Origin of the sequence: Actinoplanes couchii (assembly GCF_016862075.1) — a bacterium.
GTDB classification, from domain to species: domain Bacteria; phylum Actinomycetota; class Actinomycetes; order Mycobacteriales; family Micromonosporaceae; genus Actinoplanes; species Actinoplanes couchii.
In genome coordinates, this window is record NZ_BOMG01000076.1 from 55,574 (window position 1) to 112,216 (window position 56,643).

The 56,643-nt window shown below is 69.8% G+C and carries 54 protein-coding genes (2 of these 54 only partly in view); 31 read left to right on the forward strand and 23 right to left on the reverse strand.

Going from position 1 to position 56,643, the window contains the following annotated elements; all coding sequences use genetic code 11:
* From Aco03nite_RS30605 to Aco03nite_RS30620, 4 genes are all read left to right on the forward strand, one after another.
* Positions 1–52, forward strand: the 3' portion of a protein-coding gene (locus tag Aco03nite_RS30605; protein ID WP_203800959.1) for an SDR family oxidoreductase. The gene continues 629 nt to the left of window position 1, outside the view; 52 of the gene's 681 nt are visible here — the last part of the coding sequence; its start codon lies off the left edge, out of view; its stop codon occupies positions 50–52.
* Positions 53–121: 69 nt separating this feature from the next.
* Complete coding sequence (locus Aco03nite_RS30610; RefSeq protein ID WP_203800960.1) at positions 122–343, forward strand: hypothetical protein; 222 nt, start codon at positions 122–124, stop codon at positions 341–343.
* A 109-nt stretch (positions 344–452) separates the two neighbouring features.
* Entirely contained in the window at positions 453–1,058 is a 606-nt protein-coding gene (locus Aco03nite_RS30615; protein ID WP_203800961.1) for a TetR/AcrR family transcriptional regulator, read from the forward strand.
* 25 nt (positions 1,059–1,083) lie between these two features.
* The gene (locus Aco03nite_RS30620; protein ID WP_203800962.1) at positions 1,084–3,510 is read left to right on the forward strand and encodes an MMPL family transporter; all 2,427 of its coding nucleotides are present in this window, start codon (positions 1,084–1,086) and stop codon (positions 3,508–3,510) included.
* A gap of 360 nt (positions 3,511–3,870) precedes the next feature.
* Here Aco03nite_RS30620 and Aco03nite_RS30625 read toward each other — a convergent pair whose 3' ends face one another.
* Both Aco03nite_RS30625 and Aco03nite_RS30630 read right to left on the reverse strand, forming a co-directional pair.
* Entirely contained in the window at positions 3,871–4,725 is an 855-nt protein-coding gene (locus Aco03nite_RS30625) for a multicopper oxidase family protein (RefSeq protein WP_203800963.1), read from the reverse strand.
* Between the two features lie 59 nt (positions 4,726–4,784).
* Positions 4,785–5,372: a multicopper oxidase family protein gene (locus Aco03nite_RS30630; protein WP_203800964.1), complete on the reverse strand. Its 588-nt coding sequence runs from the start codon at positions 5,370–5,372 to the stop codon at positions 4,785–4,787.
* Between the two features lie 211 nt (positions 5,373–5,583).
* Between Aco03nite_RS30630 and Aco03nite_RS30635 the strand changes: the two genes are divergently transcribed.
* Positions 5,584–6,297, forward strand: coding sequence for a substrate-binding periplasmic protein (locus tag Aco03nite_RS30635; protein ID WP_203800967.1), 714 nt, complete (start codon positions 5,584–5,586; stop codon positions 6,295–6,297).
* Positions 6,294–7,244 (forward strand): cation diffusion facilitator family transporter, encoded by a 951-nt coding sequence (locus Aco03nite_RS30640; protein WP_203800969.1) that lies wholly within the window; start codon positions 6,294–6,296, stop codon positions 7,242–7,244. Before Aco03nite_RS30635 ends, Aco03nite_RS30640 begins: the two co-directional genes overlap by 4 nt.
* A 179-nt stretch (positions 7,245–7,423) precedes the next feature.
* On the opposite strand, the gene Aco03nite_RS54240 is transcribed toward Aco03nite_RS30640, so the two are convergent.
* Complete coding sequence (locus Aco03nite_RS54240) at positions 7,424–9,874, reverse strand: DUF4132 domain-containing protein (RefSeq protein WP_203800972.1); 2,451 nt, start codon at positions 9,872–9,874, stop codon at positions 7,424–7,426.
* Between the two features lie 65 nt (positions 9,875–9,939).
* Between Aco03nite_RS54240 and Aco03nite_RS30650 the strand changes: the two genes are divergently transcribed.
* Complete coding sequence (locus tag Aco03nite_RS30650; protein WP_203800974.1) at positions 9,940–10,251, forward strand: hypothetical protein; 312 nt, start codon at positions 9,940–9,942, stop codon at positions 10,249–10,251.
* 64 nt (positions 10,252–10,315) lie between these two features.
* Positions 10,316–10,963 carry a GPP34 family phosphoprotein gene (locus Aco03nite_RS30655; protein WP_203800976.1) on the forward strand — a complete coding sequence of 216 codons (648 nt, stop codon included), beginning with the start codon at positions 10,316–10,318 and terminating at the stop codon, positions 10,961–10,963.
* Positions 10,964–11,343: 380 nt separating this feature from the next.
* Here the strand turns inward: Aco03nite_RS30655 and Aco03nite_RS30660 are convergent, their stop codons facing one another.
* The 3 genes from Aco03nite_RS30660 to Aco03nite_RS30670 all read right to left on the reverse strand — a co-directional run bounded on the left by Aco03nite_RS30660 (position 11,344) and on the right by Aco03nite_RS30670 (position 14,071).
* On the reverse strand, positions 11,344–12,441 hold the full coding sequence (locus tag Aco03nite_RS30660) for a hypothetical protein (RefSeq protein ID WP_203800978.1): 1,098 nt from the start codon (positions 12,439–12,441) through the stop codon (positions 11,344–11,346).
* Positions 12,438–13,007, reverse strand: a complete 570-nt coding sequence (locus Aco03nite_RS30665) for an RNA polymerase sigma factor (RefSeq protein WP_203800980.1) — start codon at positions 13,005–13,007, stop codon at positions 12,438–12,440. Before Aco03nite_RS30665 ends, Aco03nite_RS30660 begins: the two co-directional genes overlap by 4 nt.
* Before the next feature lie 206 nt (positions 13,008–13,213).
* Positions 13,214–14,071: a helix-turn-helix transcriptional regulator gene (locus tag Aco03nite_RS30670; protein ID WP_203800983.1), complete on the reverse strand. Its 858-nt coding sequence runs from the start codon at positions 14,069–14,071 to the stop codon at positions 13,214–13,216.
* A 225-nt stretch (positions 14,072–14,296) separates the two neighbouring features.
* On the opposite strand from Aco03nite_RS30670, the gene Aco03nite_RS30675 reads away from it, so the two are divergent.
* Positions 14,297–15,040, forward strand: a complete 744-nt coding sequence (locus Aco03nite_RS30675; RefSeq protein ID WP_203800984.1) for an SDR family NAD(P)-dependent oxidoreductase — start codon at positions 14,297–14,299, stop codon at positions 15,038–15,040.
* 414 nt (positions 15,041–15,454) lie between these two features.
* Here the strand turns inward: Aco03nite_RS30675 and Aco03nite_RS30680 are convergent, their stop codons facing one another.
* Together Aco03nite_RS30680 and Aco03nite_RS30685 are read right to left on the reverse strand one after the other, a co-directional pair.
* The gene (locus Aco03nite_RS30680) at positions 15,455–17,224 is read right to left on the reverse strand and encodes a DEAD/DEAH box helicase (RefSeq protein WP_203800985.1); all 1,770 of its coding nucleotides are present in this window, start codon (positions 17,222–17,224) and stop codon (positions 15,455–15,457) included.
* A gap of 52 nt (positions 17,225–17,276) precedes the next feature.
* Entirely contained in the window at positions 17,277–18,119 is an 843-nt protein-coding gene (locus Aco03nite_RS30685) for an alpha/beta hydrolase (protein ID WP_203800986.1), read from the reverse strand.
* Between the two features lie 104 nt (positions 18,120–18,223).
* On the opposite strand from Aco03nite_RS30685, the gene Aco03nite_RS30690 reads away from it, so the two are divergent.
* Positions 18,224–18,562 (forward strand): winged helix-turn-helix transcriptional regulator, encoded by a 339-nt coding sequence (locus Aco03nite_RS30690; protein ID WP_203800987.1) that lies wholly within the window; start codon positions 18,224–18,226, stop codon positions 18,560–18,562.
* Between the two features lie 4 nt (positions 18,563–18,566).
* Entirely contained in the window at positions 18,567–19,571 is a 1,005-nt protein-coding gene (locus Aco03nite_RS30695; RefSeq protein ID WP_203800988.1) for an isopenicillin N synthase family dioxygenase, read from the forward strand.
* Between the two features lie 72 nt (positions 19,572–19,643).
* Here the strand turns inward: Aco03nite_RS30695 and Aco03nite_RS30700 are convergent, their stop codons facing one another.
* Entirely contained in the window at positions 19,644–20,525 is an 882-nt protein-coding gene (locus tag Aco03nite_RS30700) for a LysR substrate-binding domain-containing protein (protein ID WP_203800990.1), read from the reverse strand.
* 82 nt (positions 20,526–20,607) lie between these two features.
* On the opposite strand from Aco03nite_RS30700, the gene Aco03nite_RS30705 reads away from it, so the two are divergent.
* Positions 20,608–21,930, forward strand: coding sequence for an aspartate aminotransferase family protein (locus Aco03nite_RS30705; RefSeq protein WP_203800993.1), 1,323 nt, complete (start codon positions 20,608–20,610; stop codon positions 21,928–21,930).
* On the opposite strand, the gene Aco03nite_RS30710 is transcribed toward Aco03nite_RS30705, so the two are convergent.
* On the reverse strand, positions 21,909–23,258 hold the full coding sequence (locus Aco03nite_RS30710) for a HEAT repeat domain-containing protein (RefSeq protein ID WP_203800996.1): 1,350 nt from the start codon (positions 23,256–23,258) through the stop codon (positions 21,909–21,911). The genes Aco03nite_RS30705 and Aco03nite_RS30710 overlap by 22 nt on opposite strands.
* Positions 23,259–23,272: 14 nt before the next feature.
* Positions 23,273–26,404, reverse strand: coding sequence for a HEAT repeat domain-containing protein (locus Aco03nite_RS30715; protein WP_203800999.1), 3,132 nt, complete (start codon positions 26,402–26,404; stop codon positions 23,273–23,275).
* A gap of 40 nt (positions 26,405–26,444) precedes the next feature.
* Between Aco03nite_RS30715 and Aco03nite_RS30720 the strand changes: the two genes are divergently transcribed.
* A complete protein-coding gene (locus Aco03nite_RS30720; protein WP_239145567.1) occupies positions 26,445–27,335 on the forward strand; it encodes an endonuclease/exonuclease/phosphatase family protein in 891 nt (296 codons plus the stop codon).
* Between the two features lie 6 nt (positions 27,336–27,341).
* Here Aco03nite_RS30720 and Aco03nite_RS30725 read toward each other — a convergent pair whose 3' ends face one another.
* Both Aco03nite_RS30725 and Aco03nite_RS30730 read right to left on the reverse strand, forming a co-directional pair.
* The gene (locus Aco03nite_RS30725) at positions 27,342–28,226 is read right to left on the reverse strand and encodes a hypothetical protein (protein ID WP_203801004.1); all 885 of its coding nucleotides are present in this window, start codon (positions 28,224–28,226) and stop codon (positions 27,342–27,344) included.
* Positions 28,227–28,308: 82 nt separating this feature from the next.
* Positions 28,309–28,482, reverse strand: a complete 174-nt coding sequence (locus Aco03nite_RS30730; RefSeq protein ID WP_203801007.1) for a hypothetical protein — start codon at positions 28,480–28,482, stop codon at positions 28,309–28,311.
* Positions 28,483–28,711: 229 nt separating this feature from the next.
* Between Aco03nite_RS30730 and Aco03nite_RS30735 the strand changes: the two genes are divergently transcribed.
* On the forward strand, positions 28,712–28,900 hold the full coding sequence (locus Aco03nite_RS30735) for a (2Fe-2S)-binding protein (protein ID WP_203801010.1): 189 nt from the start codon (positions 28,712–28,714) through the stop codon (positions 28,898–28,900).
* Between the two features lie 55 nt (positions 28,901–28,955).
* The gene (bfr, locus tag Aco03nite_RS30740; protein WP_203801013.1) at positions 28,956–29,438 is read left to right on the forward strand and encodes a bacterioferritin; all 483 of its coding nucleotides are present in this window, start codon (positions 28,956–28,958) and stop codon (positions 29,436–29,438) included.
* On the opposite strand, the gene Aco03nite_RS30745 is transcribed toward bfr, so the two are convergent.
* Positions 29,413–30,159, reverse strand: coding sequence for a DivIVA domain-containing protein (locus tag Aco03nite_RS30745; protein ID WP_239145568.1), 747 nt, complete (start codon positions 30,157–30,159; stop codon positions 29,413–29,415). The genes bfr and Aco03nite_RS30745 overlap by 26 nt on opposite strands.
* A gap of 1,236 nt (positions 30,160–31,395) precedes the next feature.
* On the opposite strand from Aco03nite_RS30745, the gene Aco03nite_RS30750 reads away from it, so the two are divergent.
* On the forward strand, positions 31,396–31,770 hold the full coding sequence (locus Aco03nite_RS30750; RefSeq protein ID WP_344317476.1) for an STAS domain-containing protein: 375 nt from the start codon (positions 31,396–31,398) through the stop codon (positions 31,768–31,770).
* Positions 31,771–32,141: 371 nt separating this feature from the next.
* Here the strand turns inward: Aco03nite_RS30750 and Aco03nite_RS30755 are convergent, their stop codons facing one another.
* The 3 genes from Aco03nite_RS30755 to Aco03nite_RS30765 are packed head-to-tail and all read right to left on the reverse strand — an operon-like array spanning position 32,142 to position 33,578.
* Positions 32,142–32,543, reverse strand: a complete 402-nt coding sequence (locus Aco03nite_RS30755) for an SPW repeat domain-containing protein (RefSeq protein ID WP_203801023.1) — start codon at positions 32,541–32,543, stop codon at positions 32,142–32,144.
* 22 nt (positions 32,544–32,565) lie between these two features.
* Entirely contained in the window at positions 32,566–33,282 is a 717-nt protein-coding gene (locus Aco03nite_RS30760; RefSeq protein WP_239145569.1) for an STAS domain-containing protein, read from the reverse strand.
* Positions 33,279–33,578, reverse strand: a complete 300-nt coding sequence (locus Aco03nite_RS30765) for a GlsB/YeaQ/YmgE family stress response membrane protein (RefSeq protein WP_203801026.1) — start codon at positions 33,576–33,578, stop codon at positions 33,279–33,281. The genes Aco03nite_RS30760 and Aco03nite_RS30765 overlap by 4 nt, the downstream gene beginning before the upstream one ends.
* 157 nt (positions 33,579–33,735) lie before the next feature.
* Between Aco03nite_RS30765 and Aco03nite_RS30770 the strand changes: the two genes are divergently transcribed.
* From Aco03nite_RS30770 to Aco03nite_RS30790, 5 genes are all read left to right on the forward strand, one after another.
* Positions 33,736–34,425, forward strand: a complete 690-nt coding sequence (locus Aco03nite_RS30770) for a response regulator transcription factor (protein ID WP_203801028.1) — start codon at positions 33,736–33,738, stop codon at positions 34,423–34,425.
* On the forward strand, positions 34,422–35,774 hold the full coding sequence (locus Aco03nite_RS30775) for a sensor histidine kinase (protein WP_239145570.1): 1,353 nt from the start codon (positions 34,422–34,424) through the stop codon (positions 35,772–35,774). Before Aco03nite_RS30770 ends, Aco03nite_RS30775 begins: the two co-directional genes overlap by 4 nt.
* Positions 35,771–36,340 carry a GerMN domain-containing protein gene (locus Aco03nite_RS30780; protein ID WP_203801030.1) on the forward strand — a complete coding sequence of 190 codons (570 nt, stop codon included), beginning with the start codon at positions 35,771–35,773 and terminating at the stop codon, positions 36,338–36,340. Before Aco03nite_RS30775 ends, Aco03nite_RS30780 begins: the two co-directional genes overlap by 4 nt.
* A gap of 159 nt (positions 36,341–36,499) precedes the next feature.
* Positions 36,500–36,763 carry a DUF3040 domain-containing protein gene (locus Aco03nite_RS30785; protein ID WP_203801032.1) on the forward strand — a complete coding sequence of 88 codons (264 nt, stop codon included), beginning with the start codon at positions 36,500–36,502 and terminating at the stop codon, positions 36,761–36,763.
* A gap of 37 nt (positions 36,764–36,800) precedes the next feature.
* A complete protein-coding gene (locus Aco03nite_RS30790; RefSeq protein ID WP_203801035.1) occupies positions 36,801–37,016 on the forward strand; it encodes a hypothetical protein in 216 nt (71 codons plus the stop codon).
* A gap of 22 nt (positions 37,017–37,038) precedes the next feature.
* Here the strand turns inward: Aco03nite_RS30790 and Aco03nite_RS30795 are convergent, their stop codons facing one another.
* Positions 37,039–37,572 carry a hypothetical protein gene (locus Aco03nite_RS30795; RefSeq protein ID WP_203801036.1) on the reverse strand — a complete coding sequence of 178 codons (534 nt, stop codon included), beginning with the start codon at positions 37,570–37,572 and terminating at the stop codon, positions 37,039–37,041.
* A 125-nt stretch (positions 37,573–37,697) separates the two neighbouring features.
* Here Aco03nite_RS30795 and Aco03nite_RS30800 point away from each other — a divergent pair, with 125 nt between their 5' ends.
* The 6 genes from Aco03nite_RS30800 to Aco03nite_RS30825 all read left to right on the forward strand — a co-directional run bounded on the left by Aco03nite_RS30800 (position 37,698) and on the right by Aco03nite_RS30825 (position 45,910).
* Positions 37,698–38,696, forward strand: coding sequence for a LacI family DNA-binding transcriptional regulator (locus Aco03nite_RS30800; RefSeq protein WP_239145571.1), 999 nt, complete (start codon positions 37,698–37,700; stop codon positions 38,694–38,696).
* Between the two features lie 118 nt (positions 38,697–38,814).
* On the forward strand, positions 38,815–40,935 hold the full coding sequence (locus Aco03nite_RS30805) for a carbohydrate-binding protein (protein ID WP_239145572.1): 2,121 nt from the start codon (positions 38,815–38,817) through the stop codon (positions 40,933–40,935).
* Positions 40,936–40,945: 10 nt separating this feature from the next.
* Complete coding sequence (locus Aco03nite_RS30810; protein WP_203801040.1) at positions 40,946–42,943, forward strand: glycoside hydrolase family 36 protein; 1,998 nt, start codon at positions 40,946–40,948, stop codon at positions 42,941–42,943.
* Between the two features lie 8 nt (positions 42,944–42,951).
* Positions 42,952–44,256 carry an ABC transporter substrate-binding protein gene (locus Aco03nite_RS30815; RefSeq protein ID WP_203801044.1) on the forward strand — a complete coding sequence of 435 codons (1,305 nt, stop codon included), beginning with the start codon at positions 42,952–42,954 and terminating at the stop codon, positions 44,254–44,256.
* 5 nt (positions 44,257–44,261) lie between these two features.
* Positions 44,262–45,101 (forward strand): carbohydrate ABC transporter permease, encoded by an 840-nt coding sequence (locus Aco03nite_RS30820; protein WP_203801047.1) that lies wholly within the window; start codon positions 44,262–44,264, stop codon positions 45,099–45,101.
* On the forward strand, positions 45,098–45,910 hold the full coding sequence (locus tag Aco03nite_RS30825) for a carbohydrate ABC transporter permease (protein WP_203801052.1): 813 nt from the start codon (positions 45,098–45,100) through the stop codon (positions 45,908–45,910). Before Aco03nite_RS30820 ends, Aco03nite_RS30825 begins: the two co-directional genes overlap by 4 nt.
* A 512-nt stretch (positions 45,911–46,422) precedes the next feature.
* On the opposite strand, the gene Aco03nite_RS30830 is transcribed toward Aco03nite_RS30825, so the two are convergent.
* Positions 46,423–47,541 (reverse strand): FAD-dependent monooxygenase, encoded by a 1,119-nt coding sequence (locus tag Aco03nite_RS30830; protein ID WP_203801056.1) that lies wholly within the window; start codon positions 47,539–47,541, stop codon positions 46,423–46,425.
* A gap of 88 nt (positions 47,542–47,629) precedes the next feature.
* Between Aco03nite_RS30830 and Aco03nite_RS30835 the strand changes: the two genes are divergently transcribed.
* The gene (locus Aco03nite_RS30835; protein ID WP_239145573.1) at positions 47,630–48,790 is read left to right on the forward strand and encodes a sensor histidine kinase; all 1,161 of its coding nucleotides are present in this window, start codon (positions 47,630–47,632) and stop codon (positions 48,788–48,790) included.
* Here Aco03nite_RS30835 and Aco03nite_RS30840 read toward each other — a convergent pair.
* Positions 48,771–49,427 (reverse strand): ribonuclease FAU-1 family protein, encoded by a 657-nt coding sequence (locus Aco03nite_RS30840; RefSeq protein WP_203801058.1) that lies wholly within the window; start codon positions 49,425–49,427, stop codon positions 48,771–48,773. The genes Aco03nite_RS30835 and Aco03nite_RS30840 overlap by 20 nt on opposite strands.
* 63 nt (positions 49,428–49,490) lie before the next feature.
* Here Aco03nite_RS30840 and Aco03nite_RS30845 point away from each other — a divergent pair, with 63 nt between their 5' ends.
* Positions 49,491–49,766, forward strand: coding sequence for a hypothetical protein (locus Aco03nite_RS30845; RefSeq protein ID WP_203801060.1), 276 nt, complete (start codon positions 49,491–49,493; stop codon positions 49,764–49,766).
* Positions 49,763–50,086 (forward strand): YlcI/YnfO family protein, encoded by a 324-nt coding sequence (locus Aco03nite_RS30850; protein ID WP_203801062.1) that lies wholly within the window; start codon positions 49,763–49,765, stop codon positions 50,084–50,086. The genes Aco03nite_RS30845 and Aco03nite_RS30850 overlap by 4 nt, the downstream gene beginning before the upstream one ends.
* Positions 50,087–50,107: 21 nt before the next feature.
* Here the strand turns inward: Aco03nite_RS30850 and Aco03nite_RS30855 are convergent, their stop codons facing one another.
* From Aco03nite_RS30855 to Aco03nite_RS30865, 3 genes are all read right to left on the reverse strand, one after another.
* A complete protein-coding gene (locus Aco03nite_RS30855) occupies positions 50,108–50,635 on the reverse strand; it encodes a DUF3558 family protein (protein ID WP_203801064.1) in 528 nt (175 codons plus the stop codon).
* 121 nt (positions 50,636–50,756) lie between these two features.
* A complete protein-coding gene (locus tag Aco03nite_RS30860) occupies positions 50,757–53,393 on the reverse strand; it encodes an AfsR/SARP family transcriptional regulator (protein WP_203801066.1) in 2,637 nt (878 codons plus the stop codon).
* Between the two features lie 65 nt (positions 53,394–53,458).
* A complete protein-coding gene (locus Aco03nite_RS30865) occupies positions 53,459–53,749 on the reverse strand; it encodes a hypothetical protein (RefSeq protein ID WP_203801068.1) in 291 nt (96 codons plus the stop codon).
* A 392-nt stretch (positions 53,750–54,141) separates the two neighbouring features.
* On the opposite strand from Aco03nite_RS30865, the gene Aco03nite_RS30870 reads away from it, so the two are divergent.
* A protein-coding gene (locus tag Aco03nite_RS30870) for a DUF4132 domain-containing protein (RefSeq protein WP_203801069.1) crosses the window boundary here: on the forward strand, positions 54,142–56,643 show its 5' portion. The gene runs 867 nt beyond the window's last position; only the first 2,502 of its 3,369 coding nucleotides appear in the window; it begins with the start codon at positions 54,142–54,144; its stop codon lies beyond the right edge, outside the window.

The window sequence follows — 56,643 nt, forward strand, 5'->3', positions numbered from 1 at the left end:
CTACATCCACGGCGCGGTACTCCCGGTCGACGGCGGCTGGCTGGCCCGCTGACGCCTCCGATGTTTTCCGGCCGATCCGGTGGGCAGTTCTAAAAGCATCACCGGATGAGGAGGCCCCCCGATGGCTGGGAACGAGCACGAGGTCAACCGCAGCGCCCGCAGCGGGCGGTTCGTCAAGGAGAGCACCACCGAGCGCGACCCGAAGGGCACCGTCACCGAGACCGTGGGCGGCGACGACCGGGACGGCGACCGGGAGGTGCACCGGAGTGCGAGCACCGGCAAGTTCGTGACCGGGACGACCGCCGATCTGCACTCCTCGACCACCGAGACGCAGCGTCTCTGAGAGCACTCGGCTGGTTTTTCAGGAACCCGGCGTCGAGCCGCCCTTCACCCTTCGTGGTGGAGGGCGGCTTGCTTTGCATCTAGTGCAACGATGCACTTAGTGTAGGAACGTGACCATCCCCCTGGACAGGAGAGCCGCGCTCAAGGCCCGCCACCGGCAGGCGATCCTGGACGCGGCTCATGCTCTGATCACCGAGGGTGTCCGGTTCAGTGTCGACCAGCTCGCCGACCGCGCCGACATCTCCCGGCGCACCGTCTTCAACCACTTCGTCTCGGTCGACGACGTCGTCACGACCGTCTGCAGCGAGGAGCTCGGACCGATCATCTGCGGCTTCCGGGACACCGTCACCGCGGGTGGCCGGGCGTCGATCTTCGACGACATCGTCGAGGCGCTGCGCAGCACCGACGTACCCAGCATCATCGGTTTCATCTGGCACGCCCTCGGCGGGTTCACCCCCGACGACCCCCGCCCCAACCAGATCTTCCTCGCCACGTTCTCCCGGACCTCCGACGAGATGGCCCGGGAGTTGGCGGTCCGCTACCCCGATGTGGACCCGCTCGACGCCGCCGTGGTGGTCAGCTCCCTGATGAACGGGATAGTCGTGGTCGCCAAGCACTGGATCGCGGCGACCGAGGCGGCGACCGACGACGCCTCCCGGGACCTCTGGAACCGACTGCTCGAACGCATGATCCACAACGTCCGTACCGGGTACTAGAACCTCTCACAAAAGGAACGAAACGTTGGCCGAGCTCCTCTATCGCCTGGGCCGGTTCTGTGCCCGGCGCGCCAAGGCCGTCCTGGCGACCTGGCTCGTGGTCCTGGGCCTGACCGTCACCGGCTATTTCGTCGCCGGCGGTGAACTGTCGCCGGTCGTCGACATCCCCGGCACCGAGACCCAGAAGGTCAGTGACCGTCTCGGCGAGCGGCTGCCGGTCGCGGCCGGCGGCAACGGCAAACTGGTCTTCCACACCGTCGACCAGAAGCCGCTGACCGACAGCCAGCAGGCCGGCATCACCAACCTGCTGAAGACGACCGCCGACCTCGACGGCATCAGCTCCACCACCGACCCGTTCGCGATCCGCAAGCAGATCGCCGACCAGAAGGCGCAGGTCGAGGACGGTCTGAAGCAGATCGCCGACGGCCGCAAGCAGATCGCCGAGGGCCAGGGGCAGATCAACGGGGCCCGGCAGGTCTGGGACACCCTGGACGCGGCCACCAAGGCCGAGGTCGAGGAGAACCAGAAGCTCATCACCGAGAAGACCGCCGAGCTGGAGACCGGCTACGCCAAGCTGGTCCGCGGTCAGCAGCTGCTCACCATGTCGTCCGGGATCCGCACGGTCTCCGAGGACGGGTCCACCGCGGTGGCCCAGGTGCAGTTCGAACTGCCGCAGCTCGACATCACCCCGGAGATCAAGGATGGCCTGATCGCCCACGTCAGCGCCGGGGTTCCGGCCGGGGTCAAGGTCGAGTTCTCCAACGAGATCACCCAGAACGTGCCGGAGATCCTCGGTGTCGGCGAGGTGGCCGGCCTGGTCATCGCCGCCCTCACGCTGCTGATCATGCTGCGTACCCTGATCGGCGCGGTCCTTCCGCTGCTCAGCGCCCTGACCGGCGTCGGCATCGGGGTCACCGCCTCGCTCGCGCTCTCCGGCGTCGTCGAGATGCTGTCGATCACCCCGGTGCTCGGCGTCATGCTCGGCCTGGCGGTCGGCATCGACTACAGCCTGTTCATCCTCAACCGGCACCGGCGGCAGTTGCTCGACGGCGTCGAGTTCGAGGAGTCGATCGGGCTGGCCAACGGCACCTCCGGCAACGCGGTCGTCTTCGCCGGATCCACCGTGCTGGTCGCCCTGCTCGCGCTGAACGTCACGGGCATCCCGTTCCTCGGCCTGATGGGCACGGTCGCCGCGATCTGTGTCGCCGTGGCCGTGGCGATCGCGGTCACCCTGACCCCGGCGCTGCTGGCGCTGATCGGCAAGCGGGTCCTCAACCGCAAGGCGCAGGCCGCGAAGCCGGCCGCGGTCAAGCCGATGGGCACTCCCCGGGCGGTCATCACCGTGCTGGCGCTGCTCGCGGCCCTGATCACGGTGGCGATCCCGGCCGCGTCGATGCGGCTCGGGCTGCCGGACGGCTCGTCCGAGGCCGAGGACTCCAGCCAGTACCAGGCGTTCAAGACGATCGCCGACAAGTTCGGTCCCGGCGTCAACGGCTCCCTGGTCGTCGTCGCCGACCTGCCCGAGGCCCGCACCGGCGACGAGCTGCAGGCCGAGCAGGTCCGGATCGGCAACCTGCTGCTGAACCAGAACCACGTGGCGGCGGTCGCCCCGATCGGCGCGTCGGCCGACAACAAGACCCTCGGTTTCCAGATCATCCCGACCGAGGGGCCGACCACCTCCGCGACCGAGCAGCTCGTCCACGACCTGCGCGGCCTGTCACCGGTCGCCGGTGGCGTCGTCCTCGGAGTGGCCGGCTCGGCCAGCGGCAACATCGACATCTCGGAGAAGCTGGACAACGCGCTGCCCGGTTACCTCGGCCTGGTCATCGGCATCTCGCTGATCATCATGATCCTGGTGTTCCGGTCCATCCTGGTGCCGGTCACCGCCACGCTCGGTTTCATCCTGTCGCTGTTCGCCACGTTCGGCGGCATCACGGCGATCTTCCAGTGGGGCTGGATGGGCGCGCTGTTCGGCATCCACGACCCCGGCCCGGTGCTGAGCTTCCTGCCGACCATCCTGATCGGCATCCTGTTCGGCCTGGCCATGGACTACCAGCTGTTCCTGGTGTCCGGCATGCGCGAGGCGTACGCCCACGGCGCTCCGGCCCGGCTCGCCGTCCAGCAGGGTGTGCACGCCGGCCGCACGGTGGTGACCGCGGCGGCGATCATCATGATCGCGGTCTTCGGCGGCTTCATCTTCTCCAACACGGCGATGATCCGCTCGCTCGGTTTCGGCCTGGCCTTCGGTGTCCTGGTCGACGCCTTCCTGGTCCGGATGCTGCTGATCCCGGCGGTCATGCACCTGCTCGGCGACAAGGCGTGGTGGATCCCGCGCTGGCTGGACCGCATCCTGCCGAACGTGGACGTGGAGGGTTCCGCTCTGGAGCGCGCCCACCCGGTCGTCCACCACCGTCAGCCGCACTCCGAACCGGCTGAACCCGCCCTGCACTGATCCCCTCTCCAGAAGCCCCGCCTCCGGTTCCCACCGAGGGCGGGGCTTCTGCTCGCAGAGTGATCACCAGCGCGATCTCCACCAGCGTGGTGACCACGCCGATCGTTGTCACCGGCAGTGGGGTCAGCGTCAGATAGGTCGGCAGCCCGAAGAGCCGGGTCAGGATCCAGACGGTGGCCAGGGTCGCCGCGAGGGTCACGGTCAGGCGGTTCTTCCTCGAGCCGATCGCCATCCCGTACGCGGCGCCGGCCAGCACATGACAGCCGCTCAACAGGGGCCAGGTGTCCGCCTCCTCGAACGCCGCGGCCAGGTGCCCGGCCTCGGCGGCGAGCACCAGGACGGTGCCGATCCGGGCGCGCATCAGATCACCTCGATGTTCGTCATCATCATCATGTCCTCGTGCTCCAGGTTGTGGCAGTGCATGACGTACCGGCCCCGGTGACCGGCGAACCGGACCGCCAGCAGCACGGTGCCGCCGCGCAGCAGCACGGTGTCCTTCCAGCCGTGGTCCTGCGGGTCGGGCGGGCCGCCGCTGCGTTCCAGCACCCGGAACTGCCCGAGATGCACATGGATCGGATGCTCCGGATCACCGCTGACCAACCAGTGTTCGGTGGTGCCGAGACGGGGCGTGGCGTCGGCACGGTCCATCCGGAACGTACGCGCGTTGATCGTCGCCGGAAGCCCGCCCTGACCGGCCAGGAACCGGAAGTTCCGCCGCTCCGCCGGGTCTCCCGGCTCGTCCAGCGCCGGGACCAGCACCGGCGGCACCTCGGAGTCGTCGGCGACCCGCCCGCCCACGTCGAACCGCATGATCCGCCCGGTCGGCCCGTCCTTGTCGAAGCCGTTGACCAGCGTGACCGCGGTGCCGGGCGGGTACCGGCCGAAGTCGACGATCACGTCGTACCGCTCGCCCGGCGCGATCACCAGCTTCGCCAGTTCGATCGGACGGTCCAGCAGCCCGCCGTCACTGCCGATCAGATCGAGGGATACCGGCGGGTCGAAGCCCAGTTCGTAACTGCGGGCGTTCGACGCGTTCAGGATCCGCAGCCGATGCCGGGCCCCGTCCACCGCGGCCACCGGCCAGGGCGCGCCGTTGACCAGCACCGTGTCCCCGCGTACCCCGTCCAGATGCACCGCCCGCACGCCCGGCTGGTGGGCGCCCGCCGCCGGATAGTGGAACGACCCGTCCGCTTCGAACAGCCGGTCCGCGATCATCAGCGGGATCTCCCGATCACCGCGGGGCAGTGGGAGCCGGTCCTCGATCTCGTCCCGGATCAGATAGAGCCCGGCCAGCCCCCGATAAACTTGCGGCCGGTGAAATCCATCCGGTGATCGTGGTACCAGAGCAGGGCGGCGCTCTGCTCGTTCGGATACCGGTAGACCCGCTCGCCATGGGCGATACCACCCGGGCCGGCCGCATGATGACCCTGCTGGTGTACGCCTCTCGGCAGCACCAGATCGGTCGGATAACCGTCCTCCTCCGGCGGGAGCACACCCCCGTGCAGGTGTACGACGGTCGGCACGTCCAGTTCGTTGACGTGCCGCACCGCCACCGGCCTGTTCCGGCGCGCCTCGATGGTGGGGCCCGGAAAGATCCCGTCGTAACCGAGGATCCGGGTGGGCCGCCCCGGAATGATCTCCACGTCCGCCTCGGCCTGCCGGATCTCGTACCGATCCACGCCGTCTTCGATAGTCGGCCGCAGCACCGGCGGGATCGGCAGCGCGACCCGGAACTTCGGCACCGCCGGACTGCGATGCCGCAGGTCGGCGGCCAGCCTTAGCCCGACCGCACCGCCCGTCGCCAGCGGCGCGACCACCGCCGCACCCCATCGCAGCAGCCGTCGCCGCGAGATGCCGTCCATCGAGCCTCCTCAACGAAGCCTCGCCACCCGGCCCGGCTTCCGGGGGCGATGAGACCCGAACGCTACGAATCGATGCCGCCGTCCCGCGTCGTCCTCTGACTGTCAACCACACCTGCGCCGAACGGAGTACGACCACCGCCCGGCGATGCATGCCGACCGTGATCCGGGGGTAGGCAGCCGTGGGCTTTACACGACTCTCGGGAGGCTCCGAATGACCAGGGTGACGGGTGTGCTGGTGGCCGCCGTGCTGATGGCCGGGACGGCCGGGTGCGGGCTGCCCAAGGACGCCGGCACCACCCTCGACGACGTGCGCGGGGGAGTGCTCCGGGTCGGTGTCACCGAGAACCCGCCGTGGACCGACGTCCCCGACGAGGGGCCGCCGACCGGGGCCGAGATCGTGCTGGTGCAGCGGCTCGCCGAGCAGCTGGACACCACCGTCGAGTGGTACCCCGGGCCGGAGTCGGAACTGATGGCCGCCGTCAAGGACCGGGTGCTGGACCTGGTCGTCGGCGGCCTGGACGCGGACGCCCCGTGGACCGACGAGGCCTCGCTGACCAGTCCGTTCGTCACCATGAAGACGCTTGTCGCCGGACCGCCGGGCGTCGCCGTACCGGACGATCTCGCCGGTGTGCAGGTGGCCGTGCGCGCCGGGACCGCCGACGTCGCCGCGCTCGCCGCCGAGGACGCCACAGTGGTGGCGGTCCCCGAGATCACCGGGCGTGAGACCATGCCGGTCGTGGTCGGCGAGTGGCGTCTCGACGAACTGGACCTCGGGGACGCCGACCACGAAATCGGCTCCCACGACCACGTGTGGGCGCTGCCGCCCGGCGAGAACGGCTGGCAGGCCGAGGTCGAACGGTTCCTGCTCGCCCAGTCGCACACCGGGGTCGAGGACCTGCTGGTCGCCGCGGAGCGTGCGTCATGAAGGTCTACCAGCGGTTCGAACTGCCGCCGGACATGGCGCGCCTGCACGCCCGGGCGGTCCGCCTCGAGTGGTGGACGATCGTGTTCTTCCTGGTCGCGATCGGGATGCTCGCCGCCACCCTCGGTCAGTCGCAGGCCATGAAGGCCGCCTGGATCGAGGACATGCTGGGTCTGGTCCCACCCGCCGCGTTCCTGGTGGCGGCCCGTTTCCGCAATCGACAACCCAATTCCCGGTTTCCGTACGGCTACCATCGCAGCGTCAGCATCGCCTTCCTGACCGGATCGGTGGCCCTGCTGGGCCTCGGTGGTTACGTGGTCTACGACTCGCTGGTCCGGCTCGCCCTGCGCGAACGCCCGCCGATCGGCATGATCGAACTCTTCGGCCAGCGCTTCTGGCTGGGCTGGCTGATGATCGCCGTGCTGCTCGCCACCATGGTCCCGGCGATCCTGCTGGGCCGGGTCAAGCAGCGCATCGCCCGCGACCTGCACGACAAGGTCCTCTTCGCCGACGCCGAGATGAACCGTGCCGACTGGCTCACCGCCGGAGCCGCCGTCCTGGGCATCCTCGGCATCGCGGCCGGCCTGTGGTGGGCCGACGCGGTGGCCGCCCTGATCATCGGCGGCGACATCGTGCGCGACGGCGTACGCACCACCCGCTCCGCGGTCTCCGACCTGATGGACGAGACCCCCTACCTGGTCGACGGGGCCGGCCCGCACCCCCTGCCCGGCCGGCTGCACGCCGCGATCCTCGACCAGGACTGGGTGGCCGACGCCTGGCTACGTCTCCGCGAGGAGGGCCACGTCTTCGTGGGCGAACTCCTGTTCGTCCCCACCCCCGACGCGGGCCCCCTGCCCGAACGAGTAGAGGCCCTGACCAGATTCGCCAAGGACTTCGACTGGCGAATCCACGACTTGGCAGTGTCCCCGGTAACCCGAATCGACACCTGACCCCACTCCCCACCAACATCCCGTCACCGACTGGACCGCCTCGATGTCCCATCACCGGGTGGGCCGCGTTGACGTCCGCTCACCGGGCGGCGGCCTCAACGTCCCGTTGCCGAGTAGGCCGCGTCGGCGTCCTGTCACCGGGTGGGTCGCGTTGACGTCCGGTCACCGGGTGGGCGGCTTCAACGTTCCGTTACCGGGTGGGCGGTCGAGACCATCAGGTCGAGGTCGCGTATTCGTTCGGAGAACACGACCGGAGGCACCTCGCCGAGCGGAACAAGGACACCGTCCCGGAGGAAGCCCAAGCCACCGACGATGACCTCGCCCATGCCGAAGTAGCCGTGGAACGCGCAGGTCAAGACCGCGACCAGCCCACCGATCGGCAACGTGACCTGATATTCGTCGTGCCGGCTGTGGAGTCGCCAGCCCCGGCCGGACAACAACTGACCGGCGACCCTGCCGTCGACCGCCCGCCCGTCGAACCGAGCCGACACCGTGGCCCGCCGCTCATCGGCGGCCGGCACATAGATCTCCCGGAAGACCTGCCGGACCGGCTGCTCCCGCCCGCGCCGCACGATCTCGGCCTGCCATGCCGTGAGCGTGCCCGCCTCGTGCAACTCGACCGGATGCACCGCCGTCACCGAACCGCTCCGATCGACCTCGTCGAGCCCTCCGACAAGCCCGGTGACGTCCCGCCACAACAGACCCGGAAGCAGCGCCGCCGCGGCAGGCAGGGACAGCAGCCGCTCCAGTTCATCAGGCGCCAGGCTCCCACCGGTGGCGACGAGCCGTTCGATCAGCCCGGCCCGCATCCGCCGACATTGGTCACGAAGCTGCTCCTGATACTCCCGCATCTGCTTGTAGGCAGGATCGGCCCGCACCGCCCCCGGCACCGACTTGAGCCGCCGGCCACCCCGCTCGACCCCCAGCACCGGATCGCCCCCGTCAAACCGAAGCACGATCCGATACTCACCGACCGTGACTTCACCAGGCCCCCGCTCAGCCAGGCGAGCCTCACAATCCCACTCCAGCCGATCCGCCCCATCGAACCCGGCCACCTGAGCCAGATGATCCAGAGCAACCGAAACAGCCGCAGCGTGCGAGACCCTCCGCCCAGGCCCGAACCGAGCCCCTCGCTTACCCACCTCCCGAATCACCAGATACCGATCAAGCAAACTCTCCCCGGCCTCCGAGCCCGCGAACCCGGCCTCCGAGCCCGCGAACCCGGCCTCCGAGCCCGCGAACCCGGCCTCCGAAGCCGGGCCCGCCGCTGTTGGTCCTCCCGGGCCCGCCGCTGTCGGCCCTGCCGCCGACGTCGTCACGGAGGCTCCTACCCCGACCACCGTCGAAGGCGCTCCCGCCAGCACCCCCACCGCTGGCGCGACCACCGATGCTCCTGTCGCGGGTCCGGTTGTGGGAACCTCAACCATCACCCCCACTGTGGATCTTGCGGTTGAGGGATCTGCCGTGGTCGGGGTTGTTGTTTCGGTGGGTGGGAGGGGTAGCAGGCCGAAGGCGGCTATGCCCTGGAGGGCGTTGTTGCGGAGGCGCTTCAGCACGGCCGGGCGGTTGTCACCGAGGACGGCCGAGATCAGTTCGTTGGGCTCCAGCTCCAGCAGGCGGCGGGTGGTGTCCAGGCCTGCTCGGTCGACGGCGGCGAGGACCTCTGCCCGGTCCACGCGGAACGCCTCGTGGGCCGGCATCGCGCGGATCAGGCGCAGCAGAGGGGCAGCCCGCTCCAGGCCGAACACCGGCAGGAACTCGGGTGCGTCGGTGGACCTCCACCCGTACACCCGCAACTGCTCGGTCTTTGATCTCTCCCTCAACAGCTCGACCAGGTCAGCCTGCTCGGCGGGGGAGAGATCGGCCGCGCCGAGATGGGCGGCTGTCCGTGGGTCGCCGGTCCAGTCCATGGCCAGCAGGACAAAACGCAGCCCGCTGGGCACCAGCGCCTTCGGTAGCTCGGACCAGTCCGGTGGCGTGGCCGCGGTGACCAGCCGCCAGGTCAGCTCGTCGACGTGCCGGCGCAGCGCCCGGGCGAACTCGTCGCCGGGCCGGTCGTCGAGAATGTGACCCAGGTAACGGTCGTCGGTGACGGCCTGCTCCACGACCGCCGCGTCGAGATGGCCGGCCTCGTGGAGCGACCTGAGGATCCGCCCGGTGTCGTCGCGGCTCATGCGGCCCAGCGGAGTGAACACCAGCACCCGTGCCAGCTGGACGTCACCGGTGCTGATCGCCAGGTCGGCCGGCTCGTCCAGCCTGAGGTGGTGCCTGGTGTCACGCCCCAGGACGGTCGCCAACAGCGCACGCCGATGAGCCGTCGGCCACGGCGCGTCCAGAAGCCCGGTGATGTCGGTCCGGCGATCGGCCGAACCGGGGGAGATGGCTGGTGGTGGGAACGCGGCGTCGTAGATCAGGTCCAGCTGGGCCACGATGTCGTCGAGGTGTGGCTCCAGGTTGCCGATCGTCAGGTCGTCACCCCGGGCGATCCGCCGGCGGATCTCGGCGGCGATCTCCCGCAGCGCCGTCGGCTCGCCGCTCTCCCCGGCCGCGCGGGCACGGCTCGCCAGCAGCCACAACGCTTCGCGTTCGGCCTGGACGACGTCCACGAACTCCTCAGGGATGGCCCTCATGCCGACACATTAGAACAGGGGTACGACACTTTCGGGCCGGTGAAGATGATGTAGTCGGCGTCTCGGTGAAGTTGACCAGCGCGCCGACGAAACCCGGCCGGCCGAACACCGAACCGAGGTCTCGGCGTCACCGTGCTGCTGAATCGCGGATTCGTCGAACGCGGCTCGCCCCCCGGTCACCCCAGCCGGGTTTTCGTGCCCCTCACCGACTGCACCAACAGCAGCCGGCCGAGGTCTTCGCGTCTCTGGCAGCCTTCTCCGGCAGCCTGATCAGCGAATACGACCTAAATGCCTTGAAGATCATCCATGGCTTCCTCGGGCGTCTGATCGATGGCAGCCGGGACTTTCTCGACCGTTTACCTTTCGACGGCGCGTAACCCACCGGCAACCCGGCGCGGCTACGGTTGCGCCACCTCACCGTCGATCGCTAAGGCCGAACGGATGACCAAGCGCCCACCCGCCGACGATCTCTACATGGCGGCGCACGATGGCATCGGCGGTCGCGCCCTGCTCGCTCCGGAGGTGCTGGCCGTCGGCCTCGGCGCCGCGTTGCTCGGCGAGCTGCTGTTCTGGCGCCGGGTGCAGTGGTCCGGCGATCGACTCCACGTGGTCGACCAGCAGCCCACCGCAGACCCGGCCACCAGCCGGATCCTGGAACGGCTGGTGGCGATGCCCGGCCCACACGGTCTGCACCAGTGGATCGCCTACCTGCCGACCACCGGCCTGGTCACCGACCTGATCGAGCAGCGCCTGACCGCCGACGGAGCCCTGCGCCGAGAGACCCGCCGCCGCCTGCTGAGCTCCACGTCGTCACTGGTGTTCACCGACCCGAGGGGCCCCGGCGAGCCGGCCGGCCGCATCCGAACCGCCCTGTCGTACAACGAGCCCTTGGACGTCGCCGACCTGATGCTGGCCGGTCTGATCCTGGCCACCGGTTTGGACCAGTTCGTGCTGGACACCTGCAACCCTCGCGACCGGGCCCGCCTGTCAGACCAGTTCCGAAGAACCCTCCCCGAACAACTACACCACTTGATAGCCCACACCCGCGACGTGGCAGTCCAAACCACCGGTTCCCTCCAGCGCAGCTGACCCACCAGCCCAGCCTGACGTGTCCGCGCTGTCTGCGTCCGCACGTGCTCCAGCCACCTGATGAGCGAGATACAGGACACCGCCGACCCATGCTGTTCTGTGTCCGCACGTGCCGCCCGGGCCTGCTTTTGTACCCGCACGTGCCGTCTGTGCCTGGGATGCCTGTGCCCGCCCGTGCCCGCGCCGCCCGTGCCCGCGCCGCCCGTGCCCGGGCTGCCTGTGCCCGTACGTGCTCGCGCCGCCGGTGCCCGCACGTGCCCGCGCTGACGTCCTGCTCAGGGCGTCGCCGGAGCTTCCGCCGCGACCGCGGTTGCGGGCGGGCGGGTTCGTCACCACCAGCCGGGGTGTCCCGGCGAACCGCCGGGACACCCCGAACCCCGTTACTGGCAGCCGATAGCGTCCTTGTAGTCCTTCGGCACCTCGCCGCCGGCGGTCTTGTCGGCGATCTCCCACAGCACCTCGGACCAGCCACCGTCGTCGGACATGTCCTTGAGGACCTTCCACTGGTGGCTGCTGTGCAGCGCCGAGGCGGCCTGCTCCGTCGCGGCGGCGTCACCGGCCTTGTCGGCCCGGATCCACTCGGTGATCCACGTGCAGGTGACCTGACTGGTCACGGCCGCTCCGAACTGATAGGGATCGTTCGCCCCGGCAATGTCGATCTTTTCCACGTCGAAGCCCGGGGGGATCGGCACATCGGTGAGAATCTTGGCCGCGGCGGCGTGGACCTTGCTCGGAGTGATGACCTCGGCCGGCATCGCGGCCAGGAACTCCTCCGGCTCGACCCGCACCACATGGGTCAGAACCTCGTCGACCTCGGCTCGGGTGAGGCCCGAGATCCGCAACTCGACAAAAGCGCTCCCGCTCGGTACGAGCTGAGCCGCGAAGTCGGTGGAGTCGTAGGTGAAGATGTTCGCCTTCGTGCCGGCCACCGTCGTCGGAACCGGCTCGCTGACATCGAGACGGTCCTCGTAATAGCCGTCATAGGTCTTCGCCGGGTACCAGTTCATCTCGACATGGCGCGAACCGTCGTCGAACCGGATCGTGCCCTCCTCGGCCGCGAAACCGTAGACCGTCGTGATCTTCCAACCGCCTCCTTCGACCAGCAGTCGCGGCAGTTTCTCGGCGGCTTTGAGGTCCAGCTCGTAACCACCGCCTGTGCCACCGGTGTCCTCGGCCGGCAGTCCTACCGGCCCGGCCCAGTCCTTACCGGTGCTGCCCTGATCACGCAGTAACGTCGATGCACCGATCACACCGGTGACGACGGCAGCGGCGGCGACCGCGCCGGCCAATCGGCGGCCGAGTGCCCGGCGCGCCGGCGGGGCGCTCTCGACGACAGGGGACGTGGGTACCGACTCGAGTTTGGGCGTCGACATGATCTCCTCCAGGAGCGTCTGCTCCGCCCCACCGAGTCGGGTGGCCAGATCTGTCCGGTAGGGGTCCGCGTCTCGAACCAGTCGGTCGAGTTGCTCGTCGGTCATCGGCCCTCCTTCGGGGCGGTGGTTCCGGTCAGGACGTCGAGTTCATGTCCGGGTGAGCCCGGATCGTCACCGACCAGTTCGCGAAGCTTCGCCCGTGCCCGCGACAGGCGGGTTCGCACCGCCCCTGGGGTCATCCTCAGCACCTCCGCCACCTCCCGTGGTTGCAGCCCCTCCCAAATCGTCAGCATCATGAGCTCCCGGTCCGTTTCGTCCAGCCGCGCCAGTGCCGCTCGGACCGCCAGCCGCTGCGGCACCTCACCACCCGGATCCCGGGAGACGACAGCCGACAGCCGCTGCCTCAACCGCTCACCGAGCCGTTGTCGGCGTGTCCCGCCGCGGTGGTGGTTGGCCAGCACACGCCGGGCCACCCCGTAGAGCCAGAGCCGGATCTCCTCCTCCGGTGGCAGCTCGCGACTGCGCCGCCAAGCCACGAGAAAGGTCTCCGCGACCACGTCCGAGGCGTCGTCAGGCTGGTCGACGCGCCGTAACGCGTATGCCAGGAGCGCCTCGAAGTTGTCGGCATAGACGCGCCGGAAGCGCTGCTCATGCTCGTCGCCAGAACTCACGACAGGTCCATGTCCGGTCACGCCCTAATCGTTACAGCCCCTTTCCGGAATTCTTGTCACTCTCGAACAGCCCGGAGTCGCACTGCTTTGCCACCCGTCCCGGCCGACTCGGCCGACTCGGCGCACCCCCGATCATCGGCCGCTCCCCGGTGCGTCCTGGCCGGTCGTCGTTTCGGACGAGTCGAAGTGCTGTCGGCCGGCCACCATCAGACCGCCCTGAGGGCACCTGATCGGCGGCCGGTCAGGCGATCGAGCGCCGCCGCGGTCGCCGCGTCAGCCGGAAGATGCACGACGAGACGCTGCTCGTCGGCATCCGGGAGTTCGAGGGTCTCGTAGGCCAGAGCCAGCCGGCCCGCCTCGGGATGTGTCATCCGCTCCACCCCGGACCGGGGCGCCGGCCCGGACGGCGCTGCCATCCGGTCGACGAACTCGCCGCCGGCCAGCACCGTCAGGTCGTCCGCCAACTCGGTGGCATGCCGGTCACCGCGCCTCACCTCGCTCTTGAGCCGGGCCACGTGGTCGTCAGCGATCGTTTGCCAGTCGGGATATGCCGTGCGGGCCCGATCGTCGGCGAAATGCCACCGCACCACGTTGACCCGCCTGCCCTCCAGCAACCCGAGCGGCCGGACCAGAGCCCCGAAACCATCGGTGGCCGCCAGCACGTCACCGAGCCGGTTGAGCACCACGGCGAGCCCTGGCTCGAGACGGTCGAGCATCGCCCGCACCATCGGCCGGACCTCGGCCGCCGGCGTGTGCCCGGACGGGCACATCACCCCGGCCGGCACCTTGCCGAGAAAACGCAGGTGCTTGCGGTCGGCAGAGGTGAACCGGAGCGCGGTGGCCCGCGCGTTGAGCACCTCCGGCGACGGCCGCCGGTCACGCCCCTGCTCCAGCCGCGTCAGATGGTCGACGCTTATCCCGGCCAGGGTGGCGAGCTCGGCGCGCCGCAGGCCGGGAGTCCGTCGCCGGCTCCCGGACGGGAGATCGACCACGGCCGGCGCGGTGCCCTCGCGCCGGGCTCGTAGATATCGCCCGAGTTCGTTGTCGGTCGCTGTCGTCGCCATGCGTTCGAACCTAGCCGCCGGCGGCCGCCGTAAGGAGGCCCTGTCGGTGCTACCACCAGCCTGTTCGCCGGGGCCGGTATCGGCGATACCAGCCTTACCGGTACTGGTATCGGGCCGTGCTCCCGGAACCTGGCCCCACCGTTACCAGCTTCAACAGGGCCTCCCAGCGGGCCGAAAAACCGGGCAGGGTGGACGCATCCGACGGGGAGGAACGAAGCAATGGACATGAGACTCGCGGGACGGACCGTGATCGTCACCGGTGCGACAGGTGGGCTGGGTGACCCGATCGCCCGGCGCTTCGCGGCTGAGGGCGCCGACGTGGTGCTGACCTATCACGAGGCCCGAGGCAAGGCGGAGAAGCTGGCTGCCGACCTGGGCGGCCGGACCCTCGTCGCCCGGCACGATCTCGGTGATCCCGACACCGCCCGAGACCTGGTCGAGGCGGTGATCGCCTGGTCCGGCCGCATCGACGTGCTGGTCAACAATGCCGTCCGCTGGGGCTCCGCGCAGCCGGGCGGGAGCTTCGACGAGACGCCCGACGATCTCTGGCATCGGGTCGTGCGGGACAACATCGAGGGTGCGCTGACACTCAGCCGGCTCGTCGCTCCGCACATGCGGGAGCGTCGCTGGGGCCGATTGGTGCACATCTCGTCATCGATCGCGACACAGGGCATGGCCGGCGGCGAGTTCTACGGCGCGGCCAAATCCGCCCTCGCGGGGTTCAACCGTTCGGCAGCGTTCTCCCTGGGCAGCTACGGCGACATCCTGACCAACGTGGTCTCGCCGGGTCTGACCCGGACCGTCACCAACGGGCACATCGCCGACTCGGTGCCGGAGAGCTACTACGGCCAGATCCCGCTCGGGCGTCTCCTGACCGCCGACGAGATCGCGGCCCCGGTCGTCTTCCTGGCATCCGCGGCGAACACCGGCATCACCGGTCAGGTGATCGCCGTCGATGGCGGTTCCTGAGCAAGAGCGGTCCGGGTGCCGGGGACCGGTCACTGGGGGCGCCGCCGGGCGGTAAACGCGTGGTGCGGGCTTTCGAAGCGCTCAAGAATGCCGGGCCGCCGAGCCGCCGGGCCAAGAATGCTGGGCCGCCGAGCCGCCGGGCCAAGAATGCTGGGCCGCTGGGCCGCTGGGCCGCCGGGCCGCCGGGCCAAGAGTGCCGGGCCGCCGGGCCGCCGGGCTAGGAATGTATTGGGCCGCTGGGCCGCCGAGCCAGGAATGTGCTGGGCCGCTGGGCCAAGAAATGCCGGGCCGCCTGGCCGATAACGCGGGGCCTTTCGAGGGCTGTGGGGGAGCGGGATCGTGGCTGTTCAAGGAATGCATAGACCGAGGGCGGTGACGCCGCCCGGAGTGTGGGGGCGTCACCGGCCGGTGGGGTCAGCGGGAGAAGCGCTCGCGGCGAACGTCGGGGCGGCGGCCTCGGATCGCGGCGTTCTGAAGGGCCTTGATCACTCGGTCGGCGGCTGCCTCCGGGACCTCGACCAGAGAGAAACGGTCGGTGATCTCGATGGCACCGACGTCGCGGCCCTGCAGACCGGCCTCGCCGGCGATCGCGCCCACCAGGTCCTGCGGGCGCAGACCGGCTCGGCGGCCGAGGCCGACGAAGACCCGGGTCGTGCCGCGGCCCGGGCGGGACGACTGGGCCCGGCCGTCACGCTGGCCGGGACCACCACGTTGCCCCTGGCCGCCGCGCGGGGACTGGTTGCGGGACTCCCACGACGACTGATCGCGGGAATCGCGGGAATCGCGGGAATCGCGGGAATCGCGGGAGTCGCGGCGGCGGTCGCGCGGGGATTCGACCAGCGGGATCTCGGTCTCGTCGATGTCGCCCCGGGTGTTCTCGTGCAGCAGCCGCAGACCGGCCAGGGCGATCTGCTCCAGATCGATCTCGTCGGTGAGCGAGGCGAGCAGCGACCGGAAACGGTCGAGATCGTCCTGCTGGGCGGCGGCCCGCACCGTCTCCTGCAGCAGCTCCAGGCGCTTGGCGCGCAGATCGGCCACCGTCGGCAGCTGTTCCGGCTTGACGCGCTGACCGGTGAGCCGCTCCACCGTCTGCAGCAGGCGCTGGTCGCGGGGCTCGATCAGGGTGATCGCGGCACCCTCGCGCCCGGCGCGGCCGACCCGGCCGATCCGGTGCACGTAGGCTTCCGGCGCCGTCGGCAGGTTGAAGTTGATCACGTGGGTGAGCAGGTCCACGTCCAGGCCGCGGGCCGCCACGTCGGTGGCCACCAGCAGCTCGGTGTGACCGGCGCGGAGCCGGCCCATCACCTTGTCCCGCTGGTCCTGGCCGAGACCGCCGTGCAGCGCCTCGGCGCGGTAACCCCGGCCGTTGAGGCCTTCGGTCACCGAGTCGACCTCTTCGCGGGTGCGGCAGAAGACGATCGCGGCGGCCGGGGCCTCCACGTCCAGCACCCGGGCCAGTGCGGTCATCCGATGACCACGCGGCACCAGGTAGGCGCTCTGCCGGACCTTCGGCAGCCGGTCCGCGGCGGCGGTGTCCCGGCCCATCCGGATGCGCTGCGGGTCACGCAGATGCTTGCGGGCGATCGCGTCGATCCGCGGCGGCATCGTCGCCGAGAAGAGCACGGTCTGCCGCTCGGTGGGGGTTTCCGACAGGATCGCCTCGATGTCATCGGCGAAACCCATGTCCAGCATCTCGTCGGCCTCGTCGAGCACGACGGTGCTGATCATGTCGAGGCGGAGGGTGCCCCGCTCGATGTGGTCCAGGACCCGGCCGGGGGTGCCGACGACGACGTCGACGCCACGCTCCAGAACCCGGAGCTGGCGGCTGATCGGCTGGCCACCGTAAACCGGCAGCACCCGCACGTTCAGGTCCCGCCCGTAACGGTGGATCGCCTGGGACACCTGCTCGGCCAGCTCACGGGTGGGCACCAGCACCAGCGCGCCCGGGTCGTTCGAGGTGCCGCCACTGAGCACGTGCAGCAGCGGCAGCGCGAACGCCGCGGTCTTGCCGGTGCCGGTCGCGGCCTGCCCGACGAGGTCGCCACCGGAGAGCAGCGGCGGGATCGCCTCGCGCTGGATCGGGGTCGGTTCCTCGTAGCCCAGATCGCTCAGAGCCTTCAACAATTCGGGACGCAGACCGAGGGCGGAGAATCCCGCATCGGCGCCCACCAGATCTTCATCCATGAGTCAAGGATATGACCAGCCGTTCCGGACCGCTTCTCGCGGTCGGGTCCGATCACCTGGGGGAAAGATGCCGGTGAATGAACGAGGCGGCGGCGTCTGCGGCCCGCGTCACATGCGGTTCCACGTCGTAGAGGTCGATGTGCCGCTCGGTGTCGAGCCACAGCAAGTCCTTCGGGCCGGGCGCCAAATCATGAACATCCGAGGCCAGAGCAGGGGAGCAGTAGTCGTCGGTGCGCCCGTGCACCACCAGGAGCGGGGTGTCCCCGAGCAGCGGCGCCGCCCCGAGGACGTCGAAGGTCATCAGCGAGTGCAGCGATCCCCATGTGACGCGGTTCTCCCAGTGCTCGGCGGTGGACCGTGTGGTGCCGTAATAGGTGTAAGGCTCGTCACCACCCATGGCGGCCGGAGCGCCGCCGGCGGCGACCGCGGGGAGTTCTTCGTCATACCGTTCGATGAAGGTGGCCAGCGACCTGCGGTAACCGGCCGGGTCGCCGGCGCTGAACCGGACGGGACTGTTGTAAGCGCCCGCGATCCCCACCACGGCCCGCAGCCGCGGATCGGTGGCGGCGGCCCGCACCGCGTAACCGCCGCCGAGGCAGATGCCGACGATGCCGATGCGGTCGGTGTGCTCGGTGAGAACGGTCACCGCGGCGCGCAGATCGGACAGCTTGCCCTGGGTGTCCTCGTGGCCTCGGCGCCCGCCGCTCTGCCCGAAGCCCCGGTGGTCGATGGCGAGCGTGGTCACGCCACGGTCCCGCAACAGTGCGGCGTACAGCCCGGCGACCTGCTCCTTCACGCCCGTGAACGGACCGGTCAGCACGACTGCGGGCGCGTCCGGCCCGGCTACGGACAGGTCTCCGGCGAGAGTGATGCCATCGGCGGTGAAAGTGATCATTTCGGCCCCGTGTCTGTCGACGTCTATCGTTGGATCGACGGTAGGCGGCCGGTGTCCACCCGTACCAGAAGGCACTTCGGGGTGCCCTTGGAGATGAGGACGACGTGCTGGTGATCCCGGACGTGATCGAGGAGGGCTGCACGACCCGGCAGGCCATCGAGCGGCTGGCGTCGAAGTGGCGGGTGCTGGTGATCTACGCGCTGCTGGCCGGCCCGCAACGGCATGCGGAGTTGCGCCGCCGGATCGCCGGCATCACCCAGAAGATGCTGACCGAGACGTTGCGCGACATGGAGAGCGACGGTCTCGTGGAGCGCCGCGTGCTGAAGGAGACGCCGCCGCAGCACGTCGAGTATTCGCTGAGCCCTCTCGGGAAGACTCTTCAGGAGCCGTTGGCCGCGATCTGCGCATGGGCGGCGGAGCGCAACGGACACGGCGGAGACTGAGATCATGGTTTCCGATTTCGTGGTCCCCACCGTGGACATCAGCGCCTGGGTGAGCGGTGAACGGGACGAGCAGACCGTCCGGGAACTCGACCTGGCCTGCCGTACCGTCGGATTCGTGCAGATCGTCGGGCACGGGGTGCCGGCCGAGGTGACCGACGGTCTGGCCGATGCCATCGACGGGTTCTTCGGGCAGTCGCTGGAGGCGAAGAAGCGCTGGATCCGGCCCGCGAGCGAGAACCGGGGTTACAGCCCGCCGAAGAGCGAGTCCCTCAGCTACAGCCTCGGGGTCGACCCGGTCGCCCGGATGAACGACTACTTCGAGGCGTACAACATCGGGGTCGGGAAGAACACCTGGCCGGACGAGCCGACGGCGTTCCGCCCACAGGTGGAGGCGCACTTCCGGGAGGCGCGGCGGGTCGCCGAGACGTTGACGAGCATCTTTGCGGCGGCGCTCGGTGTCGAACCGGACTTCTTCGACCGGATCGCCGGGAACTCGATCGACGTGCTGCGGATGAACAACTACGCGCTGGAGCCCGGCGAGATCGAACCGGGCGCCGACCTGACCGGCATGGGCGAGCACACCGACTTCGGCATCGTCACCGTTCTCTGGGCCGACCAGGTCGCCGGCCTGCAGGTCCTCGGCACCGACAACGTCTGGCACGACGTGCAGCCGGCCGACGGCGCCCTGCTCGTCAACCTCGGCGACATCTCCGCCCGCCTCACCAACGACGTGTGGATGTCGACGCTGCACCGGGTCAAGCCACCGATCGTCGGCGGGACCATCGAGCGCCGCCGCTCGGCCGCGTTCTTCCACGACGGCAACGGCGACGCTCTGATCGAGACGCTTCCACGGTTCGTGCCGGAGGGTGGGGTGCCGCTGTACGAGCCGATCACGGTCGCCGAGCACATCGCCGCCAAGCTCGCCGGTTCCCGTGAAGGTCACAAGAACACCGGCGCGGTCCGTGACGCGGCCCGGGTGTTGGCCGCTTCCCCGGGCGTGACCAGGTGAAACCACTGCTGGACGAGCCCAGGGCCGTCAGGGTGCTGAGCAGCGCTTCAGGCCGGAACCGCGGTCGGGTCGTCAGCCTCGGAGGGCGCTGAGGACGGCGCTCACCTCGGGGCGGAGTACCGGGGAACGGCGGACGGCGGCGGTGATGCGGCGGGTGACCGGTGGGTCGAGAGGGCGGGTGATCACCTGGTAGCGGGGGTCGACGGCGAGGCTGGGCAGCAGTGTGATCGAGCCGCCCTTCTCGACGTGGCGCAGCGCCAGCATGTAGTTGTTGAAGCGGCAGATCACCGTGGGTTCGAAACCGGATTCGCGGCACAGGCGGGTGGCCAGCGACGACATGTACGAACCCGCCACGTCGAAGGTCCAACGCTGGTCGGCACAGACGGACAGCGAAACGGCATCAGCGGTGGACAGCGCACTGCCGGACGGCATGACGAGAACGATCTCGTCTGCGGCGATCGGTACCAGGTCGATCGTTGGGTCCAACTCGGCGCCCGCGAAATCCGCCGTCGTGATGATCACGTCGACGTCGCCGCGGCGGAGGGCCGGCATGCTCTCGTGCGGTTCCAGTTCGAGCAGCACCACGGTCAGGTCGGGATGGCGGGCGGCCAATGCGGTCACCGCCGGTTCGGCCAGCGTGTGCACCGCGCTCTGGAACGCGGCGAGCGTCACCGTCCCGACCGGTTCTTCGGCGAGCCCACGTAATTCGGCTTCGGCGGCGTCAATCGCGGCGAGGATCTCCCGCGCCCGCCCGGCCAACAGCACTCCGGCAGCGGTCAACCGCACCTTCCGGCCGGTACGTTCCAGCAGCGCGGTCCGGGTCTCCCGCTCCAGGGTCGCGAGCTGCTGCGACACCGCCGACGGGCTCATGTTGCCGTGCTGCGCGACGGCCCGCACGGTGCCGTAGGTCGCCAAGTCGGCGAGCAGCCGCAGCCGCCACGGGTTGAGCGTCACGCCGCGACTGTACGGCTCTGCTTAACAGCATCGGCGAAAATGTGAGATGGACCCGATCAGCACCGGTGCCTAGCGTCGGAGCATGACTGATTCCTTCTGGTCCGACGCCGATCGTCACCTGGTCCGCTACTCCGGCGCCGGCCGTTTCGTGCCGGAGATCATCGAGCGGGCCGAGGGCAGTTTTGTGTTCACCGCCGACGGCCGGCGGCTGCTCGATTTCACGTCCGGGCAGATGAGCGCCATCCTCGGGCACTCGCATCCGGCCGTGGTGGAGACGATCCAGCGGCAGGCCGCGACCCTCGACCACCTGTTCAGCGGCATGCTCAGCCGCCCGGTCGTCGACCTGGCCCGCCGTCTCGCCGAAACACTGCCGGATCCGCTGGAGAAAGTGCTGCTGCTCACCACCGGCGCCGAGTCGAACGAGGCCGCGATCCGGATGGCGAAACTGGTCACCGGCGGCCACGAGATCATCTCGTTCGCCCGGTCCTGGCACGGCATGACGCAGGCGGCGGCGAGTGCCACCTACAGTTCGGGCCGCAAGGGTTACGGCCCGGCCGCGCCCGGTAACTTCGCCATCCCCACGCCGAGCGCCTACCGGCCCGACTTCACCACCGCCGACGGTGAGCTGGACTGGCAGCGCCAGCTCGATTTCTCGTTCGATCTTTTCGACGCCCAGTCGGTCGGCGCACTGGCCGCTTGCATCGTCGAGCCGATCCTCAGTTCCGGAGGCGTCATCGATCTGCCGCCCGGTTACCTCGCGGCGTTGCGTGACCGGGTTCACGCGCGCGGCGGTCTGCTGATCCTGGACGAGGCGCAGACAGGTCTCTGCCGGACCGGCGAGTGGTACGCGTTCCAGCGCGACGGCGTCACCCCCGACATCATCACGCTCTCCAAGACGCTCGGCGCCGGCCTGCCCCTGGCAGCGGTGGTGACCAGCGCGGAGATCGAGCAGACCGCCCACGACCGGGGTTTCCTGTTCTTCACCACGCACGTCTCGGACCCGCTGGTGGCCGCGGTCGGCAACACGGTCCTGGACGTCCTGGAGTCGGAAAAACTGGACGTGAAAGCGGCAGATCTTGGCGCCTACCTACGCAAGGGCCTGCTCGATCTGGCTCAAAAACATGAGGTCATTGGTGACGTACGCGGGCGCGGGCTGCTCGTCGGCCTGGAGCTGGTCCTCGACCGCACGACCCGGAAGCCGGCCAACGAGTTGGGCACCGCCGTCACCCGACGGTGCCTGGAACTGGGCCTGCACATGAACGTGGTCCAGTTGCCGGCGATGGGCGGCGTCTTCCGCATCGCTCCCGCCCTGACCTCCACAACGCAAGAGCTGGACCTGGGCCTGCAAATCCTGGACCAGGCGATCACCGAGGAGACCGGCCGTCAGGTCAGCAGCGCCTCGTAGAGGTGCCGTTTGTCCGGCCGGGCGTGGTCCGCCGCGTAGCGGAGTGCAGGGGTTGCGGCCGGGCCGAACCTGGTCAAGCCTTCGGTCGCGGCGCGGCGGACGATGGGGTGCGAGTGCGTCAGCAGGGTGATCAGCGCGGGGATCGCCGGCTTGTGGTTCGCGTGACTCAGGGTTTTGATCGCGGAACGGATCAGGTCGGGTTCCGGGTCCTCCAGCAGGATCGTGGTCTGCCGCAGATAAGTGGGGTGGTCCAGCAAGCGGCGGCCCAACCGGTGAGCGTGCGCGCGCAGACGTGATTCCGAATGCTGCATCAGGTCGTTCAGAAGTTGCACCAGCTCGGGATCCGGTTTGCCGTCGGCCGGTCGACTGTCCTCATAGGCCTCGGCGAGTCGCGTCAGCGCCCGCCGGGCCGGGGCGACGGGTCCGGTGCGAACTTCAGCGAACAGTTCGGCGCGGGACTGGCCGGCGGTGTCGGCGGTGGGTTCCGGCCGTTCACGGAGCGTGGCAAGGACGGCGGTGCCGGCGAGGTCGGCGGTGTCGGTGGTGTCGGCGGTGACAGTGGTGTCGCCGTTGAAGGTGGTGCCTTCGCCTTCGCCGGTGATTGTCCTGGTACGGAACGGTCCGTCTGTGAGGACGAGGCGGTCGGCCAGATCTGGGCGGCCTTCCGTCTGGAGTCGACGGCGCGTTTTGTCCAGGAACGGGGTGCGCAGCAGCGTTTGGCCGGCCAGAAGATCGAGGAAGCCCCAGGAACCGGAGTCGAGACGGCTGTGGAGCCGTTCGGCCAGAGCGTCGGCCGGGACGCGGTGCAAGACCTGGGTGGCTGTCGCACGAGCACGGGGATCTTCGCTCTCCCACCACTCCAGCATCAGCGGAACCAGCCGGTCCGACATCAGCGGGACCAGCCGGATCAGGTCGGGATGGGCGAGGCCGGCGACCACCTGAAGGAGGCGGGCGGGATCAGCGTCTTGCAGGACGGACTCGTCTTGCAAGACGGATGCGAAGCCGGCTCGTGCCAATTCGGCGGTGACCTTCAGGTCGGCGCGGCCCTGCAGGAAGGCGTGCAGGACGGCACGTCTGATCTCCGGCTCGGGCCAGTCGCGGAGTGCGGTTGCCGCCGCGTCACGCCGGTCGGCGGCTGGGCCGGTGAGATCGGCGAGCAGACGATCACGTTGTGTGGCTGAGCGGGGCTGGTCGAGGTCGCCGTCCCGGGCGGTCCGCGGGGGAGAAGACGAGAGAGCGTGGGTCCACGACGGCGCACCGATGGGCTGGAGAGCCTCCAGCCAATCCACGATCCGGGGCCGGACCGCCTGGTCAGCGGAGGAATACACGTCGATCAGAGATATCAGGCGAACCCGGGCCGGGATCGGATGATCATCGCAGTTCCGGAGAGCGGCGGAGGAACCAGCGGAGAGATCGTAAAGGCGGTGAAGGACTCCGGGGTGCGGACTGCGGCTTTCAGAGCGTCCTGCCAGATCACCAGATCAGGATCGGACACCGGAGGTCGCCCCGGGGAGAAGGTGCCGGGCGGGGAGAAGGTGCCGGGTGGGGAGAGGGCACCGGGTGGGGAGAGGGTGCCGGATGGGGAGGAAACATCGGGTGGGGAGAAGACGTCGCGGAGGACGGCGGGTTCGGCCTGCCACGGATCCGGGCCCGAGCGGGCTGCCGCCAGCGCCCGGTCGACGTCGGTTCGGGTCAGCACCGCTCCGCACAGGCGTAGCAGCGGCAGTACGGAGCGGTGCCCCAGGGCGGAGACCGGAAGAGCCCTGACCCGAGCGGCGACATCGAGTGCCTGAACGGTGCTCAGCGTGGGGACGACCGCTTCGAGGATCGGTAGGAGATCGGCGGCGGACAGCGCCTCGATGAACGTACCGGCAAATCGGTGAAAGGTCTTGATCTCGTCGGGAGACCACGGAGCCGGGCAGATCTGTGGGATCAGCGGAAGGACCGACGGATCAGAATCGGCCAGCTGAAGCCAGTCGGCGAGCATCGGGCGCAACCGGGTGAGTTGTTTCGGCGGGTGCTTCAGGACGCGGCGGGCGATCGTGGTGTCCCAGCCGCCGGATTCCAGCAGGTCGATGTCGTCGAAGGTCGGCGCCGTCGCGGCAGGCGCGGTGATCCCGTGTGCCTCGAGCTGCTCCGACAGGTCCGTGACGGATCCGGCGGCGAGCCGCACCCGGCCGTCGGCCACCAGGGCGAGCAGCCTCCGGGCGACCGGCGAACCCTGCCGGGCCAGGGCATCGACCGCCCGCGCCGACAGCACCCGGTCGAGCGCGAGAAGAAGGAGGTCAGCAGAGAAGGCGTCCTCGGCCGCGGCCAGGACGGTGGCCGGATAAGCGTCACCGAGAGTCGCCCGCAGCGCCCGGATCAACGCGTCCCGCAGACCCGGATTGTCATGCCGGCCCAGCCAGAAGAGCATCTTCGGTACCGCCGTCGCTGAACCGGCGTGGACCAGCGCCTCGGCCGCCGCCTTCTTCACGCTCATGCTGTGCCGGTCCAGACCCGTCGCGATGGCCGGAGCCGCCCACCCGGCCCCGACCCGGCCCAGGGCGGCCAGCGCATGCCGCACGGTCTCCGGATCAGGGGCGGTGGTCGCGACGACGAGGCTCGCTGACATGGCGTCGGCATCGAGAAGATCGATGACATTCTTGCGTACGTGCCGATCATGGTGCCGCAACATCCGGTGCACCCGGGCGTGAATGCCCGGATAGCGGACACCCCGCAGCAGGTGCAGCAGATCGGCCCGCTCGGCACTGGACAGATCGTTGCGGTCGAGCAGATCCAGCACCACGGTCGCGAAGAGTGCGTGCCCCGCCTCCTCAGCGCTGTCGGCCTCCCGCAGACAGAACGGCCGCAACTTCCCCCGATCATGCAACCGGGCGCCGAGCTCCCGGATGGCGGTCACCGCCTCGCCCGGGAAATCGGGATCACCGGCGTCCCAGTCGGGGAGTTCGGTCAGATCCGCGGCCGGAGTGGCCACGATCCGCAGCACGATGTCAGCGATGACCGGCAACGTGCCGGCGTCCCCGTTACGGGCCAGCCGCACCAGCGACCCGATCGGCTTCCCGGCGTCGATTCCCGCGCTGAGGAGGGCGAGTTCCCGCGGATCAGCGGCGCCGAGGTCGGTCACGATGCGGCCGGGCAGGTCGTGCGGATCCAGCCGGGCCAGGATCGACCGCCGCTGTACGGGGTCGTCGGTGAGGTGCCACAGCAGTTCGAGGGCACGATGCCGAACCGACCGAAGATGAGGCGCGATGTCACCACCGAGCCCGTCGGCCAGAACGGCGGCGGTCGCTGGCCCACCGATGGCTTCGAGCGCGTCGAGAGCGGCCTCCGGCGCCCGGGCGAGTGTGCCGAGGACCGCGTTCTCGGCCGGCTGATGACGCAGCGCACGGATCGCGGCCAGGAACGGCTCGGGCCGGGCCGCCGACGGCAGCTGCCGGGTGACGAACTCACCGACGGCCAGGTCACCGCTGCCCTGTCGTTCCAGCGCGACAAGAAGGTCGAGCCGCCGAGGCCAGGAGTCGTTCGCGCCCACCAGGGCATGAAACGCCTGGTGACGACTGGTGAACAGGATCGTCGCGGTCTCCGCCGCGGACACCCGGTGGTCCGCGAGAGCCAGCGCGACAACCCCCGCCGCATCGTCGCCACCGGGAAAGATCCCACGCCGGTGCATGGCCCGCAGACAGCCGACGGCCGCCCCGGCGAACAACAGCGGGTCACCGTTCGCAACGGCCGTGATCCGCGGGATCTCCGTCCGCCCGGCCAGGTCACCCAACGCGACGAGCGCCGCCTGCCGTTCCCGGGGCGGCACATCCGCATCCGTGATGACCTCCCACAGCAGGTCACCGTGCCCGTGCCGGGCCGCGACCCGGATCCCGGCGGGCAGAAGAACCCGCAACCGATCACGGGGAATCGGCGTGAACGCGGCCCACGGTTCGGCGAGCTCCGACAGAACGTCCGGCGCGACCTCCGGACTGTCCAACAACCGGACCAGCTGCTCCCGAGCCCGCAGCGCGCCGTGCAAGGCCTCGCGGACCAGCCGCAACGCCGCCGCGTGCAACACTGGATCGTCCCGCCGGATCAGTTCGTCGATCAGCTCCGCGGGCCGCCCGGTGTCGACGGCGGCGATCCCGCCGACAGCCTGCCGGAGCATCTCCCCACCCGGCTCGTGCGAGAGGATCTCCGGCGCACCGGCGATCGCGGCCCGGAGCCAGGCAAGACGAACAGAAACTTCAGTTGCTGCGGTACGCCACCCCGGCGCGACCTCCCACCCGAACCGCTGATGGAGCCGGGCGAGCAGAACCTGCCCCTCAGCCGTCGTGGCGGCGAGACGCTCCAGACCCAGACGCCGGAACCGCGGGTCCTCGTGATCGACGAGCAGCTCCAGCACACCCGGCGAGTCCACGTGCGCGGCGAGCCAGTCCAGATCACCCCGTCGGACGGCCTCCCGAACCGGACCGCTCACAGATGTCATGCCGACCGATGCTATCCGGGCGGCTGTTACCGTCGGGACCGTGCCGATCGTCCGAACGCTGCTGCTTCTGGCGCTTCTGGTCGGTTGCACCCAGATTCCGGGCGCCGCGACGGTGCCGATCGTGACGGAGACGCTCGTGCGGGAGCCGATCGCCGAACTGAAGGTGATGACGTTCAACCTGCGGCACTCCGGTGACGCGCCGCCGCGGTCGTGGGAGTTGCGCCGCCCGGTGATGCGCGACCTGCTGACCACCGCCGGCCCGCATCTGCTCGGCACCCAGGAGGGCCTGCCCGACCAGCTCGCCGACATCGAGAACGACCTGGGCGACCACTACGACCGGATCGGTCTCGGCCGGGACGGCGACGACCGGGGCGAGCAGATGGCGATCTTCTTCGACACCACCCGGCTGGCCCCGCGCGAGTTCGGGCACTACTGGCTGTCGTCGACCCCGGAGGTGCCGGGCTCGGCGAGCTGGGGGACCGCCTTCGCGCGAATGGTCACCTGGGTGCTCTTCGACGACCTGGAGACCGGCCGCCGGTTCTACGCGGTCAACACCCACCTGGACCACATGAGCGCGGACGCCCGGTTCCGCGGCGCCCGGCTGATCACCGAGCGGATCGCCGGGTTCGAGAAACTGCCGGTGGTGATGACCGGTGACTTCAACAGCCCGGCCGGCCCGGCCAGCGAGCCGTACCGGGTGTTGACCGAACAGGCCGGATTACGGGACGCCTGGGTCGGCGCCCAGGTCCGGGGCCCGGAGTTCGGCACGTTCCACGACTATCAACGGCTGGTCCCCGGCGGTCGCCGCATCGACTGGATCCTGACCACCCCGGACGTCACCACGACGGCCGCGATGATGAACACCACCGGCCAGGACGCCCTGTACCCGAGCGACCACCTGCCGGTGCAGGTCCGGCTGCGCCTTCCGTGATCCGCCTCAGCCGAGCTTCTTGGCCTCGGTGACGGCTTTGCGCCAGCCGGCCCGGACAGCGAACAGTTTGTCGCGGTTGTCGGCGCGCCATTCCGGGATGCGGTCGGCCAGCAGGGTCATCGCGGCCTCGTAGGCGGGACGGCGACAATCCGCGTCCGCCTTGTACGCCTTGTCGATCGCGAGCAGTCCGGTGCGCCATTTCAGGGTGGCCGGTTTGCCGGGCAGCGGCGCGAATCGGCGGTCGAGCCGGGGCGTGAGCAGGAAGTCGCTGCGGTCCGGGACGGTGAAACCGTGCCGCTGCTTCATGCAGTTCTGATAGCCGGCCATCGCCGCCACCACCGACGGATCACCTTGCACCGGCGCCAGCAGGTCGCTGAAATCGCCGAGTTCCATGACCCCGGCCGGCGGCTCGAAGTCGTGATAACCCCGGTTCTGGAACGCCGCCGCGCACTTGTTGAGCACCGGCACGTCGGCCTTCGCGGCCCTGCGCTGGATCGCTCCGGCCCGCTCCAGCCGGGCGATGGCGAGCTGGTTGAGCACCAGGCGCCGGCCGTGGCTGGTCAGCGAGTCGACGATGGTCGCCCGGCTGTCCCCGTACCCGAGGTCCTTCGGCGAGAAAATATCAAAGAAACTTACATACGGTACGGGTACGTACGGTCGTTTGGCGGCCTGCATGCAATCCGCGACGCCACCCTCGACCCGGTGATAGTTGAGCAGCTCGACGGCCTTCCTCTCGTCGAGGTTGCCGCCGATCTCGATCGCCAGCTTGTCGAGCTGGGCCGCGGTGGCCGCCAGATCGGGGGCGGCCTCGGACTGCGCTCCGCACGAGATCGGTGCGGCGGACAGCAGCACGGCGGCCAGCAGTCCGGCCGCCTTCTTGACCCGGTTCATGGCCGGTCAAACGACGCCCCCGCTCCGGCGGTGACGGAGCCACGTATTCACATATTCGATTCTCAGCTCCGGCACAGCCCATTCATGGGCGCGGGAAATGCTCGTACAGGTCATCCGGGTCGAATTCGCCGTCGAGGTCGTCGCAGTCGAAGTCGGGTTCCGTGGCCGGGGTGCTGACCTGCGGGGACGCCATCCACCAGGGCCTGGTCACGCGTACGCCGAAAAGGGTGTGGTCCTGCCGGGAGTCCGTCGACATGGCGCTCTCCGAATCCGAGCCGAATGGAATGCCCAGACATTAAGAAAACGGCAAGAGCGCTGTCAACGATGCGCGGCCGTACCCGCGCGTTGCACATGTGGATCGTAGGCCGGGCACAGTTCGGACACAGTGGATCCGCAAGATCGTCCCCGAGGGACTCTTGCGGGATTCGTGGTTTTTAGGGCAGCCTAACGAAGGTAAGGCTAGGCTACCGAAGGATCCACGCTCGATGTTCGTCTGTATCTGTCACCACGTTCGCGAGCGTGAGGTCCGACTTGTCATCCGGGCCGGCGCCCACACCGAGGAATCCGTCGGGGATGCCTGCGGTGCCGGCACCGGCTGTGGCAGCTGCCTGGACCGGATCTGCGACCTGATCGAGGAGGAAACCGCCGACACGTGCCTACCGCTCGTCGCTTAGCGTAACCGCTCGGTTACGATGACCCCAGTTAGAGCCATAACTGGGGGTATTTGGCATGCAAGGCGACGCCCGTGTTCTCGAGTTTCTCAACGAGCAGCTCACCGCGGAACTGACCGCGATCAACCAGTACTTCCTGCACGCCAAGATGCAGGAGAACTGGGGCTACACCGTGCTGGCGAAACACACCAAGCACGAATCCATCGACGAAATGCGGCATGCGGAGGTCCTGACCGACCGCATCCTGTTCCTCGAAGGGCTCCCGAATTACCAGAAGCTGTTCTCGCTGCGAATCGGCGAGACGGTCAAGGAGCAGTTCGAGTGCGACATGAAGGTCGAGGTCGAGGCCGTCGACCGGCTGCGCCGGGGCCTGGAGTACATGCGCTCGATCGGTGACATCACGTCCGCGCGGATCTTCGAGGACATCCTGTCCGACGAAGAACACCACGTCGACTACCTGGAGACCCAGCTCGGCCTCATCGAGAAGCTGGGCGAGGCGCTCTACCTGCAGAACGTCACGGAGCACCCCGAGGCCGGCTGATCGCGGGAGCCCCGCCGTCCATGCCGCGCAGGCGCAGATCCACATCGTCGGAGATCGCCGTACGCCAGCGACGGGCCCTGTCCTTCAGCACGTCGATCAGGTCCATGGCCTCGGCGCGCTTCGCGTCGAGGCCGGCGATCGCCTCGGCGTGCGCGTGCCGGGCGTCGGCGATGATCGTCGAGGCCCGCAGCTCGGCGTCGCTGACCACCCGGGCGGCCTCGGTCGCCGCCTTCCGCAGGATCGTCGCCGACTCCCGGTGGGCCTCGGCGAGATGCTCCTCCGCGGTACGGCGCGCCAGGTCGAAGATGTGCGGGTTCGGCGCGAGGCTGTCATCGGGCATGCCCTGCCCCGGGAAACCGGCCCGGCCCGCGGTCCAGGCGATCTCCAGTTCGCCGGAGCGCCCGCTGTTCCAGGTGAACTCCAGGCCCGCCGGCCGTGCCTGCGCCTGCTCCGCCTCGGCCCTGGCCTGCTCCAACTCGGCCAGCACGGCACGGGCGTGGTCCTCGGCCCGGTCTCGGTCGCGTTCCAGCCGGCGCAGGTGCCCGGCCAGGTCGTCGCGCTGCAGCTGTTGCGCGAGGGTCTCGTTCTCCTCGGCCAGCCGGCGCATCTCGACGGCCACGTCATCGAGGAACGTGTCCACCTCGGCCTCGTGGTACCCGCGAGCGCCCGGCGACGGCTGCCGGAACTCGACGCCGTTGACGTCGGAGGGGGAGAGCGACACCGACGAGTCCTGCCTTTCCTGACGCAAATGGCTGTGCACGTTCCCACACCGCCGCGGATCACGGCCCCGGCGAGGTGGACACCAGCTACCGGGCGGACCGGCCAAGTGATCGCGACATCGCGGCCAAGTCATGCCTCCGAAAACCGTCAGAAACCCTTCACGGCCCCCGGCGCACACACGCAGGAACCGCTTCGTCACGAAGTGAACGCGACCACACATTCAATGTCAACACCGAGTATCTGAAATGCACCCTGACCGTAATCGCATCGCCGAATTTCCACCCACCGATCAATGCCGCACGGGCGGGCCGGTTCATGGGCTCGCTCCCATTCCCAAAGATTGAACGACACGCTTCGTAGTCACCACCAGCGCGAGACATTCGCGGATTGTCACGGTGTGTGGTCGCCCAGGCCCACCCCATTCTGGCAAGGGCAGACGATCACGCAGACGCCCACGGCGACAAGCACCGACCCGTCCGATCACGGCGAGAAACCGCTGAGGCGGCGTTCGACTGCGGCGTTCGACTGCGGCGAGAGGCGCTGGCCTTCGGCCACGGCGAGGAGCATGGGGATGCTTGCCCACGGCGAGGGTGTGGGAATGCCGGGCTCGGGGTGAGAGGGAGTGAAGACGCTTTGCCACGGCGAGGAACACGGAGACGCTCGGTCACGGCGAGAAGCGTGGGGCGCTTGGCCACGGCGAGAAGCACGGGGCGCACCGCCACGGTGAGAGGCGTGGGGCCGCTCGGCCACGGTGGGACCGTGGGGCGGCTGGCCATGGCGAGAAGCGCGAGGAGCGCCGCCACGGTGAGGCGTTCGAGGGCGGATGTGGGGGTGCTTGCGGTGGAAACACATCTGGGTGAGGGCGTCCCGAACCGGAACGACCCCACCCGGATGGTGTCAAGACCTCCTCATGGTCTTGCCAGGAAGTCTGGTCGGGTGGCGTGGCGGTTTCCTCGCGGTCGTGTGACGACGCCGTGACAAAACCCGACGACGGCGTGGCGGAACCCGACGACGGCGTGGCGGAATCCGACGACGGCGTGGCGGAACCCGGTGGCGGTGCGGCGAAACCTGGCGGCGGCGTGGCGGAACCTGATGGCGGCCTGGTGAACCTGACGGCTGTGGTGGTGGAAGGGCAGGTGGGAAACCGTCAAGGAACTGTCATGGGGCCGTGCGGCATCCGTTGCCCCGGTCGGCGACTGTCGGATTCCTAGGCGGGAAGAGGTGAGTGTCCGTGGCCATGACGGTGGCGGGGTTGCTCGGGTCGAGTTCGATTCGGGTTGGCGAGCACGACGGTTTCGCTGTGGTGACGGTTCGCGGGGAGATCGGGCGGGCGATGGTGCCTGGGCTGCGCGACGTTCTGTCCTGGGCCATCGACAATCACCCGGGAGTGGTCGTCGACCTGGCCGGGGCCACCGGCATCGATCGGGACGGGCTGGCGCTGCTGCTGCAGAGTCAGGATCGGGCCTTCCTGCGGCACAGTGAGATCTGTTTCGCGCAGCCGGCACCGTCTCTTCTGGCCGCGCTGGAGCGACTCCAGGCCGACGCGATGTTCCTGATGGCCGACGACTGTTCGACGGCCCTGAAGCAACTGCGCGACGGTACCCGCGTCTGACCGGCAGAAACGGCGCTGATCCGCGTCCGGCTAGCTGAGGTGACGGCATCAGCGTCTAATCCGGCTGAGGTGACGACGTCCGGCACCCGGCACCCGGCACCCGGCACCCGGCACCCGGTGTCCGGTGTCCGGTGTCCGCGAAAACGAAGAAGGACCACTCGAAGCGGGCAAGGCCCGCGGAGAAACGAAGAAGGACCGCCTGGGCTGGGCGGTCCTTCTTCTCGTCATGCGGCCGGGCGAGGTTCGGGCGGGTAGCGCGAGCCGCGCGTGGCGTGGCCGGGTGCGGGTCGGGCGTGGCGTGGCCGGGTGCGGGTCGGGCGTGGCGCGGCTGGCCGGGCCGGGTCGGGCGCGGCTGGGTGGGTGGGGCCTTGTCACGCGTGGCGGTCGTGGCCCCGCCAGCTTGCCACCGCGAAACCGATCACCAGGCCGCCGACCACGATGTCGTTGACCATGGCGGCCGGTGCCAGGTCCCGGTTGGAGATCACGAACGGGGACGCCACCAGCCAGCCGCCGAGCAGCACGCTGAACAGGGCAAGTAGGTCAGTGTGGTGCCGGGGTGTCAAGACCCGGACGAACGCCAGCACGACCACCGTCAGACCGATCGCGACGTCGTTGAGGCCGGGATAGATCAGCCCGGACTTGGCGTGGTCCAGCACCAGCGGTGCGCACGTCAGCCACAAGCCGACGAGCACCAGCACCTCACCGGGCGTGTGGGCCATCTCGTCGACCAGCCGGCGTGTCCCCTGCGCGGCCGATTGGACATGAGCGTTCATCGGAAGTCCTCCCCGTAGAGACCTACGGAGAGTGTTGCACCGGAATCACCGCGACATCGGTGGGATCGGTGAAGGTCAGTGCGGTCTGTTCGTCCTCGAAGATCGGGAACATGCCGTCCAGGTGCATGGTGTGCAGCACGGTGAGGACGAAGCGGGACGGCGCCACCAGCGACAGCCCGGCACCCCGGCGTTTCGTGCAGCGGTAGGCGCGGACCAGCAGCCCCAGCCCGGCCGAGTCGATCACCGCGGCGTCGTGCATGTCGACCACCACGTCCCGGCCGGACTCGGCCGCCTCCATCAGCACCGGGCGCACCTGGTCGACCCGATTCAGGTCCAGGTCGCTGCGCAGCACCACGACCCGGGCACCGTCGCCCACGTCACGGATGTCGCAGGCCTCCTCCAGAAGAGCAGCGGCATCGTCCGACACCAGAGAGGCGGACCCCGGAGAAGCCGACCCTGAGGAAGCCGACCCGGGAGAAGCCGACCCGGGGGAAGCCGACCCGGGAGAAGCCGACCTCGGAGAGGCCGACGGTGCCGCGGCCGGCACGGCGTCCGGTTGCGCGCACCGCGGGCACCGGTGGGTGCCGGTCGCGAACGGCGAGCCGCTCCAGCCCAGGGTGGTGATCGACGGCCACACCACGTCCTCGTCGCGCAGCACGTCGCTGGTCTGCTCGGCCGCCCCGCAGCCGTCGCAGATCACCGTGACCATGCCCTCGGCGTCCCCGATGATCGCGGTCACCGGGCGTCCTCCCGGGTGATCCGCGAAGGGCGCGACGACGGCCGGTCCGCGGTCATCGCGACCACGGCGACCCCGGCCCCGGCGAACAGCACCTGCAGCACGATCTCCAGCGCGGTCGGCCCGGGCCGGTCCGAATTCGCCATCCGGGCGATCACGGTGGCCAGCACCGCGGCGGCGACCCCGGCGGCCACCGGCAGCCACAGCGGCACGGTGCGGATCCGGCGGGTCAGGACCCGGCCGGCGACGCCGATGACGGCACCGATGGCCACCGCGGCGATCAGACTGAGTCCCGTCATGGCGGACCTCCTCCCGGCGGGCAGGCTTGATGGACAACCGCCAGACTGCCCCTCATGGTCTGCGAACCTTTCCCGCACCCATGACAATCGCGTGACAAACGGCTCTCCGGCCGGTTCCGCCCGATCCGCCCTCGACTGACGGGACAATAGTTGGGTCATGAGTGCCGTACTGCTGATCGAGGATGACGACCGCATCCGCCTGTCCCTGGCCATGGCCCTGGAGGACGAGGGGTACACCGCGCATGCCGTCGCCACCGCCGAGGAGGGCCTGGCGGCGCAGCGTGCCCACCGGGCCGACACGGTGCTGATCGACCTGATGCTGCCCGGCATGGACGGCTACGAGTGCATCAGGCAGATGCGCCGCGACGACGATGTGCCGATCGTGGTGGTCAGCGCCCGCGACGACACCCACGACATCGTGGCCGCGCTGGAGGCCGGCGCCGACGACTACGTGGTCAAACCGGTCGCGGTGAAGGAGCTGGCGGCCCGGCTGCGGGCACTGCGCCGGCGGGCCCGCACGGTCACCGCCGTGCCGGCGGCCCCGACCACGTCGGTGCTGACCTTCGGTGATCTGGAGGTTCGCCCGGAGGCCGGTGAGGTCCGCCTGCGCGGCGAGCCGGTGTCGGTCACCCGCACCGAGTTCCGCCTGCTCTGCGAGCTGGCCGACCATCCGGGCCTGGTGCTGTCCCGCCAGCAGTTGCTGCAGCGGGTGTGGGGGCACGAGTTCGGCGACGAGCGGGTGGTGGACGTGCACGTCGGCCGGTTGCGCCAGAAGATCGAGGACGAGACCGGCAACCCACGGCACCTGGTGACGGTTCGCGGGCTCGGATACAAGCTGCAGCCGTGAGAGTTTGGCCGATCGGGCTGCGGGCCAGGGTCAGCGCCGCGTTCGCCCTGGGCGCGCTGATCCTGTCGGCGTGCGTGAGCCTGGTGTCGTACGAGTCGACCCGTAACACCTTGTTCGGCGAGCGGGAGCGGGCTGCGATCCGGGCCACCTACTACGACGCGATGGTGGTGGGCGCCGGCCTCAACAGCGCCGACCCGAACGTCCTCGAGGCGATGCTCGCGCTGGACACCGGCTCGGACCGGTACGTGCTGGTCTACTGGGAGGGGCGGTGGCACTCGCGCAGCGCCGACCTGGCCGCCGACGGTGCCGTCCCGGTGGGTCTGCAGGAGATGACCGCCAGCGGTGAGTCGGGCGCCCAGCGCATCCGCCGCGACGGCCAGCCGGCCCTGATCGTGGGGATCCCGCTGCTCGGCGGCGCGGTCTTCTACGAGATCTTCTCGCTGGCCGAGCTGCAGCGCACGCTGCAGACGCTGGCGCTGGTCCTGACCGCGGTCGCGATCATGGTGGCGGCGGCCGGCGCCGCGGTCGGGTGGTACGTGACCCGGCACGCCCTGCATCCGCTGACCGCCGTCGCCGAGGCGGCGCGGGGGATCGCCGGGGGTGACCTGACCACCCGGATCAACCCGGACACCGAACCCGACCTGGCCCCGCTGTCGGACGCCTTCAACGACATGGCCGATCAGCTCAGCAGACGGCTGGAACGGGACCGCCGGTTCGCCGCCGACGTCAGTCACGAGCTGCGGTCGCCGTTGCAGACGCTGGAGGCCGCCGCCAGTGTGCTGCACAAGCGCCGGGACACCCTCGACGACCGGTCGGCGGCCGCGATCACCCTGGTCACCGCCGAGGTCGCCCGGTTCCAGGCGCTCGTCAACGACCTGCTCGAGCTGGCCCGCAGCGACCGCCCGGCCCACCGCGAGCAGGTGGACGTGCCCGAGCTGGCGCAGCGGGTCTGCCGGTCCCGGAGCCTGCCCGCCGACCTGGTCGAGGTGGCGCCCGGCACCCCGCGGTTCTGGTACGTCGACAAGCGCCGGGTCGAGCAGGCGCTGGGCAACCTGATCGACAACGCGAACCGGTACGGCGGCGGGGCGGTCACGGTCCGGGTCGGCGCCGGGTTCCTGGAGGTCGACGACGAGGGACCGGGTGTGGCCGAGAAGGATCGCACCATCATCTTCGACCGGTTCGTCCGCGGGCCGGCCGCCAACTTCCGTGGCGGCACCGACGGCACCGGCCTGGGTCTGGCCATCGTGGCCGGGCATGCCGCCGCGCACGGCGGTGACGCCAGTGTCTCCGAGCGTCCCGGTGGAGGCGCGCGGTTCCGATTCACCCTCCCCGGATTCGAGACACCATGATCGTACGGCTGACAGCAGTGGCCCTTTCGTCTTTTCTCGCTCTCTCCGCGTGCGGTGTGCCGTCGCAGGACGAGCCGCATCCGGTGGAGCTGCCCCGGCGGCCGCTCAACGTGTCGGTCTCGCCGGCCCCCTCCACCGACGTGGTCGGCGAGGTGGCCCAGGTGCTCTGCCTGACCCGCGACAGCCGTCTGGTGCAGGCGGTCCGGCGGGCCGACGCGGTGCCGTCCCCGCAGCGGCAGCTCGACCTGCTGGTGTCCGGGCCGAACCTGTCCGAGCAGCAGCAGGGCCTGTCGACGGCGCTGGCCACCACCGCTCTGACGGTGACCCTGCCGCCGGGCAGCACCACCGCCACCGTCGACATCAGCGAGGTCGACGAGGGCACCGCCCGCAGCGACGAGGTGCTCGCCTACGGCCAGATCGTGTGCACGCTCACCACCCGCCCCGACATCGCCGGGGTCACCTTCCAGCGGGAGGGCCGTTCGCTGCAGGTTCCGCGGGGTGACGGGACGTTGTCGGGCAGCCCGTTGCGCGCGGCCGACTATCGTTCGCTGATAGGGCCGGTGTGATCGGCCCGCGCGGAAGGCGTCGCTCTTCGCACGAGGAGCGGAAAGTGTTCGCCAGAGGCGCGGAAAACGGATGTGACAAGAGTGTCATGGGGGAGAGCCCCGTCTTCGGGGTATACCTCGTTAGGACGGGGTTCGCGCACCGATAGGTGGTGAGGGAAGTTGTCCACCAGAGACACACGCCGGGAGTTCGAGGAGATCGTCGGCCGCCTCGCGGCTGAGGATCCAGGCATCGCCCGCCCGGTGCGGATGCTCACGCGCCGGGTGCAGGTCGTCATCCTGGCGGTGATCGGCGGGCTGATCTGGGCCGGCCTGTCCGTCGCGATGGTCGCCTGGGGTGCCGCCGGAGTGGCCTTGACCTGCATTTGCGTGCTGGCCGCGGTCGCGTTCGGGGTGTGGTTCAACCGGAGGCGCAACGGGGGCTGACCGTTTGCGGTCCCGCCGTCCGGGTACGTCGATCTTCATGACGACACTACGCATCCCCGGCGACCCGGACCGCTATCCGCCGTTGGATCCCGGCGTGCCGATCCCGGACGATCCGGGCGAATTGGCGCCGGACAGCCCGGATCCGCTGCCGCCGCCTCCGGTCGAGCCGATCCCGGTCGAGCCCGTGCCCGCCGAACCCGTGCCCGCCGAACCGGTCCCGGACGACCAGCCGCCGGTGCCCGAACCGGCGTGATCCGCGCCTCAGCCGGTCCCGCTCAGGTGGTCGCCGGGTCGCCGGCGCCGGCCGTCACGGTCAGCGTCTTCGACTCGGTGCCCTCCGGGCCGGCGACCGCGAGGGTGTACGTGTGCGCCTGGTCGTCACACGGGAAGTTGATCGTGGCGCTGGCCTCGGCCCCGTAGGTGTCGTAGACGCCGGGGCCGTCGACGGAGAGCGTGGTCCGCTCCGCGCCGGTGACCCTCCAGCTCAGCACGACCGGCTTCCCGGTGGGACAGGACGGGTGCTGAGTGACCCCGAAAGCGGCGATGATGGGCCCCGTCGCCGGCGACATCACCGATTTCTCGGATCGGGGTGCTCCGGAGTAGGCGGCCATCGACGCGGCGACGGGCTCACCGGACGGGCCCGCGAGCACCGGGCCATCCGACGGTGCCACGAGGTGGGACGGATCGGCCGGCCCCAGCGCCCCGGCGGCCGAGTCGCGGGCGCGGGAGAGCGCCAGCCCGGCCGCCACCCCCAGGATCACCATGGCGATCAGCACGGTGACGAACCATCTGAATTTCGGAGCCGGCACGGCATCCTCCCTGGTGGGCCCGGATATCGGCGGAAGTCTACGAAGGATCATGGCGCTTGCGGGCCACCGTTGATCGCCTGTGGCACGAAGCCGGTATTCCGCGCGGTGCTGCTATAGGTATTGGCGTGGACAACAGTGAGGGCCGGCCGCAGATCCGGGACGTCGCCGCCGCGGCCGGAGTCTCCTACCAGACCGTGTCGCGGGTGCTGAACAATTCGCCGCGGGTGCGCCCGGAGACCCGCCAGCAGGTGCTCGACGCGATGCGGGAGTTGCGGTACCGGCCGAACCGGGCGGCACAGACGCTGGGTTCCGGGCGGGCGAACGCGGTCACCGTGGTCACCGCGAACACGACGTTGTACGGCTACGCCGGTGTGCTGCAGGGTGTCGAGGAGGCGGGCCGCCAGCTGGGCCTGGCGGTGGGGGTGCGGGTGGTGGAGTCGGAGGCCGCCGCCGACGTGCGGCAGGCCGTGGATCACCTGAGCGACCCGAGCGCCGGCAGCGTGGTGGTGGTGGCGTTCGATCCGGCGGGCGCGGCGGTGTTGCGGGCGCTGCCGCCGGAGGTGCCGGTGGTGGCCGCGACCGAGGCGGGCGGCCTGCCGGGCAGTGACCGGTCGATGCTGTTCCTGGACGAGCGGGAGGCGGCGGCCGAGGCGACCCGGCACCTGCTGGGCCTGGGGCACCGGACCGTGCACCACGTGGCGATCCCGTCGGAGGCCCGGTCGAGCGCCCGGCAGACCGGCTGGCGGGAGGCGCTGACCGATGCGGGCCGGGAGGTGCCGCCGATGGTGACCGCGGGCTGGGATGTGCGTGACGCCTATCAGGAAGGCGCGAAGCTGGCGAAGGACCCGCAGGTCACGGCGATTCTGTGCGGGAATGACGACACGGCTCTGGCGGTGCGGCGGGCGCTGTACGAGGCGGGCCGTGACGTACCGGGGGAGGTGAGCATCGTCGGTTTCGACGACGTGCCGGCTGCCGCGTTCTGGACTCCGGCGCTGACCACGGTGCGGATGGATTTCCTGGGGCTGGGCCGGGCGTGTGTGGCGTCGCTGGCGGGTGTGCCGGTGACCAGCCCGCAGGCGCCACACCTGGTGGTGCGCGAGTCGACAGCCGGACCGGCGACGTAACAAAACCGTAACGTACTCTTCCGGCCACCCCGTGTGACCGGTCACACTAACGCTGTCCTCAACTCGTGTGACCGGTCACATGGACAGGCGTCAAACTCCCCCGAACTTCAGGAGCGCCATGAGACGCACACTCGCCATCGCGGTCGTAGCCACCACGGCCGTCTCCCTGCTGACCGCCGTGCCGGCCAGCGCCGCCCCGTCCCAGATCTCGTTCGACCTCGCCACCAGCACCGGAGCACTGCGCTACGGCGCGACCGGCTTCCTGTACGGCCTCGGCGACGAGGGCATCCCCAACGAGACCATGCTCGCCGCCCTCAAACCGCAGGTCACCGCCCAGAAAGCGCCGGACGGGCTGCAGCATCCGAACGGTGACGCGCTGCGGATCGCGCCGATGTTCAAGCGTGCCGGCGGACGTGACATCCAGATCTACATGCAGGACATCTACCAGCAGTGGCCGTACGAGAACCTCGGTCTCGCCGACTACTTGACCAAGGTCGATGCGCAAGTCCGGAAGGTCATCGCCGACCCGTACCGGAGCAGCTATGTCTATGTGCCTTTTAATGAGCCGGACGGGATCTGGTATCAGAACAATCTGAGTGGACTGCTCGCCGACTGGAAGACCGTCTACCAGCGGATCCGCTCGCTTGATCCGGGTGCACGCATCGCCGGGCCGAACTTCGCCAGCTACCGTTCCGCGGATCTGCGCGCGTTCCTGACCTACGCCCGGGACAACAACGTGCTGCCGCAGGTGATGGCCTGGCACGAACTCGGCGACGATTTCTACACCAGCTGGCAGCAGCATTACGACGATTACCGGGCGATGGAGAAGAGCCTGGGGATCAGCGCGCTGCCGATCACCATCAACGAATACGGCCGCTCCTCCGGTGACCTGGGTGTGCCGGGCAATCTGGTGCAGTTCGTCGCGAAGTTCGAGAACAGCAAGGTCGACGGCTGCCTTGCCTACTGGACCACCGCGGGCGGGCTGAACGACCTGGTCACCCGCAACAACCAGGCGACCGGCGCGTGGTGGCTGTACAAGTGGTACGGCGATCTGACCGGCAACACCGTCGCGGTCACCCCGCCGTCGCCGGGTGGTTCGCTGCAGGGGCTCGGTGCGGTCGACGCGAGCAAGAAGCAGGCCCGGATCATCCTCGGCGGCAACAACCCGGCCTCCGGCTCGTACGACACGAACGTCCTGGTCAAAGGCATTCCGAGCTACCTCGGTACGACGGTGCGCGCGACGGTCTGGGGTGTGGACAGCTCCGGTCTCGACCCGTCCAGTGGGCCGTACAAGGTGACCGAGGGTGACTTCACCGTCGGCAGCGGCCAGGTGACGATCCCGCTGACCGGGCTCAAGGGCAGCTCCGCGTATCAGGTCATCCTGACCCCGAACACCGCCCGCCCAGCAGTGCTGACCAGCCGTTACGAGGCCGAGTACGCGGTGATCAGCGGGACCGCGAAGATCGCCGGGACCTACTTCACCGAGGGATACGGTGCCAGCACCACCGCCTCCACGAAGTTCGTCGTCACGGCGCCTACCGACGGTTACTACAACCTGAGCCTGCGGTACAGCGCCGGCCCGTACACCGGGGCGCCTGCGAACCGCTCGATCCGGCTGCGCGTCAACGGCTCCGACCTGACCGACGTGGCCCTGCCCGGCACCGCCGACTGGAACACCTGGAAGACCGCCACCACCAAGGTCTACCTGCCGGCCGGGATCAACCGGATCGAGTACAACGCCTACGCGAGCGACGACCGGGACGCGGTCAACCTCGACTATCTCGATCTCGCGGCGACCAGCGGGACGGTCACCGCGTACGAGAGCGAGAGCTCGGCCAACACCAGGGGTGGTACCGCTGTGGTGGTCGCTGACAGTGCCGCCTCCGGTGGTAACTACGTCGGCTGGATCGGCGCCGGATCGGCCAACACGTTGCGCTTCAACGGTGTGAACGCGCCGGCCGCCGGTCGTTACCGGCTGGTGGTCAGCTACGCGAACGCCGAGGTCGTCGGCGAACACCAGTACAACAACAACATCGTCGATCGGTACGCCGAGATCAGCGTCAACGGCGGGGCGGTGAAGAAGCACTACTTCCGCAACACGCTCGCCTGGAACACGTACCGCACCACGATCGTCGACGTCGATCTGGTGGCCGGCGCCAACACGATCACTTTCGGAAACCCGTCCGCGGGTTACGCGCCGAACATCGACCGCATCCAGATCGCCGCCGTACTCGGTTAAGGAGTCATACGTGAGCTTGGCCTGGGGACCGTTCGTCCTCGACACCCCCGCCGACGGACCGGTCAGCCTGCGTCTCGGCACCGCCGCTTCGGCGCAACCGCTGGTCGAGGTGCTGGCCGCCGGGTTTGGGCGGGGGCACGTCTCGGCACGATTCTCCGAGACCACTATCGGTCGCCGGTTCCGTCTCACCGGCACCGAGATCTCCGAGGATCAACTGCGGATTTCGCTGTACGACGGGGTCAGCGGGCTGTCCGCGGATGTCGTGCTGACGCACTGTCTCCAGGCCAGGACCACCCTCACCAACCATGGAACCGAGCCGATCCTGCTGCTCGGCATCACCACGATCGCGATCGGAATCGGCCCGGCCGACGACCTCGACCTGGTCACCGGCGACAGCGAGTGGCTCGGCGAGGGCCGCTGGATCCGCCGGCCGCTGCGTGCCGTAGTGCCGTCCCTCAACCTGCGCGCCCACGGGCAGGACGGGCGCGGCCGAACTGCCGTGACCAGCACCGGAACCTGGTCCACCGGAGCACACCAGCCGACCGGTCTGCTCGTCGGCCGGGCCGGTGGGCCGTCGATCGCCTGGCAGATCGAGCACAACGGGCCGTGGCGCTGGGAGGTCGGCGAGCGACTCGACGGCTGCTATCTGGCGCTGACCGGCCCGACCGACATCGATCACCAGTGGCAGCAGCTGTTGCAGCCCGGCGGGTCGTTCGTCTCGGTGCCCGCGTCGATCGTCGTGGGAGACGGGTTGCCCGGTGCCGTGGCGGCTCTCACCGAGCACCGGCGGCGGCTGCGGGAACCGGACGCCGCCCTGCCGGTGATCTTCAACGACTACATGAACACGCTGATGGGTGACCCGACCACGGCGAAGCTGCTGCCCCTGATCGATGCCGCGGCGGCGGCCGGCGCCGAGGTGTTCGTGATCGACGCCGGCTGGTACGACAACGACGCCGACTGGTGGGACAGCGTAGGGGAGTGGCAGCCGTCCACGACCCGGTTCCCCGGTGGACTGGACGAGGTGCTCGACCGGATCCGATCACACGGGATGACACCCGGGCTGTGGCTGGAACCCGAGGTGATCGGGGTGCGCAGCCCGATGGCCGACAAACTGCCCGCCGAGGCGTTCCTCCAGCGCGGCGGGGTGCGGCTGATCGAACACGGTCGCTACCACCTGGACCTGCGGCACCCGGCCGCCCGGGCACACCTGGACGAGGTGGTGGACCGGCTGGTCGAACAGTTCGGGGCCGGCTACTTCAAACTCGACTACAACATCGACCCGGGTACGGGCACCGACCTCGACGCCGGTAGTCCCGGGGCCGGTCTTCTCGATCACAACCGGGCCCACCTGGCATGGGTGGACGGGGTGCTCGCGCGGCACCCCGGGCTGATCCTGGAGAACTGTGCCTCCGGCGGGATGCGCGCCGATTACGCCCTGCTCAGCCGGATGCACCTGCAGTCGACGAGTGACCAGCAGGACTTCACCAGATATCCGCCGATCGCCGTCACGGCGCCTCTCTCGATCCTGCCGGAACAGGCTGCCAGCTGGGCCTACCCGCAGCCGGAGATGAGCGACGAGGAGATCGCCTTCACGATGTGCACCGGGCTGCTCGGGCGGCTCTACCTCTCCGGGCGTCTCGACGCGATGTCGTCTTCGCAGGCGTCTTCCGTGCGTACGGCCGTCGAGGTCTTCCATGGCATCCGTTCGGATCTTGCGTCTTCGGTGCCGGAGTGGCCGCTCGGACTGCCGGGATGGGACGACGGCTGGCTGGCGCTCGGGCTCCGGGCCGGGGACACCCTCTATCTGGGGCTCTGGCGGCGGCCGGGTGCCTCCCGCTCGGTTTGTCTTCCGCTCGACATCTCGGACATCTCTCTGCTCTACCCGCGGCATCTGCCTGAGTGGGCGTACGACATCAATCGCGAAACCGGCGCGCTGACCGTGACCACCGCTTCCCCCGCACCGCACGCCGCGCGGATCTTCGAGATCCGTATCTCCTCCCACCCCTAAGGATCACTATGAAACGCTGGATAGCACTGGGCGCGGTCCTCTCCCTGGGGCTCACCGCCTGTTCCGACCCCTCCGCCACCTCCACGTCCGCCGACTCCGGTGCCGTGACCTGGGCCGATCCGACCGCCAAGCTGGACGGTGTCAAGCTGACCATCTGGGCCGCGCAGAACAGCAACACCGTGCCCAAGGCCGTCGTCGACGGATTCCAGCAGGCCACCGGCGCCACCGTCGAGGTCGTCACGGTGCCCGACCCGTACGAGCAGAGTGTGCAGACCAAGGTCGCCACCGGTGACAAGCCGGACCTGGCGTTCTGGCAGCCCACCGCCTCGATGCTGACCGCGATCAACGCCCGCTCGAACCTCCAGCCGCTCACCGGCGCGCCCTGGTTGTCCACAGTGGATTCCGCGCTGAAGGACATCACCGGGCTGTTGGACGACACCCGGTACGCGGCGCTGATCACCAGCCCGGCCGTCGAGGGGGTCTACTACAACAAGGAGGTATTTGCTTCTGCCTCCGTCACGGAGACCCCGAAGTCCTTCGACGACATGATCAAAATTGCGCGTGACCTGAAAGCCAAGGGTGTCACGCCGTTCTACGAGATGGGCGCGGACCGCTGGGCCACCCAGTGGTGGGTGCAGGTGCAGCTCGCCGACGCCGCCAAGGCCGGGCTGTGGGAGCGGATCAACACCGGTCAGGCCAAGTTCACCGACCCCGACGTGGTGAAGACGATCGCGACCTACCAGTCCCTGATCAACGAAGGGCTGTTCAACAGCGACATCAAAACCGCGAAATTCGAGGACCAGGGTACGGCTCTTCTCGACGGTAAAGCGGCAATGGTCGTGCAGGTGAACTCGTTCTTCGGACAGCTCCAGGCCAAGGCCGACACCGCCTCCCTGGACTCCAAGATCGGCTTCTTCCCGATCTCGCCGGGCGGCAACATCGGCACCTTCATCCCGGACCAGTCCAACGCGCTCGTCGCCTTCAAGACCGGTGACGCCAAGCGGGAAGCGGCGGCCCGTCAGCTGCTCGCCTACTGGATGGGCCCCGGCTACCGGAGCTTCGTCACCGACCGTAACACCGTCTCGTTGCAGCCCGCGGTCGCCAGCCCGGCCGGCGTACCGAAGGCGCTCCTCGACGTTCATGCCTCTCTGCCGTCCGCGGTCGGATCCATGCAGGCCCTGGCGGTGGCGAACCCCGATCTCTACATCAACCTGGCTGACATGATCGCCGGGACGATGACGCCGGAGCAGGTCGCCAAGGCCACCCAGGACCAGTTCGAACAGCTCGCGAAGGCCGCCGGTTACTTGAAGTGACGACAATGGTTACGGGTGCGCCGGGCTCGATCAACCGGCGCACCCACCCCCTCTGGTTCCTGGTTCCGGCGTACGGGCTGCTGCTCGTCTTCTTCTTCCTGCCGACCGTCTTCAACTTCGTGTACGCGTTCACCGACTGGTCCGGGTTCAAAGCCGAGATCAACCCGGTCGGGTTCGAGAACTTCGACCAGCTGACGTCGGACGGCACCCTGTTCCGGGCATTGCGGATCACCATCGTTTACGCGGTTCTGGTCGCCGTTTTCCAGAACCTGTTCGGTTTCGGGCTGGCGGTGCTGCTGGAACGGGACACCGTGGTGAACCGGATCGCCCGCACGTTCTTCCTGATCCCGGTGCTGATGTCGGCGCTCGCCGTCGGCTACATCTTCCAGGCGCTGTTCCAGGGATCCACGTTGCTGGCGGACACCACCTGGACGATCGTGGTGGTCGCGCTGATCCACGCCTGGAAATGGATGGGACTGTCGATGCTCATCTACCTGGCCGGATTGAAGACGATTCCGCTCGACGTGACCGAGGCCGCGCACATCGACGGTGCCTCCCGATGGACCGCGTTCTGGAAGATCCGGGTGCCGTTGCTGGCGCCGGCCGTCACGTTCAACGTCGCGACCGCACTGCTCGGCTCGATGAACGGCTTCGACATCGTGCAGGCCACCACCGGCGGAGGCCCGGCCCGGACCACCGAGATCCTCAACATCTTCATCTACCGGACCTTCGGCCAGGGGCTGTTCGCCCAGGCCACCACCATGAGCCTGATGCTGTTCCTGCTGGTCGCGGTGATGGCGTTCCCGGTCATCTACGTGCTCCGCAAACGGGAGGAGGTGCTGTGACCCGCCGCTTGCAGCCTTTTGCCGCGATTCTTCTGGTGGCTGTCGTCATCGGGGTGCCGCTGTGGCTCGTTGTTGCGACCGCCGGCAAGTCACAGGGCGAGGCCGTCGACCCCGACCTGTCCCCGCCGACAACCTGGCACCTGTGGGAGAACCTGCGCCGGGTCTGGACCGACGCGGACATCCCGGCGGCGCTCTTCGGCAGCCTGCTGATCGTGGTCCCGACGGTGGCGATCGTCCTGGTCCTGGGCTCGATGGCGGCCTGGGTGCTGGCCCGCCGCACGTCCCGGCTGACCGCCGTCCTCTACGCCCTCGGAATCAGCGGCATCATCCTGCCGCCCGCAGTGGTGACAGTCGTCCTGCTGTTGCGGCAGCTCGGTCTGGCCGGAACGGTGACCGGAATGATCGGCGTCTACGTAGGAATTTACCTGTCCACGGTCATCTTTTTCGTGGCGGGTTTCGTCCGGACCATTCCGTCCTCCTTGGAGGAAGCCGCTCAGATCGACGGCGCGGGCCCGCTGGCGGTCTTCCGTCGCGTGGTTCTGCCATTGCTCCGTCCGGTTCTTGCAACAGCGACAATCCTCATCTGCCTGTACGTGTGGAACGACGTCTTCTACGCCTTCTTCGTCATCGGCGGCCGCATCGACACGTTGCCACTGAACCTGTTCCAGGTGGCGAGTGCCGGCCTGTACCTGAACAACTGGCACCTGATCTTCGCGTACGTCCTCCTGATGAGCCTGCCGCTGATCGTCACGTTCGCAGTGGCCCAGCGAAAAATCATCTCCGGAATCACCAGCGGGGCGGTCAAATAGGCCGGCTGCGGGCGGATCGGTTCCTCACCGGCTGTTGAGTTGGTGCAGCCAAGTGAGGACCTGAGCCGCTTGGGTCTCGCGGTCCTGCCAGAAGGCGTTGGTCAGCTTCCGGCGATCCGCGCGATAGCCATTGTCCAGTAGGAACTCCAGCTGGGCCGTTGCCTCCGGGTGGGACAGGGCGTCGGTCCATGCGGTCAGGTAAAGGGTCAGGTCGTCCTCGGCGTTGCCTATTGCGCAGAGGGAATCGTCGATGTCCCGGTCGCCGGTCAGGGCTTCGGCCCAGAGGGCGGTCAGGAACGTGCGGACGGCGTCGCGTTCGCGGTCGGGCCCGGCCGTCCAGCCGGCGGAGCATGTCGGGGGTCAACTGCCGGAGCGGGACGTCGGCCAGGACGGCCCGGGCATCCTCGGTCGTGCGGCAGCAGGGGCACCAGTCGATGCTGCGGGGGCGCGGGACGCGGGCGAAGGTGGTGTACAGCGCGTCGATCGCTGTGGTGGTGGGCTTGCTCACCGGGTCACGGTAGATCCAGGGGGTTGTGGCCGTGGATCCAGGCGACCGTTTCCGGGAGGGTGGTCAGGCGGGCGTTGCGGTCGGTGGTGGGGCGGCCCTCGGGGACCTGGAAACAGGCGGCGTTCGCTCGGGCGCCCAGCTGGATCTGGCGGGTCCGGGGCTTGCGGATCTGCTCGTAGCGGGCGAAATCCGGGAAGCACGCCGCCAGGACCGCCGCGTCCTCCAAGGCCTGGTTGGTGCCCTGGCCGGCGTGCGGGAGCATCGGGTGCGCGGCGTCGCCGAGCAGGGTCACCCGCGGTGTGCTCCAGCGGCGCAGCGGCTCGCGGTCGTAGAGTGCCCACCGGCCCACCTCGGGGGCGGCGGCCAGCATCGCCGTCACCTGCGGGGTCCAGCCCTCGAACGCGGCGACGGCGGAAGCCGGATCGCTGCGGGTGTGCCAGGATTCCTGCGTCCACTCGGTGCCGGGGACGTACGCCACGAAGTTGATCAGGGAGCCGTCCCGGACGGGGTAGGCGACCAGGTGGCGGTTCGGGCCGAGGAAGAACGTCAGGTCGAGCGTGTCGCCGCCGGGGATCCGATCCGTCGGCACCAGGCCCCGGTAGCAGGTCATCCGGGAGAACACCGGGGCCGTGTCGTCGTCGCGGACCGCCGAGTTCACGCCGTCGGCGCCGATCACCACGTCGGCGTCGATGGTCCTGCCGTTGCTGAACGTCATCCGTACCGCATCGGGGGTCTCCTCGACCGTGGTGCAGTGGTGGTTCAGTTGCGGGGTGCCGTCGAAGGCCGCCAGCAGGACGTGGTGGAAGTCGGCCCGGTGGATGCCGAGGAACGGGCCGCCGAAACGCTCCTCGTACCAGTCGCCCATCGGATGCTGACAGAAGATCTCACCGGTGCGCCAGTGGTGGAACTCGATGCGCCGCAGGTTCGCCGAGACTGATCGGATCCGGTCGCCGAGGCCCAGGGAGGCCAGGATGCGGAAGCCGTTCGCGCCGAGCGAGACCCCGGCGCCGATCTCGGCCAGGGTGGTGGCGCGTTCGTAGACCTGAACCGGAACGTTCCCGGCCCGGAGGGCGATGGCGGCGGTGAGCCCGCCGATTCCCGAACCGATGACGGCTGCGCGCACGGGCTGCTCCACTCGGTGATCGTCATCGATACCTAACCACACGGCGGCCGTGCCCGGCGGTCCCCGAGGGCGGTATGCTCATAAAACTGTGCAAAACGGGCCGATAAGACTGCTGGGGACCGGGCCGCGCGCCGCGGCCCGGCAGGCCGGTGTGCTGCTCACCGTGGCGGGGCTGCTGGCGCTGCTCGGGATCCTGAACGATCCCGGACACTCCGACCGGCTGCTGCTCGTCGCCCTCTGCGACGCGGCGCTGGCCCTGATCACGCTGCTGGTGCCGTGGGAGCGGCTGCACCCGAACTCGCCCGCCGTCGCCGGGATCGGGGCGTTCGGCGTGCTCGGGCTCTCCACCTGGTCGTTCGGTGGGATCGCGACGGGCACCGGGCCGTTCCTGGTGCTGCTGTACGCCTGGGCGGCCCTGCACTTCCCGCGCTGGATCCTGGGCGCCTACGCGGTGCCGGCCACCGTCGCCTACCTGGTGCCGCTGATCATCACCGGTCAGTCGCCGATCGTGCTCGGCAGCGCCTTCATCCTGCTGCCGGCCGCCCTGGCGATCGCCTTCCTGATCGAGGCGCACGCCCGCCACCTGCGCGACGACCGGCGGCGGCTGGCCCGGATCGAGCAGTGGCGGACCGCGATGATCAACACCTTGGCCCATGACGTACGGGCGCCGCTGAGCACCGTCCGCGTCGTCCTCGAGGAGTTACGGGAGACCGCGACCGGTCAGCAGGCGCGGATGCTCGACGCCGGGTTGCGTCAGACGGCGCGGATCGCCCGGCTCGCCGACGGGCTGCTCGACGTGCACCGCATCGACAGTTCCGGCGAGCTCAAGCTGGACCGCGCCCACCATCCGGCGCACGCCCTGGTCAAGGACGCGCTGTCGTACGTGCGGGACGACGCCGACGTACGCGCGGAAGTGGACCTTGATCTGAGGATTTTCGTCGACAAGCAGCGTTTCGAGCAGATCCTGTTGAATCTGATCACCAACGCCCTGCGGTACGGGAAAGCCCCGGTGATCGTGCGTGTGGTCCGGGACGGGGCGTTCGACCGGCTCGAGGTCCGCGACCACGGCCCCGGCATCCCGGAGACGTTGCGCCCCCGCCTGTTCGGCCAGTTCGCCGCCGAAGGTGCGCAGGGTGTGGGGCTCGGCCTGTGGATCGTGCGCCAGTTCGCCGCCGCCCACGGTGGTCAGGCCTCCGCCGAGGCCCGCGACCCGGGTGTGGCGATGGTCGTCACGTTTCCCGTGGTGTGATCGGGCGGTCCCAGCCGGCCGGAAGATCGAGGGGCAGTGGACCCCACGACGGGTCCGGGACGAAGTCGCACCACGTGCCGTCGAACGGGAACACCCCCGCCTCCACCAGCGCCACCACGTCCTGACCGGCCCGCCGGACCCGTTTCTCGTCGTCGACCCAGTACGACTCGGGCATCGTCAGCCGGGTCACGAAGTCGTCCTCGTCCTTCCAGCGCCACGACCGGTCCGGCTCGATCACCACGTCCAGATCCCAGTCGACCGTGTCGATCCCGGCCAGCTCGTCGTCCTGCCAGACGATCGACGGCGCCTCCAGATTGCCGTACCAGCGATAGAAATGTCCTTCCGGGGTGAAGAACCAACGGATCGCGAAGTCCTGCTCCCGGGACTGCAGGCTGAGCATGCCGTGACCGATCGTGTACGGCGCAGGCACCCGCCGGGCCGACGACCACTCCGGCAGCGGCGTCGCGGCCAGCCCGCGCCCGTCCGGCATGTCGAAATGCCAGCCCCGCGTGCCGGCCGGAACCCACAACAGCACCGCGTCGCCCCGGTCCTCGACCACCCGCAGCGGGCAGACCAGCCCCAGCCGATCCCGTTGGACGTGCCGGAGATGGACGATCTGACCTGTGCTGAACGGCATCCGGTCAGATTATCGGCACGACCGGGGTTCGACGGCGTCTGACGAACGTCTTACGCTGGGGGAGTGGGTTATGAATGGCTGACGGAGGCGCTGGCGCGGCTGCGCGACATCGAGTCGCAGGAGGTCACCCAGGTGCTCTCGGCGGAGCGGCGACTGCCGCTGGCCGCGGAGAGCGCCGGAGTGCACTTCCTGACGATCAGTGGTCGCACCGGGACCGGGCGTCCGCTCGTCGTGGCTGTTCGGCTTCTCGGCGGGCACCGGCAGCAGATCATCGGTGCCCGTGAGATGACCCCGGAGGAACTGGTGCGGTTCAAGACCTGGGAGGCGGACGCGTCATGAGTTCTCACTATTCGGACGACCAGATCTCGGCGGCGTCGGCGGCGTTCGCCGCCGGGGACGTCATCTATCACGAGGCGGTCGCCATGCAGGCCCCGCCGGCGCCGGAGGCCGAGCCGATGGTGCCGCTCGGCATCCGGGTGCCGCCGATGCTCGCCCAGCGGATCCGGGCCGCCGCCGATCAGGCCGGTGTGCCCTACTCCCAGCTCGTCCGGGAGTGGATCGAGCTGGGGCTGACCGAGATGGCCGGTGACCTGACCGTGTCGGTGGCGGTGCTGCGGCGGGCGATAGCGCACGCGGCTCAGACCGGTCACGCCGCCTGACTCTTCCTACGTCGAGAGCTCCTACTTCAAGCGTTCCAGTACGACCTTCGCGACTGCCTTCGCGTCGGTCAGATTGCCGGACTCGGGGTCGGCTCCGCGGGAGTAGACGTCGAGCTGGGTCGTGCCCTGCAGCACGTAGAGGTGCCCGGTCGCCCAGAAGGCGTCCTCACCGATGCCGTCGACCCGCTCCGCGTCGGCGGTCCGCACCTGGAAGTCCGCCGGGGTGGACTCGGCCAGGAAGATCGCCAGCTGGCCGCCGGACTGCTGCCACTGGCAGAAACGGGCGCCCTCCGCGCCGCCGTCCTCGTCGATCTGGGTCACCTCGCGGGAGGTCAGTCCGGTGACCTCGGCCTTGGTCAGCAGGGTGCACGGGTCGGGGATGTCGGTTCCGGTCGTCCCGCCGGTGGTCTCCGCGGGCGACGTCGCCGGGGTCGGGGACGCGCCGGCCAGGTCCGGGGCGCTTCCGGCGGCGGCGTCGCCGAGAGCCCCGCATCCGCTGGTCAGAGCGACGGCGACGACGGCGGTCAGGGCGGCGAGGCGGTGCTTCATCAGGTTTCTCCTCCGGCGGAAGCGGCTGTGAGTCGGGCGGAAGCAGCTGTGGGTCTGGCGGAAGCGGCTGTGGGTCAGAGGATGCGGCCCGCCGCCAAAGAAACCCCAAAGGCGTCCGTCTTCAGTCGCCGAGCAGCGAGTCAACCGCCTCTGCCAGGGACAACTCGGCGGCCTCGCGGTAGACACGGGCCACTCCGGTGGCACCCAGCACCGATCGTGACGTCGCCTCGGCGGCCTCCTTGTCGGCGATCTCGTCGGGCGTGAAACTCGGCGCACCCAGCGCGGACCGCTCACGCTCGGCGACCGCCAGCAGCCGGAGCCCGCCCGCCGCGTCGCCGGCCAGCACGTCCAGCTGCGCCAGCCCCTCGACGGCGTCGAGCTGCCCCTCGGTCAGACCCAGCTCGGTGTAGATCGCCAGCGCCGCCCGCATCGCCGTCCGTGACTCCGCCGGGAACCCGCGGCGACGGTCCGTGGTCGACAGGTTCGACAGGGCGGCCGCCTCACCACGCCGGTCGCCGAGCGCGCGGAACCCGTCCAGCGCCCGCCGGAACAGTGGCTCCGCCTCATCCAGGCGATTCATGCAGCGCAGTGTCCCGGCGGTGTTGTTGGACGCGGCGGCGATCATCCGCGCGTCGGACGCCTCCTCGGCCGCCCGGATCGCCGCGTGACCGAACTCCAGTGACGCCGGGTAGTCCTCCTGAGCCTGCGCGGTGATCAACAGGTTGTTCAGGGCGGCGAGGACACCGGGCCGCTCGTCCAGCGCGCGGAAGACCGTCAGGGACTCCTCGCCGGCGCGGCGGGCCTCGGCGAGGTCACCCGAATTGCGGGCCAGCGCCGCTGCCGCCCGTAACGCCTTGCCGCGCAGCAGCGTCGGTTCCGCGCCGGCCCGGAGCGCCCGGTCCAGCCACCCACGGCCCTCGATCATCCGGCCGGCGACCCACCAGTACCACCACATTCCGGTCGCCAGCGACAGCCCCCGGGCCGGATCGCCGTGCCGCAACGACCAGTCGATCGCCGCCACGATGGTGTCGTGATCAGCGGCGATGCCGGTCAGCCAGGTCTGGTGCGCGGGGCCGTCCATCGGTGGCGGCACCGCGAGGCGACGATCCAGAAGATCAACCAGCCTGCGGTACGCCAGGGCCCGCTCGTCGTCGTCCAGGCGCTCGCGGGCGTACGCGCGGATCGTCTCGATCAGCCGATAGCGGCCGTCCCGCCATTCGACCATCGACCGGTCCACCAGCTGGGACAGCGGGTCGAGCGGATCATCGTGGTAGACGGCCTCAGCGGCCGGGAGGTCAAAACCGCCGGCGAACACACCCAGCATCCGCAGCAGCCTCTGCTGGGGCAGATCGAGCAGGTCGTACCCCCAGTCGATCGCCGCCCGCATCGTCCGATGCCGATGCGCCGGGCCGATCCGGGAGCCGGTCAGCAGATCCAGCCGCCGGTCCAGCCGGGACATGATCTCGCTCAGCGGCAGCGCCCGCAGCCGCGCCGCGGCCAGCTCGATCGCCAGCGGCAGCCCGTCCAGACGGCGGCACAACTCGGCGGCCACCACCTGCTCCGCGGGCCCGAGACCGGCGCCACCACGGGCCGCCGCGACCCGGTCGGACAGCAGCCGGACCGCGTCGGAACCGCTCCCCGGGGACGTCGTCATCCCACCGAGTGGGACGACCACCTCGCCGGGCAGGCCGAGCGGCTCCCGGCTGGTCGCCACCACCCGGATGTTGCGGCCGGTGAGCGCGTGCGCCAGCGCGGCGGCCCGCTCGATCAGATGCTCGCAGTTGTCCAGAACGATCAGGACACGCCCGGTCAGCTGGGCGAAAACGGTCTCGGTGATCGGCCGTTTCGGCTCCTCGCGGATGTCGGCGGCCGCCGCCAGCCGAGACTCCAGGGGGCCGTCCCGGTGCTCGGCCAACTCGACCACATGGATCGCGTCGTAGTCGGCGGCGATCTCCCGGATCAGCTCCATGGTGATCCGGGTCTTGCCCGCGCCGCCCGGGCCCACCACGGTGAGCAGCAGGTTCGTTCCTAGCAGGGTGCTCAGGTGGTCCAGTTCGGTGCGGCGGCCGATGAACCGGCCCCGCTGGGCCGCCACGGTGCGGATCTGCGGATCCAAGGCCGGATCCTGTCGGCGGATGGCTGCGGCGAGCGCCTCCGACTCACCGCCCGGCCGGGCGTCCAGGTCTTTCAAAGCTGCGGCCGTACGATCGAAAACGGCCAGCGCCTCGCCCGAGCGGCCGGTCCGGTGCAGGGTCAGCATCAGGGCCCGGGTCAGCGCCTCGTTCGTCGGCTCCTCGGCCAGCCAACCTGCCAGCTCGGCGGTGTCGCTGTGGTGCTGCGCCGCCTTCAGCCGGGCACTCCACCGCAGCTCCTTCAGCCGGGCCCGGTCGGCGGCGACCATCGTCCCGGGCGGCACACCGTCGTAGGGATCGCCCCGCCACGTCTCGAGCCGGCCGTCCGCCTCGAACTCGGCCGCGTCGAACTCCGCACCCGTCAGATCCAGCCGATAGCCGCCCGGTGTCGTCCGAAGGCGATCACCGACGACCTTGCGCAGCGCGGACACGTGCATCTGCAGCGTGGCGGCCGCCGTCGACGGGGCGCCGTCCGGCCACACTTCGCTGAGCAGCCGTTCCACCGTGACCGGCCGGCCGCGGGCGGCGAGGAGCACGGCCAGCAGAGCCCGCGGTTTCGGCGGCAGCGCCACCTCGCCGGCGTCGGCGCACACCCGGACCGGCCCCAGCACCTCGAACCGCAGCACCCCCCGATGCTAGGCCCGTTCTGAATGCGGCCGGGGCTGCGGTGTAGCCGAATCTCCTCACAGGTCTAGATCGTGACCTGGTAGATCTCCGTCCGCGCGACGGCCGCGTCCCGCTGATCCGCGAGGGCGAGACGGCGTTTGTCGGCCATGTATCCGTCGTATCCGGTCTGCCCGTCGAATTCGATCATCTGGATCTCGGCCGGGGAGCCCTCGGCGGCGCCGGGGAGGGTGCGGGCGCGCTGCAGAAGCCGCCCGTCGTGCTCGGCGAGAAGCGCGAGGACGGCGTCTTCGTAGTCGGCGAGAGCTTCCTCCTGTCGATCCCGAGCCCACAACAACACACAGAGTTGAATAGCCACCCGCCATTCATACCGGCAACTCCACCGCGGGCGAGACGCGAGGTGGATACACCGCGTTGCTGCGAAAGAGGGAGCCGATGGCGGGCGGTGGGTGGCGGGCGGCGGGCGGCGGGTGGCGCGGGCTTGCGTGCGGGAGGTGAGGGCGGCGGGCGGCGGGAGGTGCGGGCTTGCGTGCGGGAGGTGAGGGCGGCGGGCGGCGGGAGGTGCGGGCTTGCGTGCGGGCGAGGCGGGCGAAGTGGGTGGGAACGGGCGAACGGGGCCTTTGCCGGGCGTACCGGCAAGCGGGGGTTCGGGTTCCGGTTTTTGTCGGACCCTGGCTATAGCGTGCGTGGCACCTCGGCGGCTGTGGTCGCCGGCAGGGTCGTATCGGCGTGGGCGGATGAGGGCTGGGCATGGGGCGGGTTGCGGACGAGGAGACGCTGGTGGTTCCGGCGGCGTGGGTGCGGGAGCGGACGCCTCGGCGGGGGAGTGCGCGGGTCACGGCGTTCGTGCCCGATCCGGAGGCCCGGACCCTGACGCGGCGGATCCTTCCCGATCAGCGCTCCGGTGGCATCAAGGGCATGCTGGAGTCGATCACCACCCCGGAGGATGTGCGGGTGGCGGCGCTGGCCTGGCGGACCGGGCAGCGGGACGCGCCGCCGCTGGGCGCGGCCGCGATCGCCGTGCTCAAGGCGAGCGGTGGCATGGGGCACCACGAGGACATGGTGAAGTTCGCCGACCTGTGGATCAGCGAGCGCGGGCTGACGTTCGCGGCGGTCGCGGCGGTGGAGATGCTGTCGCTGGTGGTGGCCGACGACACCGCGCCACCCCACCAGGTGTACTGGAGTGCCGCCAACCGTGGGGTCCGCCGGCTGCGTGCCGGTGAGTCCGGCCTGGTCGGTGCGCCGGACAGCCCGTTCCTGATCCTGCTGCGGGTTCGCCGGGCTCTCGCGGCCGCCTCCGATGACGAGTTCGAGCAGGTGGTGGCCGCACTGGAGCCGTTCCGGGCGGGGCTGCCGGGCACCCGGGTGGCCTGTTCGGTGCTGGTGCCGCGGGCCGACTGGGTGGAGGCGGACGTGGCCGCCGCGGTGGCCGACGCCGACGCGTGGCGGGCGAACCTGCTGATCCACGCCGCCGGCACGGCCGAGCAGGCCGAGCGGCTGGCCGAGCACACCGACCACTGGAACCTGCTGCGCCGCCCCGGCTCGGTCTACACGCTTGTCGACGGCCTGGGCGCGGGGGCCGCCCCGGCGCTGCTGCGCTGGTACGACCGGGACGTCAGCCCCTTCCTCGGGGTGGCCAGTGAGCGCTGGCTGCTGTCGGTGCTGGCCACCCTGCCCGGCGACGACGTGATGCGCAGTCTGGTCGAGCGGATCGGCGCCCGCAACGTGAAACCGGCGCTGCTGGAGGCGATCGGCCGCTACCCGGCCCGGGCGATGCGGATCCTCGCCGAAGAGAGCCACTCCCCGGCCGTCGCCGAGCTGCTGCGCGCCCACGTGCTGGGGCATCCGGACCTGATCGAGCAGGTCCGGCCCGCCCTGAGCCCGGCGGCCGCGGCCCGGATCGACGCGATCACCGGCGCGGCCGGTGCGGTGGTGACGGCGCCCGCCGAGGCGCTGCCGGGAGTGCTCGCGGACCCGCCGTGGCTGCGCCGGGTCAAGGCCGCCAAACCACCGGTGATCACCGGGCTGGTCTGCGCCGACGAGCCGTCGGTGAGCTGGCGGCCCGGCGAGCGGGAGGAGTGGGAGAGCACGAGGCTGTGGCGGGCCGACCGGGGCCGGCACGACAGCTGGGCGACGATCTCGCAGCGTGTCCTGCAGGGCAAGGAACGCTGGAACGAGCTGGAGATGTTCTTCACCGAGGGGCCGGAGGAGACGGTCCGCCGGGTCCTGCCGCTGTGGAAGAAACCCCAGTACCTGTGGAGCGCCACGCCCTGGCTGCGGCTGACGGCGGCCCGGTTCGGCGCCGAGGCGACGCCGGTGCTGTTGACCGCGGCACAGACCAGCCCGACCGAGTACGGGCCGTTGCTGGCGTCGTTCTCGTCACCCGCGGTGGCCATCCAGATGGCCGACTGGCTGGTCCGGCTCAAATCGGCGCGCCGGGTCGCCCTGGCCTGGCTGCTCCGGCACCCGGCGGAGGCTTCGCGCGCCCTGATCCCGGCGGCGCTGGGCAAGGCGGGCACCGAGCGCCGGCAGGCCGAGCGGACGCTGCTGACCCTGCAGTCGCACGGCCACGCCGGGCCGATCCGGGACGCCGCCGCCGGTTACGGCCCCGAGGCCGCCGCCGCGGTGGAGACGCTGCTGGCCACCGATCCGCTGCAGGTGCTGCCCGCGCGGATGCCTGTGGTGCCGGCCTGGGCGGCGCCCGCGCTGCTGCCGCCGGTGCGGCTGCGGGACGGTTCCGGGGCGTTGCCGATCGAGGCGGCCGGCCACCTGGTGACGGTGCTGACGCTCAGCAAGCCCGGTGAGCCGTACGCCGGTTTGGAAATGGTCCGGGCCGCGGTGGAACCGGCCGATCTCGCCGGGTTCGGGTGGGAGCTGTTCCGGATGTGGCAGGCGGCCGGCGCCGTCGCCAAGGAGAACTGGGTGCTCGACGCCCTCGGGCTGATCGGCGACGACGAGACGGTCCGGCGGCTCGCCCCGCAGATCCTGACCTGGCCCGGTGAGGGCGGCCACGCCAAGGCCGTCACCGGGGTGAACGTGCTCGCCGCGATCGGCACCGACGTGGCCCTCATACACCTGCACCGGATCTCGCAGCGGGCCAAGTTCAAGGGGCTGAAGACGGCCGCGGTGGCCAAGATGGACGAGGTCGCCGACGGGCTCGGGCTCAGCAGCGAGCAGCTCGCCGACCGGCTGGTGCCCGACTTCGGGCTGGACGCCGACGGCAGTCTGCTGCTGGACTACGGTCCGCGGCGG

Bases quoted from the DNA above. Each gene is read 5' to 3' on its own strand.
- Aco03nite_RS30610 (WP_203800960.1), top strand. From the start codon at position 122: ATGGCTGGGAACGAGCACGAGGTCAACCGCAGCGCCCGCAGCGGGCGG.
- Aco03nite_RS30625 (WP_203800963.1), bottom strand. From the start codon at position 4,725: ATGATCGCGGACCGGCTGTTCGAAGCGGACGGGTCGTTCCACTATCCG.
- Aco03nite_RS30630 (WP_203800964.1), bottom strand. From the start codon at position 5,372: ATGGACGGCATCTCGCGGCGACGGCTGCTGCGATGGGGTGCGGCGGTG.
- Aco03nite_RS30635 (WP_203800967.1), top strand. From the start codon at position 5,584: ATGACCAGGGTGACGGGTGTGCTGGTGGCCGCCGTGCTGATGGCCGGG.
- Aco03nite_RS30640 (WP_203800969.1), top strand. From the start codon at position 6,294: ATGAAGGTCTACCAGCGGTTCGAACTGCCGCCGGACATGGCGCGCCTG.
- Aco03nite_RS54240 (WP_203800972.1), bottom strand. From the start codon at position 9,874: ATGAGGGCCATCCCTGAGGAGTTCGTGGACGTCGTCCAGGCCGAACGC.
- Aco03nite_RS30655 (WP_203800976.1), top strand. From the start codon at position 10,316: ATGACCAAGCGCCCACCCGCCGACGATCTCTACATGGCGGCGCACGAT.
- Aco03nite_RS30660 (WP_203800978.1), bottom strand. From the start codon at position 12,441: ATGACCGACGAGCAACTCGACCGACTGGTTCGAGACGCGGACCCCTAC.
- Aco03nite_RS30670 (WP_203800983.1), bottom strand. From the start codon at position 14,071: ATGGCGACGACAGCGACCGACAACGAACTCGGGCGATATCTACGAGCC.
- Aco03nite_RS30675 (WP_203800984.1), top strand. From the start codon at position 14,297: ATGAGACTCGCGGGACGGACCGTGATCGTCACCGGTGCGACAGGTGGG.
- Aco03nite_RS30680 (WP_203800985.1), bottom strand. From the start codon at position 17,224: ATGGATGAAGATCTGGTGGGCGCCGATGCGGGATTCTCCGCCCTCGGT.
- Aco03nite_RS30685 (WP_203800986.1), bottom strand. From the start codon at position 18,119: ATGATCACTTTCACCGCCGATGGCATCACTCTCGCCGGAGACCTGTCC.
- Aco03nite_RS30695 (WP_203800988.1), top strand. From the start codon at position 18,567: ATGGTTTCCGATTTCGTGGTCCCCACCGTGGACATCAGCGCCTGGGTG.
- Aco03nite_RS30705 (WP_203800993.1), top strand. From the start codon at position 20,608: ATGACTGATTCCTTCTGGTCCGACGCCGATCGTCACCTGGTCCGCTAC.
- Aco03nite_RS30715 (WP_203800999.1), bottom strand. From the start codon at position 26,404: ATGACATCTGTGAGCGGTCCGGTTCGGGAGGCCGTCCGACGGGGTGAT.
- Aco03nite_RS30725 (WP_203801004.1), bottom strand. From the start codon at position 28,226: ATGAACCGGGTCAAGAAGGCGGCCGGACTGCTGGCCGCCGTGCTGCTG.
- Aco03nite_RS30730 (WP_203801007.1), bottom strand. From the start codon at position 28,482: ATGTCGACGGACTCCCGGCAGGACCACACCCTTTTCGGCGTACGCGTG.
- Aco03nite_RS30735 (WP_203801010.1), top strand. From the start codon at position 28,712: ATGTTCGTCTGTATCTGTCACCACGTTCGCGAGCGTGAGGTCCGACTT.
- bfr (WP_203801013.1), top strand. From the start codon at position 28,956: ATGCAAGGCGACGCCCGTGTTCTCGAGTTTCTCAACGAGCAGCTCACC.
- Aco03nite_RS30750 (WP_344317476.1), top strand. From the start codon at position 31,396: ATGACGGTGGCGGGGTTGCTCGGGTCGAGTTCGATTCGGGTTGGCGAG.
- Aco03nite_RS30755 (WP_203801023.1), bottom strand. From the start codon at position 32,543: ATGAACGCTCATGTCCAATCGGCCGCGCAGGGGACACGCCGGCTGGTC.
- Aco03nite_RS30765 (WP_203801026.1), bottom strand. From the start codon at position 33,578: ATGACGGGACTCAGTCTGATCGCCGCGGTGGCCATCGGTGCCGTCATC.
- Aco03nite_RS30770 (WP_203801028.1), top strand. From the start codon at position 33,736: ATGAGTGCCGTACTGCTGATCGAGGATGACGACCGCATCCGCCTGTCC.
- Aco03nite_RS30780 (WP_203801030.1), top strand. From the start codon at position 35,771: ATGATCGTACGGCTGACAGCAGTGGCCCTTTCGTCTTTTCTCGCTCTC.
- Aco03nite_RS30790 (WP_203801035.1), top strand. From the start codon at position 36,801: ATGACGACACTACGCATCCCCGGCGACCCGGACCGCTATCCGCCGTTG.
- Aco03nite_RS30805 (WP_239145572.1), top strand. From the start codon at position 38,815: ATGAGACGCACACTCGCCATCGCGGTCGTAGCCACCACGGCCGTCTCC.
- Aco03nite_RS30815 (WP_203801044.1), top strand. From the start codon at position 42,952: ATGAAACGCTGGATAGCACTGGGCGCGGTCCTCTCCCTGGGGCTCACC.
- Aco03nite_RS30820 (WP_203801047.1), top strand. From the start codon at position 44,262: ATGGTTACGGGTGCGCCGGGCTCGATCAACCGGCGCACCCACCCCCTC.
- Aco03nite_RS30840 (WP_203801058.1), bottom strand. From the start codon at position 49,427: ATGCCGTTCAGCACAGGTCAGATCGTCCATCTCCGGCACGTCCAACGG.
- Aco03nite_RS30850 (WP_203801062.1), top strand. From the start codon at position 49,763: ATGAGTTCTCACTATTCGGACGACCAGATCTCGGCGGCGTCGGCGGCG.
- Aco03nite_RS30855 (WP_203801064.1), bottom strand. From the start codon at position 50,635: ATGAAGCACCGCCTCGCCGCCCTGACCGCCGTCGTCGCCGTCGCTCTG.